The organism is Segatella copri (genome assembly GCF_009495355.1).
In the GTDB taxonomy this organism is placed as follows: Bacteria; Bacteroidota; Bacteroidia; order Bacteroidales; family Bacteroidaceae; genus Prevotella.
Genome location: NZ_VZAD01000038.1, coordinates 1 through 57,671, shown reverse-complemented (window position 1 = coordinate 57,671; position 57,671 = coordinate 1). Strand labels below are relative to the sequence as shown.

The 57,671-nt window shown below is 45.6% G+C and carries 48 protein-coding genes and 3 pseudogenes (1 of these 51 running past the window's edge); 12 read left to right on the top strand and 39 right to left on the bottom strand.

The window, feature by feature from the left end; genetic code table 11:
- From F7D20_RS04655 to glmM, 5 genes are all read left to right on the top strand, one after another.
- Positions 1-542, top strand: partial view of a BamA/TamA family outer membrane protein gene (locus tag F7D20_RS04655; RefSeq protein WP_437182653.1) — the 3' end only. 1,858 nt of this gene lie to the left of the window's left edge; only the last 542 of its 2,400 coding nucleotides appear in the window; its start codon lies off the left edge, out of view; it ends in the stop codon at positions 540-542.
- A 136-nt stretch (positions 543-678) separates the two neighbouring features.
- Positions 679-1,590, top strand: coding sequence for a nucleotidyltransferase (locus F7D20_RS04650; RefSeq protein ID WP_158463044.1), 912 nt, complete (start codon positions 679-681; stop codon positions 1,588-1,590).
- The gene (locus F7D20_RS04645; protein ID WP_158463043.1) at positions 1,591-2,625 is read left to right on the top strand and encodes a DHH family phosphoesterase; all 1,035 of its coding nucleotides are present in this window, start codon (positions 1,591-1,593) and stop codon (positions 2,623-2,625) included.
- Between the two features lie 107 nt (positions 2,626-2,732).
- Complete coding sequence (locus F7D20_RS04640) at positions 2,733-3,449, top strand: DUF4827 domain-containing protein (RefSeq protein ID WP_158463042.1); 717 nt, start codon at positions 2,733-2,735, stop codon at positions 3,447-3,449.
- A gap of 59 nt (positions 3,450-3,508) precedes the next feature.
- Entirely contained in the window at positions 3,509-4,900 is a 1,392-nt protein-coding gene (gene glmM, locus F7D20_RS04635; RefSeq protein ID WP_158463041.1) for a phosphoglucosamine mutase, read from the top strand.
- A gap of 156 nt (positions 4,901-5,056) precedes the next feature.
- Here the strand turns inward: glmM and F7D20_RS04630 are convergent, their stop codons facing one another.
- From F7D20_RS04630 to F7D20_RS04570, 14 genes and pseudogenes are all read right to left on the bottom strand, one after another.
- Entirely contained in the window at positions 5,057-5,800 is a 744-nt protein-coding gene (locus F7D20_RS04630) for a hypothetical protein (RefSeq protein ID WP_158463040.1), read from the bottom strand.
- Positions 5,801-6,412 (bottom strand): polysaccharide deacetylase family protein, encoded by a 612-nt coding sequence (locus tag F7D20_RS04625; RefSeq protein WP_022252882.1) that lies wholly within the window; start codon positions 6,410-6,412, stop codon positions 5,801-5,803. It lies immediately after the preceding gene.
- Between the two features lie 92 nt (positions 6,413-6,504).
- A complete protein-coding gene (locus F7D20_RS04620) occupies positions 6,505-9,936 on the bottom strand; it encodes a glycosyltransferase family 117 protein (protein WP_158463039.1) in 3,432 nt (1,143 codons plus the stop codon).
- 131 nt (positions 9,937-10,067) lie between these two features.
- The gene (locus F7D20_RS04615; RefSeq protein WP_158463038.1) at positions 10,068-10,226 is read right to left on the bottom strand and encodes a hypothetical protein; all 159 of its coding nucleotides are present in this window, start codon (positions 10,224-10,226) and stop codon (positions 10,068-10,070) included.
- A 34-nt stretch (positions 10,227-10,260) separates the two neighbouring features.
- On the bottom strand, positions 10,261-12,300 hold the full coding sequence (locus F7D20_RS04610) for a TonB-dependent receptor (RefSeq protein WP_228114102.1): 2,040 nt from the start codon (positions 12,298-12,300) through the stop codon (positions 10,261-10,263).
- 518 nt (positions 12,301-12,818) lie between these two features.
- The gene (locus F7D20_RS04605; RefSeq protein ID WP_158463036.1) at positions 12,819-13,706 is read right to left on the bottom strand and encodes a GLPGLI family protein; all 888 of its coding nucleotides are present in this window, start codon (positions 13,704-13,706) and stop codon (positions 12,819-12,821) included.
- A 10-nt stretch (positions 13,707-13,716) separates the two neighbouring features.
- Positions 13,717-14,325 carry a DUF1016 N-terminal domain-containing protein gene (locus tag F7D20_RS04600; RefSeq protein ID WP_158463035.1) on the bottom strand — a complete coding sequence of 203 codons (609 nt, stop codon included), beginning with the start codon at positions 14,323-14,325 and terminating at the stop codon, positions 13,717-13,719.
- Positions 14,326-14,424: 99 nt separating this feature from the next.
- A pseudogene (locus F7D20_RS13050) lies at positions 14,425-14,538 on the bottom strand (recombinase family protein); the annotation flags it as partial.
- A gap of 58 nt (positions 14,539-14,596) precedes the next feature.
- Positions 14,597-15,517, bottom strand: a complete 921-nt coding sequence (locus F7D20_RS04595) for a hypothetical protein (protein ID WP_158463034.1) — start codon at positions 15,515-15,517, stop codon at positions 14,597-14,599.
- Between the two features lie 68 nt (positions 15,518-15,585).
- Positions 15,586-17,646: a hypothetical protein gene (locus tag F7D20_RS04590; RefSeq protein ID WP_158463033.1), complete on the bottom strand. Its 2,061-nt coding sequence runs from the start codon at positions 17,644-17,646 to the stop codon at positions 15,586-15,588.
- Positions 17,647-17,734: 88 nt separating this feature from the next.
- A complete protein-coding gene (locus tag F7D20_RS04585) occupies positions 17,735-19,825 on the bottom strand; it encodes an outer membrane beta-barrel protein (protein WP_158463032.1) in 2,091 nt (696 codons plus the stop codon).
- 117 nt (positions 19,826-19,942) lie between these two features.
- Positions 19,943-20,086: pseudogene (locus F7D20_RS13045) on the bottom strand (ORF6N domain-containing protein); the annotation flags it as partial.
- Between the two features lie 121 nt (positions 20,087-20,207).
- Complete coding sequence (locus F7D20_RS04575) at positions 20,208-21,074, bottom strand: nucleotidyl transferase AbiEii/AbiGii toxin family protein (RefSeq protein ID WP_158463031.1); 867 nt, start codon at positions 21,072-21,074, stop codon at positions 20,208-20,210.
- Position 21,075: 1 nt separating this feature from the next.
- Positions 21,076-21,657, bottom strand: a complete 582-nt coding sequence (locus tag F7D20_RS04570; RefSeq protein ID WP_022158709.1) for a type IV toxin-antitoxin system AbiEi family antitoxin domain-containing protein — start codon at positions 21,655-21,657, stop codon at positions 21,076-21,078.
- 409 nt (positions 21,658-22,066) lie between these two features.
- On the opposite strand from F7D20_RS04570, the gene F7D20_RS04565 reads away from it, so the two are divergent.
- Positions 22,067-23,215, top strand: coding sequence for a hypothetical protein (locus F7D20_RS04565; protein ID WP_158463030.1), 1,149 nt, complete (start codon positions 22,067-22,069; stop codon positions 23,213-23,215).
- 136 nt (positions 23,216-23,351) lie between these two features.
- On the opposite strand, the gene F7D20_RS13040 is transcribed toward F7D20_RS04565, so the two are convergent.
- The 16 genes and pseudogenes from F7D20_RS13040 to F7D20_RS04485 all read right to left on the bottom strand — a co-directional run bounded on the left by F7D20_RS13040 (position 23,352) and on the right by F7D20_RS04485 (position 39,815).
- Positions 23,352-23,882 (bottom strand): hypothetical protein, encoded by a 531-nt coding sequence (locus F7D20_RS13040; protein WP_228114099.1) that lies wholly within the window; start codon positions 23,880-23,882, stop codon positions 23,352-23,354.
- Positions 23,883-23,968: 86 nt separating this feature from the next.
- On the bottom strand, positions 23,969-24,583 hold the full coding sequence (locus F7D20_RS04555) for a radical SAM protein (protein ID WP_158463029.1): 615 nt from the start codon (positions 24,581-24,583) through the stop codon (positions 23,969-23,971).
- A 3-nt stretch (positions 24,584-24,586) separates the two neighbouring features.
- A complete protein-coding gene (locus tag F7D20_RS04550; protein WP_158463028.1) occupies positions 24,587-25,540 on the bottom strand; it encodes a carboxypeptidase-like regulatory domain-containing protein in 954 nt (317 codons plus the stop codon).
- A gap of 376 nt (positions 25,541-25,916) precedes the next feature.
- Positions 25,917-26,252, bottom strand: coding sequence for a hypothetical protein (locus F7D20_RS04545; protein ID WP_158463027.1), 336 nt, complete (start codon positions 26,250-26,252; stop codon positions 25,917-25,919).
- Between the two features lie 5 nt (positions 26,253-26,257).
- Positions 26,258-26,398 carry a hypothetical protein gene (locus F7D20_RS04540; RefSeq protein WP_158463026.1) on the bottom strand — a complete coding sequence of 47 codons (141 nt, stop codon included), beginning with the start codon at positions 26,396-26,398 and terminating at the stop codon, positions 26,258-26,260.
- 404 nt (positions 26,399-26,802) lie between these two features.
- Positions 26,803-27,285, bottom strand: a complete 483-nt coding sequence (locus F7D20_RS04535; protein WP_117695636.1) for an energy transducer TonB — start codon at positions 27,283-27,285, stop codon at positions 26,803-26,805.
- A 457-nt stretch (positions 27,286-27,742) separates the two neighbouring features.
- Positions 27,743-27,997, bottom strand: a pseudogene (locus F7D20_RS04530) (helix-turn-helix domain-containing protein); the annotation flags it as partial.
- A gap of 1,183 nt (positions 27,998-29,180) precedes the next feature.
- On the bottom strand, positions 29,181-29,882 hold the full coding sequence (locus F7D20_RS04525) for a metal ABC transporter ATP-binding protein (protein ID WP_158463024.1): 702 nt from the start codon (positions 29,880-29,882) through the stop codon (positions 29,181-29,183).
- Between the two features lie 32 nt (positions 29,883-29,914).
- Positions 29,915-30,796: a metal ABC transporter solute-binding protein, Zn/Mn family gene (locus F7D20_RS04520; protein ID WP_158463023.1), complete on the bottom strand. Its 882-nt coding sequence runs from the start codon at positions 30,794-30,796 to the stop codon at positions 29,915-29,917.
- A gap of 3 nt (positions 30,797-30,799) precedes the next feature.
- Positions 30,800-31,255, bottom strand: a complete 456-nt coding sequence (locus tag F7D20_RS04515; protein ID WP_022251705.1) for a YqaA family protein — start codon at positions 31,253-31,255, stop codon at positions 30,800-30,802.
- Positions 31,252-32,199: a hypothetical protein gene (locus F7D20_RS04510; RefSeq protein ID WP_158463022.1), complete on the bottom strand. Its 948-nt coding sequence runs from the start codon at positions 32,197-32,199 to the stop codon at positions 31,252-31,254. The genes F7D20_RS04515 and F7D20_RS04510 overlap by 4 nt, the downstream gene beginning before the upstream one ends.
- Before the next feature lie 101 nt (positions 32,200-32,300).
- Positions 32,301-33,569 carry a phosphoribosylamine--glycine ligase gene (purD, locus tag F7D20_RS04505; RefSeq protein WP_158463021.1) on the bottom strand — a complete coding sequence of 423 codons (1,269 nt, stop codon included), beginning with the start codon at positions 33,567-33,569 and terminating at the stop codon, positions 32,301-32,303.
- A gap of 20 nt (positions 33,570-33,589) precedes the next feature.
- Positions 33,590-35,836 (bottom strand): S9 family peptidase, encoded by a 2,247-nt coding sequence (locus F7D20_RS04500; protein ID WP_158463020.1) that lies wholly within the window; start codon positions 35,834-35,836, stop codon positions 33,590-33,592.
- Positions 35,837-35,905: 69 nt separating this feature from the next.
- Positions 35,906-37,462, bottom strand: coding sequence for a THUMP domain-containing class I SAM-dependent RNA methyltransferase (locus F7D20_RS04495; protein ID WP_158463019.1), 1,557 nt, complete (start codon positions 37,460-37,462; stop codon positions 35,906-35,908).
- Positions 37,446-38,387, bottom strand: coding sequence for a serine O-acetyltransferase EpsC (gene epsC, locus F7D20_RS04490; protein ID WP_022251700.1), 942 nt, complete (start codon positions 38,385-38,387; stop codon positions 37,446-37,448). The genes F7D20_RS04495 and epsC overlap by 17 nt, the downstream gene beginning before the upstream one ends.
- A gap of 48 nt (positions 38,388-38,435) precedes the next feature.
- A complete protein-coding gene (locus tag F7D20_RS04485; protein ID WP_158463018.1) occupies positions 38,436-39,815 on the bottom strand; it encodes an MATE family efflux transporter in 1,380 nt (459 codons plus the stop codon).
- Positions 39,816-39,963: 148 nt separating this feature from the next.
- Between F7D20_RS04485 and F7D20_RS04480 the strand changes: the two genes are divergently transcribed.
- On the top strand, positions 39,964-41,172 hold the full coding sequence (locus tag F7D20_RS04480; RefSeq protein ID WP_158463017.1) for an N-acetyltransferase: 1,209 nt from the start codon (positions 39,964-39,966) through the stop codon (positions 41,170-41,172).
- A gap of 29 nt (positions 41,173-41,201) precedes the next feature.
- On the opposite strand, the gene F7D20_RS04475 is transcribed toward F7D20_RS04480, so the two are convergent.
- The 4 genes from F7D20_RS04475 to F7D20_RS04460 all read right to left on the bottom strand — a co-directional run bounded on the left by F7D20_RS04475 (position 41,202) and on the right by F7D20_RS04460 (position 43,731).
- Entirely contained in the window at positions 41,202-42,050 is an 849-nt protein-coding gene (locus F7D20_RS04475) for a phosphatase PAP2 family protein (RefSeq protein ID WP_158463016.1), read from the bottom strand.
- Complete coding sequence (locus F7D20_RS04470) at positions 42,047-42,691, bottom strand: CDP-alcohol phosphatidyltransferase family protein (protein ID WP_158463015.1); 645 nt, start codon at positions 42,689-42,691, stop codon at positions 42,047-42,049. The genes F7D20_RS04475 and F7D20_RS04470 overlap by 4 nt, the downstream gene beginning before the upstream one ends.
- 75 nt (positions 42,692-42,766) lie before the next feature.
- A complete protein-coding gene (locus tag F7D20_RS04465; protein WP_158463014.1) occupies positions 42,767-43,207 on the bottom strand; it encodes a GtrA family protein in 441 nt (146 codons plus the stop codon).
- Positions 43,195-43,731, bottom strand: a complete 537-nt coding sequence (locus tag F7D20_RS04460; protein WP_158463013.1) for a phosphatidylglycerophosphatase A family protein — start codon at positions 43,729-43,731, stop codon at positions 43,195-43,197. The genes F7D20_RS04465 and F7D20_RS04460 overlap by 13 nt, the downstream gene beginning before the upstream one ends.
- Before the next feature lie 399 nt (positions 43,732-44,130).
- Between F7D20_RS04460 and F7D20_RS04455 the strand changes: the two genes are divergently transcribed.
- From F7D20_RS04455 to F7D20_RS04445, 3 genes are all read left to right on the top strand, one after another.
- Positions 44,131-46,683: a DUF5686 and carboxypeptidase-like regulatory domain-containing protein gene (locus F7D20_RS04455; RefSeq protein WP_194253491.1), complete on the top strand. Its 2,553-nt coding sequence runs from the start codon at positions 44,131-44,133 to the stop codon at positions 46,681-46,683.
- A gap of 58 nt (positions 46,684-46,741) precedes the next feature.
- Positions 46,742-47,407: a helix-turn-helix transcriptional regulator gene (locus F7D20_RS04450; protein ID WP_022251750.1), complete on the top strand. Its 666-nt coding sequence runs from the start codon at positions 46,742-46,744 to the stop codon at positions 47,405-47,407.
- 451 nt (positions 47,408-47,858) lie between these two features.
- On the top strand, positions 47,859-48,872 hold the full coding sequence (locus F7D20_RS04445; protein ID WP_158463012.1) for a LacI family DNA-binding transcriptional regulator: 1,014 nt from the start codon (positions 47,859-47,861) through the stop codon (positions 48,870-48,872).
- Between the two features lie 394 nt (positions 48,873-49,266).
- Here F7D20_RS04445 and F7D20_RS04440 read toward each other — a convergent pair whose 3' ends face one another.
- A complete protein-coding gene (locus F7D20_RS04440; RefSeq protein ID WP_158463011.1) occupies positions 49,267-49,476 on the bottom strand; it encodes a hypothetical protein in 210 nt (69 codons plus the stop codon).
- A gap of 74 nt (positions 49,477-49,550) precedes the next feature.
- Entirely contained in the window at positions 49,551-52,094 is a 2,544-nt protein-coding gene (locus F7D20_RS04435) for a hypothetical protein (RefSeq protein ID WP_158463010.1), read from the bottom strand.
- Positions 52,095-52,380: 286 nt separating this feature from the next.
- On the opposite strand from F7D20_RS04435, the gene F7D20_RS04430 reads away from it, so the two are divergent.
- Both F7D20_RS04430 and F7D20_RS04425 read left to right on the top strand, forming a co-directional pair.
- Positions 52,381-53,505, top strand: a complete 1,125-nt coding sequence (locus tag F7D20_RS04430) for a helix-turn-helix domain-containing protein (RefSeq protein WP_158463009.1) — start codon at positions 52,381-52,383, stop codon at positions 53,503-53,505.
- Positions 53,506-53,588: 83 nt separating this feature from the next.
- Positions 53,589-54,167 carry a GNAT family N-acetyltransferase gene (locus F7D20_RS04425; RefSeq protein WP_158463049.1) on the top strand — a complete coding sequence of 193 codons (579 nt, stop codon included), beginning with the start codon at positions 53,589-53,591 and terminating at the stop codon, positions 54,165-54,167.
- Between the two features lie 77 nt (positions 54,168-54,244).
- Here the strand turns inward: F7D20_RS04425 and F7D20_RS04420 are convergent, their stop codons facing one another.
- The 3 genes from F7D20_RS04420 to F7D20_RS04410 are packed head-to-tail and all read right to left on the bottom strand — an operon-like array spanning position 54,245 to position 56,932.
- The gene (locus F7D20_RS04420; protein WP_158463008.1) at positions 54,245-55,624 is read right to left on the bottom strand and encodes an alanine/glycine:cation symporter family protein; all 1,380 of its coding nucleotides are present in this window, start codon (positions 55,622-55,624) and stop codon (positions 54,245-54,247) included.
- A 27-nt stretch (positions 55,625-55,651) separates the two neighbouring features.
- Positions 55,652-56,248, bottom strand: a complete 597-nt coding sequence (locus F7D20_RS04415; RefSeq protein ID WP_158463007.1) for a DUF4230 domain-containing protein — start codon at positions 56,246-56,248, stop codon at positions 55,652-55,654.
- Positions 56,249-56,260: 12 nt separating this feature from the next.
- The gene (locus F7D20_RS04410; protein ID WP_228114098.1) at positions 56,261-56,932 is read right to left on the bottom strand and encodes a DUF4230 domain-containing protein; all 672 of its coding nucleotides are present in this window, start codon (positions 56,930-56,932) and stop codon (positions 56,261-56,263) included.
- Positions 56,933-57,671 lie beyond the last annotated feature (739 nt).

Genomic DNA, 57,671 nt, shown 5'->3' with positions numbered 1-57,671 from the left:
TTGTGAAGTACTGGCGCATTGCCGAGCATTCCACCTTGGTGGGTCACCTCAATGCGGGTGTGGTATGGAGTTATGGTAACAGCGAGAAGGCGCCTTATTACGAGCAGTTCTACATTGGCGGTGCCAACAGTGTGCGTGCTTTCAATGTGCGAAGCATTGGCCCCGGTCAGTATCTGCCTACAGGCAGCAAGTATTCCTATATCGACCAGACAGGCGACATTAAGTTTCTTGCCAACATTGAGTATCGTCCTCGCATCTGGGGCGACCTGTATGGAGCCTTGTTCCTTGATGCCGGCAACGTGTGGACACTTCGCAGCGAGGAGCACAGTCCGCAGGGACAGTTCAAGTTCCGAAAGTTCTTCAAGCAGATGGCTGTGGGCACGGGTGTGGGTGTGCGCTATGATATGGGTATGTTCGTCATCCGTGTAGACTGGGGTGTGGGGCTTCATGTGCCTTACGAAACCAGCAAGAAGGGCTTCTACAATATCGATTCCTTCAAAAACTCGCATAGCCTCCATCTGACTGTGGGTTATCCTTTCTGATTTTTGCCGGTAGTCGCATAGATGTAGACGAATGAAATATAAATCGCCAAAAAAAAGTGATAAAAATTGTGCAGCAGTCATTTTTTTATTACTTTTGCATACTGTTAGATAATATCAACTATTAAACAAATAAAATATGAAACCTACATTATTGCTTTTGGCGGCTGGTATGGGTAGCCGCTATGGTGGTTTGAAACAGCTCGATGGTCTGGGTCCTAACGGCGAGACCATTATGGACTACAGTATTTACGATGCCATTCAGGCAGGATTTGGCAAGATTGTCTTTGTCATCCGTAAGGATTTTGAAGATCAGTTCCGTGAGAAGATACTTGCCAAGTATGAGGGACATATCCCAGCAGAACTCTGCTTCCAGTCACTCGACGCTCTTCCTGAAGGATTCTCAGTTCCCGAGGGTCGTGAGAAGCCATGGGGTACCAACCATGCTGTATTGATGGCAAAGGACATTATCAAGGAGCCTTTCTGTGTCATCAACTGTGATGACTTCTACAATCGTGACTGTTTCAAGGTCATAGGCAAGTTCCTTTCCGAACTTCCAGAGGGCAGCAAGAACAACTATGCCATGGTAGGTTTCCGTGTAGGCAACACCTTGAGCGAGAATGGTACTGTGGCTCGTGGCATCTGCTCAAAGGACGATGCTGAGAATCTGACCACAGTCGTGGAGCGTACAGAGATTATGCGCGTAGACGGCAAGGTGTCTTACAAGGACGAGGACGGCAAGTGGGTAGCTGTTGAGGACAACACTCCTGTATCTATGAACGTATGGGGCTTCACTCCCGACTATTTTGAGCACAGCGAGGCTTACTTCAAGGAGTTCCTCAGCGATCCTAAGAATATGGAGAACCTGAAAGCTGAGTTCTTCATTCCATTGATGGTCAACAAGCTGATCAACGACGGCACAGCTACCGTCAAGGTACTCGACACCACAAGCAAGTGGTTTGGTGTCACTTATGCTGCCGACCGTCCATCAGTAGTAGCAAGAATTCAGAGTCTGATAGACGAAGGCGTTTATCCAAGCAAACTCTTCTAAATGAACGTAAATATATTGAGTTCACAAGAAGCCGCTACCCTCCAGGAGATGATAGCGGCTTCTCAGCATATTGTGATATGTTGTCATAAGTCGCCCGACGGAGATGCCATCGGCTCTTCTTTGGGATGGCGTGGCTTTTTGCTCTCGCAGGGCAAGCAGGCACAGGTATGTATGCCCGACATGATGCCCGACTATCTGCAGTGGCTGCCCGACAGTCAGACCATTCTGCGTTATGACAAGCATCCTGCCGAGGTGCAGCGTGCTTTCGATGAGGCCGATTTGGTGTTCTGTCTCGACTTCAATGGCGCTGGTCGTCTCGACGAGATGCAGGATGTGCTTATCGGCTGTCGTGCCCGTAAGGTGATGATCGACCATCATCTGGCACCCTGTATGGATGTCGATCTTCAGATTTCTCAGCCCCACATGAGCAGTGCCAGCGAGCTGGTGTTCCGCATCGTGTGGCAGTTGGGAGGCTTCGGGCAGATGGACCGCAAGTGGGCTGCCTGTGTATATTGTGGCATGATGACCGATACGGGCGGTTTTACCTACAATTCCACCGACCCTACCATCTATTTTATTATCAGCCAGCTGCTTACCAAGGGCATCGATAAAGACAAGATCTATCGCAATGTATTCAATAACAGCAGCCTTTCTGCCATCCGTTTTCGCGGTTATTTGATGAGCGAGAAGCTCCGTGTGGTGGAGGGCTTGCATGCATCTTATTATTGTGTCACCCGTCAGGATATGAAGCGATTCCATTTCATCAAGGGCGACCTCGAAGGTTTGGTCAACGAACCACTGCGTATCAAGGGACATAAGTTTTCCATCTCCTTGCGCGAAGATACCGAGCGCGACAATCTGATATTAGTGAGTCTTCGTTCGGTCGACGACTTCCCGTGCAACAAGGTTTCCGAGCAGTTTTTCAATGGCGGAGGCCATCTCAATGCCTCGGGAGGCAAGTTGTTCTGCAGCATGGCAGAGGCAGAGGTGGTAGCCAAAAAAGCCATCAAAGCGTTCGAGTCATTGCTGAAATAAGAAAGATAAGTGATAAATAATAATAAAATAGGACTGCCAACATTGGCAGTCCTGTTTTTTTTTTGTACCTTTGCGCCATATTTGTATAAAAATTACGAACTTAAAGAATGAAGAAACTATTATTAGCAATGATAGCAGTAGCGGCTTTGATCTCATTTGCCGCGTGTGACCATAATGAGACATATGCAGACCAGCGCGACAGAGAGCTGGACTCTATCAATGCATTCTTGCGCAATGAGAATATCAAAGTCATCAAAGAGGCCGAGTTTGAAAAACGTTTCGAAGCCCGTAAGGCTGGTGACAAGACGGTCAAGTTGACTGATACCGATCCCAATAACAACGAGTATGTGCTCTTCGAGAGCAATGGTATCTATATGCAGGTCATCAACGATGGTTGTGGCGACTATATCGCCAAGGGTAAAACCAAGAATGTGTTGTGCCGATTCACGGAGTATTGTCTTGCCAACCGTGCCAAGATATGCGACGAGGCCATCACACTGACCAATGATGTGCCTACTTATGCGGCAATGACCGATGAGATAAGCGTAACCAATACGTCAGGAACGTTTGAAGGCTCTTTTGTCGACATTAAAAAAAGTCTCTTGGCAAATACCTACAATTCCTCTTATTATGGTACCGTGAGTGCCACGGTTCCATCAGGCTGGTTGATTCCTTTCACTTGGATCAAGGTGGGGCGTCTCATTACTGCCGACGATGAACTGGCGCATGTGCGCCTGTTGGTACCTCATACTTATGGCACTACCTCAGCTTCAGCGAGTGTGTATGCCTGTCTGTATGACATTCGCTTCCAGGCTGCCCGTTAAGGGAGTGGTTTCTTTTCTTCTGAACATTTATCAAGCATTAACGTCTTAATAAGAATATTATGACTCTAATCAAATCTATTTCTGGTATCCGCGGAACTATAGGCGGACCAGCGGGCGATACTCTTAATCCGCTCGACATCGTCAAGTTTACTTCAGCTTACGCTACCTTTATTCGTCGTAGCGGACAGTCTTCAAGCAATACTATCGTAGTGGGCCGCGATGCCCGCATCTCTGGCGAGATGGTCAAGAATGTAGTATGTGGCACCTTGATGGGCATGGGTTATGATGTGCTCAACATAGGTCTGGCTACTACTCCTACCACCGAACTCGCTGTCACCATGAGTGGGGCAGCAGGTGGTATTATCATCACAGCCTCTCACAATCCTCGTCAGTGGAACGCCCTCAAGCTTCTCAATGAGAAGGGAGAGTTCCTGACAGCCGCCAACGGCAATGAGGTGCTTGCCATCGCCGAGAAGGAAGACTTCGAGTATGCCGATGTCGATCATTTAGGCAAATATACTGAGGACAATAGCTTCAACAAGCGCCATATCGATTCTGTGCTTGCTTTGAAACTCGTTGATGTGGAGGCTATCCGTAAGGCACATTTCAAGGTTTGTGTTGACTCTATCAACTCTGTGGGTGGTGTCATCCTTCCTGAGTTGCTCGATGCGTTAGGAGTGGAGTATACCTTCCTGAACGGTGAGCCTACTGGCGACTTCGCTCACAACCCAGAGCCATTGGAGAAGAACCTCGGTGGCATCATGGACGAGTTGAAGAAGGGTGGCTACAACATGGGTATCGTTGTTGACCCTGATGTTGACCGCTTGGCTTTCATCTGCGAGGACGGCAAGATGTTTGGCGAGGAATATACCTTGGTGAGCGTGGCCGATTACGTGCTGAGCCATACTCCTGGCAATACTGTCAGCAACCTGTCTTCTACCCGTGCTCTCCGTGATGTGACCGAGAAGCATGGCGGCAAATATACTGCTGCTGCAGTAGGCGAGGTGAATGTCACCACCAAGATGAAGGACGTTCATGCCGTGATAGGTGGCGAGGGTAATGGCGGTGTCATCTATCCAGAGAGCCACTATGGCCGTGATGCCCTCGTAGGTATCTCCCTTTTCCTGAGCAGTCTGGCACATAGGGGTTGTAAGGTGAGCGAGCTTCGTGCCACTTTCCCCAACTACTTCATCGCCAAGAATCGTATCGACCTGACACCTTCTACTGATGTAGATGCTATACTCGTGAAGGTAAAGGAGATGTATGGCAAGGAGAAGGATGTGACCGTAACAGATATCGATGGCGTGAAACTCGACTTCCCTGACAAGTGGGTTCACCTTCGCAAGAGTAATACCGAGCCCATCATCCGCGTATATAGCGAGGCTTCCACCATGGAGCAGGCCGACGAACTCGGTAAGAAGCTCATGCAGGTGGTTTATGATATGCAGTAGATGCTACGAAAAAATGCAGGAATATGGGTGAAATGTTCTTGCAGAATATAAGTAATAAAACCGCCCAACAGCTGATGTGCACTTGCACAATAGCTGTTGGGCGGTTGTCTTTCAGGTGTTGTGCGGTTGCACAACACGAGTAGTGAAGTTTTCTTTTTACTCTTCGGCGAGTTCTTTCATCGTGTCGTTGAGAGTATTGAAGAGTACATTGATGTTTTCTTCTTCCTCTTTGCACGCCTCTTTGAAGAGCGCCACAGGGTCTTCGCTGCTGCTTTTCAGCGGTGTCTCGTTGAGCAGTATGTTCACGTTGTTGAGCAGCATGCCGTGGATAGTTGGCATGTGCAACTGTGGCAGTTTGCCCTCCTTGCTTCCACATTTCAGCCCGGCGGCATAAGCCTTCACGATAATCCTTACCAGCAGGTGCACAGCCATGGGCTCGTCGGCCAGACTGATGAGGATGCCGTGGGTATAGTCGCGTACATGCTCCTCAAGGGTAGTGAACTTGCCCTGCAGAAGCCAGGTGAAGTTGCGCTTGTATTCAGCCTCCATGGCCTTGTACAGCTGTGGACTCTTGCAGGCAATGCGCAGGTAGTCGAGCATGGTAGGCTCGAAGGTTGGGTCGGCTTTCTTCATACTGTCGAAGTTCTTGTGCATGCGCTCGTTGGCTTCCTCGGCAGTCTTGTAGTTCAGACGTACCAAGGTAGAGAACATGATGTCGAAGTAATATTGGTTTACCTCGCCATAGTGTTCCAACATCATCTGCTTGATTTCCTTTGGATCGTTTTTCTTCTCGAAGTCGTTGCCCTCTATGACAGCATCGATGATGCCACGTGCGTAAGCCTCGAAGAAACCTCTTACGAAACTTGCCACAGCCTGATAGCTGTTTATTCTTTTCTTCATTTATTTGAATATCTTGAATTCGTAGCCCTGTTCCTGAAGCCATTCTATAGCCTTCGGAAGGGCAGTCTTCAATTTGTCTATGCTCTTCAGCGAGTCGTGGAATGTAATGATACTTCCGTTGCGGGCGTATCGTTTCACATTGTCTACCACGTCCTCTGCCGTCAGCCACTTGGAGTAGTCACGTGTTACCACATCCCACATGATTACCTCGTAGGTGCGGTGCAACCACCAGTACTCGCTGGGTCTCATCCATCCGTGTGGCGGACGGAATAGGTGGGCGTGGATGATTTCGTTGGCCTTGTTGGTGTTGAGCACATAGGAGATCACACGATGCTTGAAGGCTCCAATGTGGTTGAATGTATGGTTGCCTATCTGATGGCCCTCTGCCACAATCTGGTTGTAGAGGTCATGATTGCGCAACACGTTTTCTCCCACCATGAAGAATGTCGCCTTGATGTTGTATTTCCTCAGCGTCTCAAGGATAAAAGGTGTAGATTCGGGTATGGGTCCGTCGTCGAACGTCAGGTAAACAGAGTGTTCCTTCGGATCCATCCTCCAAATTGCCTTCGGATACAGCCATCTCAGCCATTTGGCTGGTTGCTCGATAAACATAGACGAGTTCTTTTTAAATGTTTAATATTCAGAAGCTAAAGGAGTTAAGGAGTTATCGCTCCCTTCGGTCGCTGAGGAGTTAACTCCTCATTTTAGTACCCTTCAGGCATACGTCCTCCACGTCCGTGATAGAGTGTGTAGAGGGCGTTGAGCTGCTTGGCATACTGTGCTTCCAGTTTAGGACTTACCATGCCAGCCACCTCTGCTGCACTCTGCATGATCATGATCTGGCGTATGCAGTCGCTCTGTGCCTGTGCGAATCGATCGGCGTTGAGCGAGAGGTAGTAGTTGAGATACTGTGTGGCGTTGGTCCATACTTTCTTGAGGTATTCCTCACCCTTGGCCTTCTGACCGGTGAGGAGCCATCCTCGTGCCATGTCGAGACCGCCGCTCATATAGTCGACAGGAACATTATAATAAGGTATCTCCACGTCGGCTTTCTTCAGAATGTCGATGGCTTTCTTGTCCTTGTGCTCAGCGATGAGCGCCAGGGCTGTCTGAGCCAGCAGGCGACGGTGAGTGTAGCACATACGCATAGTGGTTTCGTCCACATACAGACCTTTCTGCTTCAGGTTGCCAAACTTGAAGCGGGTCATGATGTTGTGGTATGCTTTCTCCGTATCAAAGTTCTTGGCACCAGGCTTGTTGGTGGTGAAAGGAGTGATACGGTTGACGAGTCCCTCCTGTACGAAGTTGTCACCCAAGTTCATATAGTTCTCCTCACCTACGGTGAGTGCCACATAGAGCGGACGCTTCCAGTTGCATTGTGCCAGCATCTCGAGCATCATGAGGTCGTTCTTATAGAGCGCGTTTTTTCCTGCCAATGAGATAACCATCTTGTCTGGTATGCTGTCGGCTGCCATCATCATACCGCTCTGCTTTACTGCCTCCTTGTCGATAGTGAGGTAGAGGGTGTCGGTAGGAATTATGTGCAGGTCGGGGTTCTTGCTGCGAACCCAGTATTTCAGCACATTCTTCAACTCGAATGGATTCTCGCCCAACTGCTTCTTGGCTGTCTCGGGATCCTGCTTGTAGAAGTCGAGAATCTGCTGCTTGGCCTCTGGCTCTATGGTCACATACTCATTGGTTCCTGAACAGAAGTCGAGTCGTGGCCAGGTGATAGGAACGGAAGGTGAATTGTATGCAGGACGTTTCATCTGGTCGATATACCAGTCGGTCTGCAGATAGCTCAGGTTGCAAACTCGTGCGTCTGTGCCTACACCTTCCACTTCCTGGTTGTACCACAATGGGAAGGTATCGTTGTCACCGTTGGTAAAGATGATAGGATTGCCCTTCTCCTGGAGCGACATCAGATAGTTCTGACCAAAGTCGCGGCAGGTGTATCGGTTGCTGCGGTCGTGGTCATCCCATGTCTGCGAAGCCATTTGTATAGGTACAAGGAGTGTGATGACTGCCACGATGGCTGCTACGGCAGTACCGCTCAATTTGGCATGCTCTTTCAGCAGGTCGAGGATAGCCAGTACGCCCAGGCCACACCAGATGGCAAAGGCATAGAACGAGCCGGCATAGGCGTAGTCGCGCTCACGAGGCTGCATAGGCACCTGGTTCAGATAAATCACGATGGCAAGACCTGTCATGAAGAAGAGGAAGAACACCACCCAGAACTGCTGGATACCGATAGGCAGCAACTCCTCTGTCTCCTTTCCGTTCTTCACCACCTTGCGCTTGCGGGTGTACCATGCCTGCCAGAAGAGACCGATGAGACCCAATATCAGAGGCATGCAGTAGAACACGTTGTGTCCCTTATTCTCCTTCAGGTCATCAGGCAACTTGCTCTGGTCGCCCAACATGGCGTTGTCGATAAACGGAATGCCCGTAATCCAGTTGCCATGCTCAGGCTCGCCGTTGCCCTGGATGTCGTTCTGTCGTCCGGCAAAGTTCCACATGAAGTAGCGCCAGTACATGAAGTTGCACTGGTAGGAGAGGAAGAAGCGTATGTTGTCCCACTGTGATGGAACCTTTACTGTCATGTTCTCACCGCAACGGTCGAAAGGTACTTCTGTTCCGTTGACGCCACCCATCCAGTCTTCGTATGCCTGTGCGTGAGCGGCATCATACATACGTGGGAAGAACATATTTTGCGCATACTTATATTTATTCTTGTGGCTCACTACGAAGTATGAGTCCTTCTCGTCCTTGCTGGCTTTCTCCTTGCGCTGGTATACGGGAGCACCCTCGGTCATCACCGGCTTGCACATGTCGCCATCCACCTCGAGTGCCACCTGTGAGGTATAGGCCTGTCCGTAGAACAGAGGACGGTCGCCATACTGGTCACGGCTCAGATAGCTGCCAAGGGTGAAGATATCCTCTGGCGAGTTCTGGTCCATAGGAGGGTTGGCAGCCGAGCGGATCACGATGAGGGCATAGCTTGAGTAACCTATCATCAGCATCAGCATGCACAGCAGGGCTGTGTTCTTCACGCGGGCTGAGATGAGAGGCAGGAGCTGCACTTTGGTCTTGGTAAGTCCGGTAGTCTCGTCGTTCTTAACCACAACTTCCTTCTTGCGCTTGTAACCCAGTACAAACCACAATACGATGAGCACCGCGATACCTGTGATGGCAGCGCTCCATCCATATCCGTAGAAGGGGATTCCGAGCATGCCGAAGCCCAAGACGAAGGCAAGGTTCTGTCGCTTCTCGTTCTTGTCAGTGGCATTGTAGGTCTCGTAGATACCCCAGATGACCGAAGCCACCAAGCAGATGATATATACGATCTCACCCGTATTGAATGGGCAGCCTAAGGTGTTGACGAAGAACAGCTCAAACCATCCGCCCACGGTGATGATACCAGGCACCACTCCATAGAGCACGGCAACGACTACCAGAAAAGATACGAACAGCGCCAGGAGCGAGCCCTTGAGGTTGGCATGTGGCACCTTCTTGTAGTAATATACCAATACGATGGCAGGGATGCAGAGCAGGTTGAGCAGGTGAACACCGATGCTGAGGCCTGTCATATAGGCGATGAGTACCAGCCATCGGTCGCTGTGAGGCTCGTCGGCATGGTCTTCCCATTTCAGGATAAGCCAGAAAACCACGGCAGTAAAGGCAGATGAGAAAGCATATACCTCACCCTCTACAGCCGAGAACCAAAAGGTATCGCTGAAGGTATAGATGAGTGCTCCCACCATACCCGATGCCTCGATGCCTACCATCTTGGCGGTGGTCATCTCTTTCCAGTCGCCGATGATGAGCTTGCGTGCCAAGTGCGTGATGGTCCAGAAGAGGAACATGATGCAGACGGCACTCAGCAGAGCGTTCATCGTGTTCACCATCTTGGCGACTTGTGTGGTATCGCTGGCAAAATGAGTAAAGAAATTACCTAAGAGCATGAAGAAAGGTGCCCCAGGAGGGTGACCGATTTCCTGCTTGTAGGCAGTTGTGATAAACTCAGGACAGTCCCAGAAACTGGCTGTCGGCTCAATTGTGGAGCAATACACGAAGGCCGCAATAAGGAAAGCGACCCATCCGAAGATATTGTCCACCAATTTGTACTGTTTCATTATTGTTTTAAAACTTAAATGTATGATTTTACTTTCTTTACGATGCCTCAGGGCATAAATCGCTGCAAAGATACTAAAAAGAGAAGAAAAAGAGCGAAGTTTGCTGTTTTTTTTAGATAATATTATATTTCTCAGAAAGCCCCTTCCATAAAGCGATTGTGGAACAGGTTCTGTTCATCATCGTCAGTCTTGCCAAAGCCATCCTCATCACGATAATACATACCATCAGGATTAACCTCCCATCTCACTTTGGCTATGCCATCCTCATAATCATAGATATTTTGCAACAAAAATTAAAGGATTTGGGTTAAATAGGCCTTTATCTTAATATTTAAGCCGTAGCGAAATCATAAACTCACGACCACGCAGCGGTACGCGGTAGTATTGAAAATTGGCTCTTTGATAAAGCGAAACTTCGTAGTCTTTGCGGTTAAACAAATTGTTGATATTTGCGCTTGCAGACCAGCGAGAATTGAAATCGTAGCGCAGACCGGCATTCAAAAAACTGTTAATAGAGTAATGGTTACGGACTATTTCGAAGGCCGATTGCGAAAAGTCGGCATACAGCCGGAGTTTACTGATAGGATAGAAATCCATAGTTAAGGAATAATAGGCATTTTTCAGCAGGTTGTCAGTTGCAGAGAAGACATCAGGCTTTTTCCAACTGATATTTCCGGCCATGGTGAGTTTGGGTTGGAACCATGTCAGTCCGCTCCATTGCGCCGTGACTGAAGCATGCAAGGCATGATAGCGCATATAATCTTCCACCTCGTTTTGAGACACAAACTCCTTATTATATGAATAATTTGTCTGTCCGCTCAAATTGATGTGGGCATTGCGAAAGTTCTTACGACATGACAGTGCCATGCTCCAGGTAGTTTTCGTGCGGTCGTTCCACACTGGAACAAAGAGCGTATAATCTGGCATATAAAGACTTTTAAGATAATGGTCGGAAGTACTGCGCGTCCAGCCGACATAAACATTCCACGAAAAGAGCGTGATGGTGTTCAGATACGACAGACGGAGATTCGCCAACGCGACACGCTGCACCGAAAGGCTGTCGATACCTGTCGTAAATGTACGGTAGTTGTTCATCATCGTTCCATTGAACCAAGGATCGGCGTTTGAAGCATTTTGGTTATAGGCTACCGAGGTTTCCATTCGCAATAGATAACTAATTTGTTGAGTGAAATCGAGCGAAGGAGAGAATAGAACTTTTTGTTCTTTTTCTTTCCGCCAGCCACAGCGGGAAATGGTATATTCCACAGGAAGAAGTAGTTCGACGTTTCCACCGCTCCACTGAATTTGATACGATGGTTCGAGTGTGTGCAGCCAATAGGACGAAGTAGCCGTCTGTTGGGTATCGTGTAGTCGGTTGTGCTTGTATTCTATAATGTAACCCAACGTCAAGGGATTGCCCGCTATATCGAAAGCCGTGGAAAGCCGGTGGCGCATAAACCAATGGTTCAGATAATAGCTCTGCCGTTTGTATTCGTTATCTGCTGTTGTCCAATAATCAGAAAGTCGCTCGCGCGTCTGATAGGTACGCACAATGGAAGCCAAACTATAGACACGACTTGGAGTGGTCAGGTTGACATTGGCGACATTCTGAATAAAATAAGGTTTGCGATGTATGTCCTCTCCCAAAGAGCCTAAATTGGTTACATTTTGATTATAGGAGCTGACATCCTGCCATTGTCCCGAAAGGATGTTCTCCACGTACACCTTCTTGCCATTCAATTCGTAACGCACCTGTCCTTTTACTACATCTTCACAGCTCTTTTGCCGATTGTTTTCGTAAATACTGATTGTGTCGCCCGCATAATACTCGCTTCGGGTGCTATCCTCACGGTTTTCTCCTTCGTGGTTGTAAAGCAGATTGAAACGTAAAGTGGAATAAGGAGTGAAAGCGTGCATATAATTCAGTCCGGCAAAATAGGAACGGTTGTTCAAGTAATAAATAGGTGAAATGGGTGGACGGCGGGTTGTAGTAGAATAGAGGAAAGGAGCTGGCAATTGCTCTTGTGCATAAATGCCCGTATAGTTCGACATGCCATTTTGCAAGTTGCGCAATGAGGCACCTCTGTTGTTTAAGGCTCCGGTAAATAATACTTGATTCTTCTTTGCCACTTGAATCCCTGTCAGACTACCGTCCCATATAGCAGGCGTTCCTCCAGCTCCCACTTCTGCGTCACCAAAAGGGCGCATTTTATAGTTCTTTTTTAACCTTATATTGAGTGTCGCATGATTACTATGAATTTTTCCTTCCAAGGCACGGATGGGCTGATTATTTTCCATAACCTGAATCGTAGATACGGCCTCAGCTGGCATATTCTGAGTGGCTTGGTTATATTGATCACCCATAAGGTCTAATCCCTCAATGTTCAGTTTATTGATGCTGCTACCCTGATACAGAATTTGTCCTGAATTCGTCACTTCAATACCCGGCATGCGTTTGAGCACATCCTCAATGCTATAGTCCTCTTTCTGACGAAAAGACTCTACATAATAGTCAAGCGTATCTTTTTTACGAGTTATAGGGGCCTCTTTCACTACAACTTCATCAAGCTCATAAGGTTTTTTTTCTAACTGAACGGTATATTGATATTTATCCTTTTGAACTGAAATAATTTGTGTGGCATAGCCCATTTTCGAGAATGTCAGTTTATTTACATTCTTCTTGTATTGTAAATGAAAATGTCCGTTGCTTTGGGTGATACCATAAGCCAGTAAAGAATCCGTGGCACTTAATGCCTTACATAATACATTAGCAATGCCAATGCCTTCTGTATTCGTAACAATACCCTTAAAAACGCCTTCTGTTTCCTGCGCCCATACAGACAAAGGAAACAGAAATAGCATAAATAATATTTTAAAAATCTTTACCATTGTAATTCAAGCATATTACTGGGACGTTTCGGATTGTTTGCTTCCGGAGTAACCATTTGGCCGTTCTTTTCAACCCTTACCTTGAAAATCTCAATACTCAGATTATCAAAATCCTCAATGTCATTCCGATAACCGGTCAGGGCATTCTCGCGTGTGGTTACAATCAAATCTTTGATATACCTTTTTTTATAAAGATACATGTCACTGTATTGAGGCATCTTTCCGACCCCATTATTTGTAAAAATCCAATTGCGACCTTCATCATGGATTTCCATGATCAGCCCAGGCAATCCTGTAAAAAGATAAGGTCCGTAAGGAAGTGCTATAGTTTCTGTGTACCATGCAATATAATTTCGACCGGCAAAAGAACAAATGGCCTTTTTGCAAGCTCTTTGATTTATTATAGAATCCCCGGATACCAATTGCCAGTCCATTTGAGGCGTTGGGTAAGTGTACTCGTAGCTTCGCAATACATCGTAAGTCTGTACCGTGGTTTTTTGTTCTTCTAAATCAGTTAGCGTAACAAAGAAAAAAGTCCATTTTTTAATAGCTTGCATCCATTCTTCACGAGCCTTTTGGTCCTTTTTATTTTGTTTGCTACTGGCTAAATAGTCATTTATTGAATCTAATGCCAATCGATTATAATCACTAAAAAGTAAGTGCTTATCTGAAACCATCAATACTGTTTGCGCTTCAGTATAATCATCCAACTTGGTAGAATCTTTGCGGAACTTTAATTCATAAAATACTCCCAACTTGGCATGATCAACAACACTCCTCTTTGATTTCTCATAAAAATCGCCACTCTCACTATATAGCTTTTGAGCCTTAATAGTGTTCGAACATATTAATATCGTAATAAATAAAACAAGGAATCTCATTCTGTTAATTTTAATGAATTATCGCTTTTGGAAAATTGTTAGGCATATTGCCTTGATGGTGATATAGATCATCTGATAAGTATTTCCGTAATACGTACTTGTTCCAATGATGCAAGTTCACTTGATGTATATAGTAGATACGCTCATCTAAAGTGGTAGTTTTATGCAAAATTTCCATATGATGAGTAAAACTAATGCCCACGAAATCTTCTATACGCAAGTCTGCTAACTCTATAGGTCTGTTAATACAAAGGAGTGTCTTTTCTCCTATTTCAACACCTTCTTCTATTTTATTTTCAAGCTGTTGTAATTGGTTCGCCATTGGCGAACCAATTGAAAGGCATTGCCATTCCTCATAGAAGATACGCATTTTCTTCAAGTTACCAGAAGAAAAACCTCTTAATCCTGGTAATTCACGTTGCAGCCTGTCACTAATAGTATCAAGAGCCTTTGCGCCCCAATGTGCTTGCTGTAAATTGATAGACACATAACGTCCTATACCATAATATAAAGACAATTGTATGGCATTACTTGACTGGCTCGCCTGTGCTTGAGCTCGCAAAATAGCCCCTTTTATGGTTTGGACAGCTTTATCTACTGTTATATTGTTTCCTTCCATTATACTCTATTTTGATATTATTTGCAAAGGTAGTGCTTTTAGCCTTTAAGCCACTATTGCACAACCCCTTTCTTTGAAAAGAACGTAAAATCAATAGTATTATTGCGATGATTGTACTTTTAGTAATCGCTTCACTCGTTGTACCGTACTCACGCCCTTTCCACTTAACTTCGCCACATCCCGAATGGAATACCCCTTTCGGAGTAAACTTACATCTATATTATGCGGCACAGGAGAAATGATGTAGATTCAATATAGAAGAACTTGCCTATTATTGTTTTTTCAGCCATTTTTTTACACACCTTATAGCTCTGATTTGTTCGCTTTCGCTAAACTTAGAATCGTCATTCGTTTCATTTCCTTCCAGTACAGCTTCATAAAGAACAAGAAAATAAAAATCGGTAGGGTTTATCATTCGTTCCATAATTAGTGGAACTATTTGTTTTCCCATTGATTTGAGAGGAATGAACTCAGGCAATTTTGTATATGAATATGTGCTTGCACTATATCGCGTCTTAGGATTATGGTCTATTGCAAAATTCCATTTATCCACTAAAACTGCAAAACGATTTCTTATGCTATCTGGTACTTGTGAAGCCAATTCTTTTGTTTTCTCTTTCTCTGTATTTGTTAGAAAATCCCTTGTTGATAGGCTGTCTTGTTTGTTGTCAGCATTGGAATTCCAAATGTTCTCTGGTTCATGTACAGTTTGCAATGGTACTTTAACAATAGAGTCAGAAGCCACTTCCTTTATGCGTTTCTTTGCAGAATGATCTGTTTGTTCCTTAAAACTTAAAAATAGAAAATTTATTCCCCAACCATTACCAAATATAACATCTAATGGTTCTCCTGTATCTTTCCATATTCTGACTCTTGCTGCAAATCCAAAATCAAATTTAACGGCAGTACTATCATATGTAAAAGTTACAGTATAGAACTTTCTTCCATTCTGTTTTCTTATTTGAGGGCGGCTGTCTCCGTAATCCTCCTTTTTGAAAACTTGAACATCCGATACGTTAGCCTCTTTAAAATATGGAACATACGCAGGACCAAAGGTCAAAGCCACGTTTCTTGCGCTATTTACAAGAGTACTATTGTCTAAGACCTCTGGTCGCTTGCATGAACTCAAGAATAGTGTACATAATACCGCTATTCCCCAAACTACAATCATTATAGATGGTATTTTTTTCATAATTCGTAATTTTTAATTTGCATTTCGCATGAACATGTTACCAATGACTTGATTATGTCTTTGCCTTCTTATTTTAAGATTGCACTTTCACTATTTTGATGTTTGTAATCTGGTGACTTTGATGTCTTCTTGCCATAGTCAAAACTATAAACAATTTTCAGATTTGCATACTGATTATAACTACGACTTTGATCTATTTGTTTGAAAGAATAATATGATGCAGATAATTCATCTACAATGTTATTCTTCATCATGAATAAATTGTTTGCATTAGCTTCGATAGCCCAATTCCCATGATTCCACATTGCCGATAGTTGATACCGCCAAAATGTCTTTCTACTAATCTGGCTGTCTATCAAATCTCTTGCCGGTGACGCTATGGATGCACCAAAAGAAAAATCCCGAACATAGTAATTTATCATAGCAGTCCCAGAGAATGCAGACAAATTACGATGCTCTGCCCCTCCTCGAACTAAATGTTCAATCCATTGACCAGAAACTTTCATGTTAAGCGAACCTGAAGGTTTATAGGTCATAGATATATCTGCACTGGGACGATGATAGATACAGTCATCTCTAAAAGTGCTAATAAGATGCCCGTCTCGAATATAGTAATCCGAAATAATCGAATGATTTTGGTAAAAGTATGATACTCCCGTTTGCAAAGCGAATTTGTTAAGGTTCAAGGTATGGCTTAATCGCGGATTCAAAAGAATGGAATTATCCATATTCGGGTTACCTTTGAGAATGATGATAGGATCTATCTGCTGTTCTACATTGTTAATCGTATTTATCCTCGGATAGGTGTTTCCCAAAGCGAACATAAATTGAAGTTGCTGTACTTTATCTATCCTATAAGTAGCTCTTGCCTGAAGTCTCGGCGTAAGATGATTGATAGACCTCATCCCCTCCAAACGATATGTTAGAAATGACAGTCCTGGATTAATATCAAAGAAAAAACTCCCTAAACGTTGGGAATAGTCTGCAAAAAGGATGGTTTCGGACGAATGCAAATTTTGATTATATGCAGAAGTCCCAACATATTCGGAATCACTAATTCTCATGAACTCGTATAAACTGAAAGCCAATCTATTTCTATGACTGAACGCCATAGAATAATTTGCATTCGCTTTGATGTAATAATAATCTTCCTTGACAAGTGAACGAAAAGACACATTATCATCGTTATAGAGACGGTCATAATCGTTTCGAGAATAATATCCATCAAAAACATAATCCAACGATTTTGTGTTAGAAAATGTGTGCAATCCGTAAAAATAGACACTTGGACGATAAGATTTGTTTCTTGTGTTAATGTCCAAAATGCTACCGTTCTTGATTGCAGCAGCAGTTTTCCAATACTCCGTCATTCCATTATAGACATCGTTTTTTGAGGCATTCCATGCCATACCACCTCTAAGCATCCAAATATATTTTCTTCCTCGGTTGCTGATTGATGCCTGTACATATTCTTCCGTTTGCCTATTGTCAGCATTATTGTAATGCTGCAGTCTATTCAGTTGATAATCAGGGAAAATAAAAGTCTCATCCTCGTCCATAGACGATTTTGGATTTTCCAAAGAATATCCAGCCCAAAGGTTAAAACTTTTGGTTCCTGTGACAAATTTCGAAATAAGATTGTAATCACCATAGAGATAGCCTACATTCTGAGACGCATCAAGTTGCGTGTAGCCACCATTGTTGAGTGTTTTCATTATTATGTTTATAGCATATGCATCTTTTGCATATTTACCATTTGGCACATCAAAATATTCCACTCGAGAAACGTCCTTCGGTCTTAAAGACTGTACCTCTCGAAAATCAACTTCACGCCCATCTATATAGAGAGTCGCAGCCCCATTGGGAGTTGTCACACTTCCAGTCGAACGCTCGACAGACACTCCCGGAATCATGAGATTGCTCAACAGGTCATAACCAGTTACAGCATGTTTACGTTGCTCTTTTGTAGGAATAGCAAGGATATGATCACCTTCTCTTGTAAGATAAGATGATTTTACAACAACTTCACCAAGTTCTTTGCCTTGAATAAAAGTTTTAGTTGTATCTGGTTTCTGTGCATAAGTTACATGTATGCACAAACTCATTATGATGACTAACAATGCTTTCATCTATTTCTTCCCTATTTTCCAAGAGACTTGAACTTCTTGGAGATGCACTTTTTATTTCTATATTTTCATGCTAAAAGTTATACCATCCTCAGTGTCCCATGCGCGAGGTATCTACCTCCTTGACCGTCTTCTCCTTGTAGCCACCAAACTTATAGATAACTGCGAAGGTGACAGATGCCCAGTTGTAGTTGATCTTCATGCGGTAGTCTTGGTTGCCTTGCACGGAACGGGTATCGTATTTATTGTTGAAGATGTTGCTGCCATTAAGGCGCAATCCCCATCTTCCATCATGCGACGACCATTGCAGTTTGGCATCCATACTAAAGATAGGACTTATGTCGTAGACACCTTGTATAGCCTTTGTCTGATAGAACGGATTAAGGATGAGACGGAGATCCTGCGTGCTACAGAGTTTTACGGATGCGGTGCCTCCAAGGACGACAGACAGCTTCTTGCGGTCGAAAGGCAGGTCAAAGAAATGGTCGCTCTTGTCGTGCTTGTAGGTTCCCATGACAAACACGTTGCCGTTGAGCCATTGGCCTGCATTGAAGATGGCAGAGGCTTGTAGCCCGAAGCTGTTTGAATAGTTGAAATTGGTTTCCTTCATTATCACCGCCATGCGGTCGGTGGTCTGGTAGGGTAGCTGCACGGAATAATCGGGCTTCAGACTTGCAAAAGCCATAAGCGTATAACATCGCTTTATCTGCCACATCAGATTGACATTATAATAAGAGAAGGGTTTCAAATCGGGATTGCCATGTATCTCGGTGTAGGTGGACGAGTAGAACACGTTGCTCATGGTTGACCAATAGCTCGGGAACTCAGAGTTGGAACTGAATGATAGATTGAGCAAATGGTTGTCGTTGACGTTCCACAAAGCATTGAGCGTAGGATATACGCGCCATTTATCCCATATGGGAGAGTGATATTGCTCGGCAGCAACAGATGCTTCAAGACTAATAGCCTTGTTTATCTGCTTGCTGAAACCTGCATATATGTTCCATATACGCTCGTTGAGGTCCACGCTGCTTGTCCCATCGGGCAAAACGCTCCCATCCTTGTCTATTGTGGTCTGATAACTCTTGTTGCTTGTGAATTGCCCTTTCACACCATACGACACTCCCCAGCCATGTGACAAAGAATGGGTTTGGTCGGCTGTGAACATCCATTTGTTGATGGTCTGCTCGCTGCCGCTTGTCAGGTTGCGTTCAGTTTCATTTTTGTTTTCCGTAGTTATCGTACCATCGAGGGCTTGTTGCTGAGGCGTGCGATAGTAAGTGTACGAACCGCTAAGGGTTAGTCCGAAAGGAAGCGCGTAGTTAACATCCACATTGTGCAGATATTCATGACTGTCACGATGCATTCCACTGATGCTTGAACCTGTCGTGCGGCTGTTTGAGTTTGTCTTGTCCCATTGTCCCGTATAGGCTACGTCAAGACGATTGTTCTTGCTAAAGGTGTAATTCATCCCAAGTCGGTAGTCGTGTGTAATGCCAAACGACTTCTGCCCGGTTTCATCATTATAGTGTATACGATTGTTGCCAAGTGGATGATTGGCTATGCGTGAAGACTCACCGTAGGAATTGCCGTTTACATATTTATATTGTGCGTCAAGTCCAAACTTGTCTCTTTGCAAGGAAAGATATAAATTACCAAACTCATTGGCGTATTTGTTTTGCCGCATGCCACCAATGATTTGTCCCGAAAGCTGATTGGTACCGGCGTAGTCTTTCGTGACGATGTTGATAGCCATGCCACGCACATGATAGCGAGCAGGGACGGACAGCATCACCTCGGCTTTTGACAACTGTGCGGCTGGCATTGCCTTCAGACGCTCTGTCAGCTGTTCCTGTGTCAACGTTGTGGCTTGTCCGTTGATAATCAACGTTACTTCATTGCCAGAGAACGATATGCTGCCTGTGGCATCGCTGACACCAGGTATGCGTGTCAATGCCTCGTAAGCGTTGTCGGCAGGCAATTGTTTTAAGAGTAGCGGCATATTGTACGACAGCATACCCCGCTCTGCCTTGACAATGGGGCGAGAACCTTTTACCATCACTTCTGGAAGATTGTGCAACATTGTCTCCATTGTGAGCGAATCCGTTTGCGTCCGAGTTTGAGCTTTCACGTTAGCACCAGAAAGCAAAAATAATCCTAAAAGAAATATCTTGTTGGCCATATTTTATCTTTTTAAGTTATCTTTTTCTATGTTATTCAAAAGTACGAAAAACAATCCACAAACGAGAATGTTCTGCTATACGTATTATAGTAGTGTATTACCCTTTGTTGATTCTTTCTACCAATTCGCAGTAAAAGCATATGAACGAACTGTTGAGTGCTTCAAACTATTGAACCGGTCGCAATTTGCGACCAGTTCAGCCATTTCCTCCTTAGTTAGTTGAAAACGGAAACGTTCAGGAAATCTCTCCATATTACGTTTAACAGCTTGATTTTACACCTTAGTTTCCACTCCGTAAAGTTCAGCCAAGTCTCTGTCTATCATAATCTGCTATTTTTAGTGTTCTTTATATTCAAAGACGAAAGAATGATAAAAGGGTAAACTACTTTTTCCAATATTTTTTAGCCATAGGCTGCAACCTTTCCTTTATTACTTCCATAACAGTCTTGAAATCAAGAGTTTCTTTCCATTGAATCTTTTTCAGAAATGCTTTCCAGCGAACTATACGTGCTGCGTCTGTCGCAAAACTTTCTGTAAACAACTGCAATTCGGGATTGTATGTAAGCCCTCTATTATCGAAAGTAGCCTTAATCGCATTATATAATGTGTCATCAGACAAGTCTCTCTTTGTCAGGAGTTGGTAACAGTCGAAGAAATCTTTCATGCGACTGTTGAGCACATCTCGGTCTATCATCGTATGGAATTTCTCGGCAACAACAGTCTCCAAGGAATATGCCTGTATGTTCACAGATGGAATGTCAGGCAAAAGCAATGGGAAGTCAATAGTTGTTGGATATGGAGTTACAACATCACCAAAGCCAATGTCAACAGACATGTTATAAGAAATGGTATCCATGTGGGCAGTAAAATAGAATCGGGTGCCAGGATATTTCTTTTCGACGGTGATAGGTTCTAACTTGATGCTGTCAACATCAAACGATACTCCATCCTCATCGCATACAATGCCCAAAATTTCCTGGAACACATGCGCAAGGAAATCCCTATCACGGCTAATTCTATCTGCCATGAAATCAACATCTACTGTAGGACGTGCCTCAAGTCCGTTCATAGCATAAAGCAAAGAGCCACCTTTCAGCAAAAAATTGTCCTTGTATTGACTAACAGATACTCTGTAAAGCAACCTTTCGTTGAAATATCTTGCCAAGAGATACATATATTTATAGCCAGTCTCATTCATCAGATTGAGCAAGCGGGTCTTAACAGACTTACCGTAGTTTTTCTTTCCCATCTTATTCTATAGCTATTTCAAGATAATTTTTCAATGTATTAAACACTCTGAGGCGTTGGGCGTAATCCTGCAAACGAGTGAGATTGCGATTGGGCTTTCTCAAATAAGAACGAATCACTTCCGCACAAACATCCAGCCCCAATTTGTTTCTGTATTTCACTGCATCACAAACACTTCGCTCCAAGTCGGTTATGCGAACATGAAAACCAGATATTTCTGCTTCCATAATGCCAAACTCCAAGTTCTCCTTCTTCCAATAATACAGCTCTATCGGAAGCGTATCTGGTATCACCACCTTCCGCTTGTTGGCGATGGCTATACAAAAAGCAGGTGGAACAGTTGTCGAAAGCTGATGGTAAGCCCACGCATTGTACAGGCATACAATACCATTAGGTACAATCCGTTCCACATCAATCATTGTATTAAGCAAAGCATCGGGAACGGCATATATGCCATGACGCAACTTTATCAAGTCGCCACGCTCCTTAGCTCTCAACAGTCGTTTATACTCTGACAGATGAGATATATCAGTAGTGGAGATAGTGCCACCAAGTGCTGCTACTTTGCAAACTATATTGTTCATTTCACCTCTTATTAAATGTCATTACAGCTGCAAAAATACAATAAATTTCGAGAATACGGTAAGATTCTACGGATAATTTCATAAAATACCGCACATTTTTGCATATTTCCAGAGTCCTAATTATATTTGAGATGATAATAAACTCTAAAAAACATGCAACAATGCAGTATTCTAAATTTAAAATTGTATTTTTGCCACCAAGATGACAAAGAGTTGTTTGACAATCAAACGTATGCAAATTGTAGAAATTAGAACCGTTGCTAAATCATTACCTCCATTGAGGTGAAAAACTCATAAATCGCTCATTCTAAGCAATTCGGCAGATTTTAGCGTAATTTTTATGAAAAAAATCGTAAATTTGCAGCGAGAAATAAAAACTTGAAGAATAAACAACATAAAAAATGAACTTATGAAGAAAATCTCGTTGATAGTGATGAGCTGCATGATAGCTTGCGGACTGCTCGCCAACCACGGCATCGTGAAGGGCGGAGAAATGTCGCCTAAGGTAGAAGACACGGTATCGATTGCCAAGAAAATCACTGATAGTCAATGGCTATCGAACAACTCCGACACGTTGGAAGTGGACACAGCTGGCGAAGACTCGGTGGTGAATGTGGTGGCCTACTTCTGCAAGGGTGACACCTGCGAATACTGGATATATGAGAATGAGTGGAAGGTGGACGACAAGGACACGGTGAAGACGCTCGGCGTATCCACCCAGGTGCGCCTTGTGGTAAACGATTCCACCAGCAAGGGCTATAAGATGAGCTACACCTTCCTGGACGTAAAGGCCGATTCGGTGGGCGACAACTTCCGGGACAAGATGATGGCCATGATAGCGGAGCGCACCGCCAAGAGCGTGATAGGCACCACCATCAACTTTGAGACCGATGAATATGGTAGCATCACCAAGATTACCAATCTCTCGCAAATCAAGAAGCAGGCAAAGGCTCTCTTCAAGGCGAGCATGAAGGACATCGCCTCCATGCCCATCATGCAGGAAATGAAGAAGGCGATAGGTCTTGACTTCATGAAGATAGGCAACCAGGCTAACACCGACGAGGTGGTGGAGGGCTACCTGGAGGAGCTGGAACTGCTCTTCGCCTGCCACGGAAGACAATATGCCGTGGGCGAGCATCACGAGCACAAGGATGCCACCAAGGATAGCTACGCCAACGACACTTATATCAATGCCAGCATAGAGAAGAATGGCAACTACACAATCTCCTGCGAGGTGGTCAGCGTGATACCAAAGGAGACCGTGAAGGAGGTGATGGGCGGACTGATGAGTGCCTTCATGGAAGGACTGAAGGGCAAGAAGACCGAGGACGGCAAGGATCATGATGGCGACATCAAGGACTTGGACGACGAGTTTAAGAAGGAGATAGACAAGGCAGTTGACCAAGATGCCAAGACCTCGGAGTATCTCAGTGTGACCTGCTTTGAGGATGGCTGGCCTAACAGCGTGTTGAAGCAAAATAAAACTGTGATGGCTGGCCGTGGCAAGCTGAAGCAGAAACTCATCGAGGCTTGCCGATTCGCACAGCGCGAGAAATGATGAACTATTTCGACCTGTACAGATTGAAAGTTTTCTAACTGTACGGTTGAAACGGGCTGAAAGCCCAAAAGCTCTTAGGAGGGTGCGTCACAGACTTATGACACACCCTCTTGTATGGTGAGAAAAGACAATTTGTTTATTCTGGTTTCTGCACAAATATGATTTTATCAGAAATATCACCTGCGGAAACTTCTACACGAACATAACGTCCATCCTGTGTTTCGTTTGGCGCAAATGTAACAGTGAGCGTATTTCCTTCCACCTTTGAAGATGTATAGCTGCCTTTAACTTCGGAATAAGGTTTGTCATCATACGAAGGAACGTTTTTAATGGTTTTATCACCCACCGACTCATTAACGTATTCAATCCAAAAATTCTTGTAATTCTTGCATTTGAAAGTATATGTACCGCCAGACTTTGGCACGCCAATAGCCTTGCCAAAACTTGGTGTCAGTGCTTCTTCATAATTGTTCTTTTCCCATTTCATGGCATCCCAATCACCATCGTCTTTGCTGCATGAAGTTAAAGATAAGATGCAAGTAAAAAGCAACATGGTTGCAAATAGTTTTTTTTCATTTGTTATATATTTTATGGTTTTTAATGCGCCAAATTTAATACTTTTTTTCTTAACAAGCAAATGTTTGAGGTCGTTTTTTAGAAGATTCAATCTCGTTATATAATGAAAAATCAAAGTGTGAAAATGCTTCCATACTGCGAAAGTACGGAAGCATTTGTATGGGGGAAAAACCAAGATTATTTTATAACATAACGGAAGATGTCAAAGCGAGAAAAGCCAATGCTTTCGAGAATTTCCCTACTTTTGATTTGATTGCTTTTATTGTTGTAGTTTTTTATGAGAGGAAGTCTGATAATGGTCTTATCTGCATACCCATTGTCTACAAGCCATTTGAGATTGGCTAATACAAAAGAGTTGTCCTTGCCTGTGTATTGCTTGTAAATAAACTCGTCCATATCTTTGATGTCAATCACTAAAAGGTCAGCAAATTGAGCAACTTTAAAAATATTTTTGTTCGGTACATTCAATGAAGATTCTATGGTGATTTTCCATTCCTCTGGCATTTTTCGAGTAAACTCACTTATAAAATCAGCGTACAGCAGTGGCTCACCACCACCAAAAGTAACTCCTCCACCCGTAGCCAAAAAATAAATATTGTCAGGCATCAAGCGTTCTATCAGTTTATCAACAGTAAGCTTACATTCTGGAGATTCTTTGAAGCATTGGGCGTTTATGCAATATGCACATCTAAGTGGACATTCATGAAATGCCACGAGAGTAGTGATGCCGTCACCGTCTGTAGCCAAGCGGTGACGGTCAATTCCTATCAATGGTGCTTCTAATGGTGGCATAAGTTACTTTAGCATAATATCTATTGGTATCATAATTTTCGCACATGTCGGCTTGCCGTCTTTTAAGGCTGGCTTCCATTTAGGCATCGCTTTAACAAGTCGTAACACTTCCTCTTTCATCTCTTGAGGACAAATTGTTATGACTTTAACATCGGCAAGACTGCCATCCCCCAACACATAGAAAGAAACATTTATGCGCTGCTGATATGCTCCTTGTAAAGTTTCAGGTACACATAAATTTTGTTCTACAAAATGTAGCAGGGCATTGTTGCCGCCAGGATAGAATGGCCCTGTGTCAAAATCTTTATTTTCAACAACCATTTTTCCTTCTTGTTTTTTCTTGCGACGCTTCTTCGTTTTAGGCTTTTGTGGTGCAACTACAACCTCTCCTAAAATATTATCGTCTGCTTCCGTTAGGCAAAGCGTGTTAAAGCCTTTCAAGTCCAGTTCGCTGAATGAATAGACCTTGTTTTTATAACCAATATATTCCAATCGTAGCGTGGAATCCCTTGGAAAGGTAACAGAAAAGTTTCCGTCAATGTCTGTAATGCTGCCGGGTCGTTTGTTTCCTGCAACAATAATTACACCAACAATAGGAGTTCCGTCAGCTTCTTTCACACATCCATTGATTGTAACTTGTGCTCTTGTTGGCAGAGAGTCTGCTGCGATTACTTCATTACCAATAGGTACAGACGGTGACGAAGTTTGGGCATATACATTGTATGGGGTCGCCAAAATTCCAATGGCAACACCTGTAACACAAACAGCCTCTCCCATGCGTTTGCGTAAAGACAATTCCGACTCTATATATTTTCTTTCAGTCTCGCATGCTGGACATGTTCCACTGCAATGTCCTTTGAAGTGGCAAACTCTTGGCTCGTATGCAATGCCATTCATGTCAGCAATCTTTTTTCTGACAGCTTTCAGTACATCGCAAATTTTTCTACCCCTATCCATAATATTACTAAATTTAACCTCACAAAGTTACACCATAAAAACGGCAATTCCCTCGTTTTATTGCATTATCTCACCCCTCCCACGCAAATTGGGTATAAATCATGCTGTGGAAACTTCTCGCAGCCGATATAGAGGGTATCGAAGGCATCAGTGCCGTCGGTACGGTGTTCGAGAAGATCTTCTTTTGATTCAGGTTGTTTTCACCAAAAAGGTGCAGATAAAGCTATGCGTAACAGAAGATGATGCCGATGGCTGCTGCCCACAAAGGAAAAGCCCTTGTCCTACGTTGGTTGGGCGCAAGACAAAGGCTTTATCTGGAAAGGCGGATTAGGAGGAATTCCGCTTCAATAAATCTTTAATATTTCCATTCTTCTTACTATTCAAAAATTCTAAACAAAGCATACATTATAGACATAAAACCAACAACATATCCTTTAAGATAATCAATATAGCTTATTGTAAAACTCGGTGGAAAATTACGCCTGTCTTTGTATGTGATATTTAGGAATGTAATACCAAAGGATATTGCACAAATACTATCATATCTTTTAAATAAGATGGTTGTTATTCCTAAGCATATCATCAAAATTGAAAAAATCAAGTAAGTGCCATTTTTTATGGCACTTACCGACTTTTTGTGCTTAATAACAGAAAACATTATTGCAATTCCTGTTATAGACGCTAATATTCCCCAAAGACAAATATAGTTCATAATTATTACTTTTTGCAAATAGTACTATCGTTTTTGACTTCTTCTTGTTTCTTTTCAATTATCATATCTGTAATCCTTTCGACTCCAGATAATTTTAATTTAGTTCCTTGCTTTAGGATTTCTGTTCCAAGTTCAATACTTAACATTATGCAATCTTTTGCATAATCATATTATTTTTCACTTACGACGAAGCTTTATATACAAGCCCAAAACTATTATCGTATTTATGGCAAACCAAATAAAATTTATAGTAACACCAGTATCGAATATCTGGTAAACCATATTTATGATAGCATCATTATCTATAGTTTCTACCTCGTATTTTATACTAACATACGCATTTACCACAAAGATAGCATAAACAAAAACCATTAGAAATGATATAATCAAGTAAATTATTAACAGTTTCTTCATAAACAATCATCTATTAAAATTCAGACTACTACTATTGCTTCCACTTCCAAAAGAACCAAAACCATTCCCACTTGAAGAAGAACGTGTATTTGAATTGCCTTTTTTATTGGACAGTAGTGAATTATGATAAATCGAGTTACTTCATTAAAATTGATTTATTATTGTAGCCATAGCCGATAATCTTGACATCTACTTTTGAATGGATTAAAGTTGGTGAACCTTGTATCTTGTATTGGAAGTAGATTGTATCTATTTTCTCTGTTGTGGCTATTTTGAGAGTTTTAACTTGATTGAATATTTCCATTGTTATCTTTTTGAATTTTTTATTGTCGCAAATAACCACTCTTTTTTTTACAATATATCCTCGTTGGTCTGTCTTGTACTCAATAGCAACGTATGCCTCCAAATTATTTTTTTGAAACTCAATAGGATATTTACATTTTCTTTTCAATTCGTTTATAAACAACTCTTTATTTCTATAGTCAGGATTACCTGTGCTTACTTGGCATACATCAAATAGTTGCGGAGATGTTCCCACAAGAGACACATTAGTATTGGAGTTGCATGAACCAAATACTACCAAAACTGTCAATAATATAATACCCACTAATTCTTTCATCTTTATTCTATATGATTTTATCTATGACTCCACTTTAAAAAGTGGATTAAATTTGAATTAAACATATGCCTTGGAAAGTCTTTATGCAATCCTCGGCGTTAACTAACTCTGGCAACCAGTTGGCGAACGAGTAGTTTATGCAACGTGAAAATGCCTCCTGTAGCCTAAATATAGCCCCAAAGTGGGGCGATTCGCTCTTTGAACTATTTTGTTGCCATCTTGGAGAAACCAAAACACTTTTTGCCTAAGTCCTTAATGGATGCACCTATGTGATATACACAGTTCGCTGCTCTCCTTTTTTTCTATTTTATCTGTCATATTTATATTCATTTTTCCAAAATCACAAATTGTGACTTTGAACATTACCATATTTAACAGCATTCAAAGGTAATGCTTTTAGCCTTTAAACTGCTATCACACAACCCCTTTCTTTGAAAAAAACGTAAAATCAATAGTATTATTGCGATGATTGTATTTTTAGTAATCGCTTCACTCGTTGTACGGTACTTACCCCTTTACCACACAACTTTGCCACATCCCGAATGGAATATCCCTTGCGAAGCAGACTTATTATTTTTCTATATTCGGCTTTCATCTGTTCTGCCGTTTTTACAGAGCCTACCTTGCGCCCGAGTTTTCCACCTTTCTCTATATACCGCTTCCTTCCTGACTGCAATCGGAAGGAGATATTATCACGCTCCAATTGCGCACAGGCTCCTTCAAACGGATTTCTTTCTTTTTTCGTCCCATTTTATTTCCTTTCTTTTCTGATGTTAATATATTCTTTTATCACCGATTATCAAGTATTTAACTTGCGATACAAAGTAATACAACGAGGGACAAAAACGAGACAAAAGTGGGTAAATAATCCGCTAATCAATTTCAAGAAGCACTTCATGGCGATTTAACGAAGCGCTTTATTAGCTGCTGACGAAGCGCTTTATTAGAGTGTAACGAAGCGCTTCATTAAGGTGTAACGAAGCGCTTCGTTAGGTCATGTGATAAACGACACTCTGCGACACTCTTCGACATCTTCCTTGTCTGCATTTCGTATCTTTGCGCGCGCGTACCTTTATATATTATAGAACTTCCGCATGTTTGCTCCACACGCCCTGAAGTGTCAAAGCTCTGATAAGCAGTATGCCCTGAAGTGTCAGGAGCTCTAATAAGCAGCACGCCCTGAAAGGGCAGAAGCTCTTAGCCCAGGGCAACGCCCTGGGTATAAAGGCAGTCAGCAAGGCGCCCTGTAAGGTAGGGTGTTCAAAATCTATCAATTTTTCGACACGTTTTTTGCGTCGAAATACAAGTTAATTCACACGAAATCAACGTGTTAAGAATTCAAAAATGTGACTTTTTTTAGTTCTGCGCAATATTCGTGTCGATAATTATTGAAATATCAGTTAGTTAAACCGATTATTCGACTAAAAAACGTGCCAAATTTTAAACGGATTTTGAACACCCTACCTGTAAGGGCAAAAGCTTTAAAACTCCAGGCAATTTATAAAGCTTTTGCCCTTACAGGGCGACAGGTTTGCAGCCGTAATTACCCAGGGCGATGCCCTGGGCTAAGAGCTTCTGCCCTTTCAGGGCGTGTAGGGAGAAACTTGCGAAACTTCAGTTAAAAATAATGCTTAGAGTGGTCAACTAAAATCGTTAAACCACATACAAAAGTTCCGTTCAGAGCCTTTGAACGTGCATTCAAAGCCTTTGAACGGACATTCAGAGCCTTTGAACGGACATTCAAAGCCTTTGAATAGAGATTTATCTGCAAGAGAATGAACAAATCATAACTAACAGAAACAATTTGTATAGTATTGAAGTAACAACTCACGACTATATGAGTGTTGAGTAGTTACAAACTGAACTGGGTAATATCCTTTGAAGCTCTTGAAAGTTTATACTTTGAGGAAATGTTCCTCGAGTTTTTCCTTCGGCATGTCGGCAGTATTGTGATAGTGCAGATGGTGGTTCACGCAGGCGATGTGCTTCACATTGTGCAGCACTTCGGCAATGTCGTGGCTTACGATGATGATGGCGCATTCCTTATTGATTTGCTCTAGCATCTCGTACATCTGTTTCTGGAATCGACGGTCGATGTAAGTGTTGGGCTCGTCGAGTATCACGACATCGGGTTTTGACACGATGGCACGTGCCAAGAGAACACGCTGAAGTTGTCCTCCGCTCAAGGCTCCGATGTGACGGTCTTTCAAGTCGGACAGCTGCATACGATTCAAGGTATCGGCTACGAGCTGGTGATGTTCCTTGTTGAAACGGGCAAAGAGACTCTTCGACTTGTTGAGTCCAGAGAGCACCACTTCGTATACAGAGATAGGAAACTGCTTGTCGAGGTCGTTGTATTGTGGCAGGTATCCCATGGTGATTTCCTTCACCGGCTTGCCGTCCTTATAGTAGCTGATGTTTCCCTCGGTGGGGTTCATCAGTCCGAGAATAAGACGCATGAGGGTTGTCTTTCCGCCGCCATTAGGGCCGATAATACCCAGATAGTCGTCCTGATAGATGGTGAGGTTGACGTCGTGGAGTACTTCCTTGCCTTCGTAGCCTGCTGCGAGGTGCTCGATTTTTATGATTGGATTCATGTTGTTCTGTGTTTATAGTCTTGAGGCGACTCTTACTTGTCAGCCACAATCAGTTGCTTGCCTTGTATTGCCAATGATGCTTCTTGCATCGCCATGTTCCATTCGCCTTGCAAGGGGTTGATCTCCATCGCATGGGTGTGGGTCTCCTTGATGAATACCGACGTGTTGCGGTTGGCAAACTCTGTCTGTATGAGGCAGTATTTTATCTTCTCTTTCTTGGCTCTCTCGATGAGGCTCTTGAGTTGGGCGACACTCGGTTCCCTGCCTTCCTCCTCGATGGCGAGCTGTTCCAACTTGTAATCACGGGCGAAGTAGGTGAGGATGGGGTGGTAAATCACAAACTTGCGTACCATCTCAGGGTTCTTCAGGAAGCTCATTCTGATGGTGCTGTCTCTCTTGTCGATGATGCGGAGCAGCGACTGATAGTTCTTCTCAAAGAAAGCCTTGTGCTTGGGTTCGAGACTGCAGAGCGCCTTGAGGATGTTGGCGGAGATAATTCGGGCGTTGCTGCAACTCATCCATACATGTGGGTCGATATTGCCGCCGGGTGTCTTGGCAGGTGAGATGCCCACGGAGGTGTCGACCACCTTCATGTGAGGAGCATTGTCGTGAAGCTTCTGCATCCAGGTCTGCTCGAAACCGATGTTTCCTACCTTGAGATAGAGGGCACTCTTAGAGAGTTCCACCATCTGCTGGGCAGTGGGTTCGTAAGTCTCGGGATTGCCGCCGGCAGGAACCATCACGTTGACATCCACCTTGTCATGGGCTATCTTATCGACGAAATACTGGTAGGGAGGTATGGTGACGGTTACCATTGGCTTGCCATCGCTCTCGGCGAGGGCAGACTTCTGTTGATTGCCCTTGCAGCCCACCAACAGAGTGCATATTATAATAAGGTATATAAATCTCTTCATACTTTAAAAAATAAAACTCAATCCATAGACTAACAATATGTATCTGAGCACCTTGCCGATGGTGATGCTGAGGATGGAAATAGGAATGTTGGCTCTTGTCAATCCCAATACGATGGTGATGGCACTACCCAACAGAGGCAGAAAAGCGAAGAATCCCATCCAGGCACCTCGTCCAGCCATGAAGCGCTCAGCCTTGTCGAGACTCTCTTTCTTCACGTGCAGGTATTGCTCTATCCATTCCATCTTGCCCAAACGTCCCACACCATAGTTGAACATTGAGCCCAGGACATTGCCGATGCTGCCATAGATGATGAGCGGGACGGGGTCAAGACCTGCAGCCTGCAGTCCTGCCATCACCGCCTCGCTGCTGAAGGGGAAGAAGCTGCCGGCAAGGAATGCTGCCACGAGCATGCCCCAGTAGCCCCATTCTACCAGGAACGAAATAAGCCAGGCTATCATAACAGCATGACGGGGGAAAACAGGAGGTTGTACAACAGTAGCAGTACAGCCATCACAAGGATGGTGATGAAGGTGATGTTGCACAACTTACCCTTGGTGAAGGTAATGAAATGGGCGAAGAGGGGTGCCGTACAGACTATCATGATGCCCTCGAGCTCGTATTCATGCTGAGGCTGGAGTACGAGGAAGAGGAAGCTGACGATGTCGAGCATGATGAACGACTCGTAGATCATGCGGGTGCGAATCTTGTCGGCGTAGCTGGTGCGCAGGAAGTGGACTGCTCCGATGACCGCCAGCAGGGTGATGAAGCTGAGGTTCACCAACTGATGCACGGTTATCATGGAATAGTCGAACAGCGTGTGGAAGTCGATGAAACTGGCAAAATGAGCGATGAGGTAGTCGATGTTGTTGGTATAGACAAAGAATCCTGCCGCAAACCAGTAGGGGATGATGACTCCCAGGATGGAGGCTGCAAAGTTGCGGAGACTGAAGGAGTTGGTGAAGAACATCATCATCGCCCACAGTATGGGCAGATAATAGAGTATCTGTACAAACTCCATCGAGGCTATGCCCAAACAGGCGAAGGCATAGAAGGTGCGGCCCGTGGATTGCCGGTCCTGATAGCCGTTCCAGATGAGCAGGGTGAAGGCAATGAAACAGAGGGTCACCACGTTGGCATGGAGCGACGGCTCGGGGAGTGAGGTGACCGACAGGAGTGTCAGGAAACTGCACGACACCATGCGGCTGTAGGTACGCATCAGGGCATTGCGGTTGTTGAGCTCTACCATGAGAAGGGTAGAGGCGAGTGCAAACGCCAGCTCAGTCCAGATGTCACCCTGTACTAAACCTACAGCAACCCATATCATGGCGATAAGGGTTGCTGTTACTGGTAACGAGAAGCGGCTTACCGCTATCTTGTTCTGAAAAGTCTTATGTCTTAACATCTATATTAGTGTTTAGTGATTAGTGACTCATGTTTGCTTGTGAGGCAAATGACAGGACATCGGCCTGATTCATCATTAATCACTACTAATTAAACATTGTCTTAAAGGTCCTGGCCGATGTCGGAACGGAAGTATTTGTCGGTGAACTGAATCTTCTGAGCCTCGGCGAAGCTCTTCTTCAGTGCCTCTTCCTTGTCCTTGCCATAGCTGCTCACGCAGATGACACGTCCGCCATTGGTTACTACCTGACCGTCTTTGAGAGCAGTACCGGAATGGAACACAACGGAGCCTTCTACCTGGTCGATGCCCTCGATGGGGTACCCCTTCTTGTAAGCCTCAGGATAACCGCCGCTGACGAGCATCACGCAGACTGCCGCACGCTCGTCGAACTCGATGCTGCGCTCGTCGAGATTGCCTTCAGCCACACCTTCGAAGAGGTCAACGATGTCGCTCTTCAGACGGAGCATCACACTCTCGGTCTCTGGATCGCCCATACGGCAGTTGTACTCGATGACCATGGGTTCGCCCTCTACATTGATCAGACCGAAGAAGATGAAACCCTTGTAGTCGATGTTCTCCTCGGCAAGACCCTCTACGGTAGGACGGATGATACGCTCGTCAACCTTCTGCATCCACTCCTTGGTGGCAAAAGGTACAGGTGTGACGCTTCCCATACCGCCTGTGTTGAGGCCTGTGTCGTGCTCACCGATACGCTTGTAGTCTTTGGCTTCGGGCAGGATCTTGTAGTTCTTGCCGTCGGTAAGTACAAATACCGAGCACTCGATGCCGCTGAGGAACTCCTCGATGACCACACGGGCAGAGGCGTTGCCGAACATACCGCCGAGCATCTCACGGAACTCTTTCTTGGCCTCCTCAAGGGTAGGAAGGATGAGGACACCCTTGCCGGCACAGAGTCCGTCAGCCTTCAGTACGTAAGGAGCCTTCAGGGTCTCGAGAAATTTCAAGCCTTCCTCGACGGTGGTGCCGTCGAAGGTCTCGTATTTGGCTGTAGGGATGTTGTGGCGCTTCATGAACTGCTTGGCGAAATCCTTGCTTCCCTCAAGCACGGCACCAGCCTTTGATGGACCGATGACAGGGATGTTCTTGGTACGTGGGTCTGCCTTGAAATCATCGTACACACCCTTTACCAATGGGTCTTCAGGACCTACTACCACCATGTCGACACCCTTTTCTACGGCGAAATTCTTAAGTGCCTCAAAGTCGTCGGCCTTGATGTCTACGTTCTCACCGACATTCATCGTACCGGCATTGCCTGGTGCGATAAAGAGTTTCTCCACTTTCTCGCTCTGTGCGATTTTCCATGCTAAGGCGTGCTCACGGCCACCGCCTCCTAACAATAAAATTTTCATTTGCTGTAAGTTATTGTTTGTTATTTCAAATAATCGAAGAAATACTGGCTGATGCGCTCGTGCAGATGCGTGCTCTGATGTCCTCGCATATTGTGAGGCTCGCCAGGGTAGACAAAGAAGTCGGGCTGTGTGCCGGCTGCAATGCATGCCTTGAGGAAGGTGAGGCAATGCTGTGGCACTACTGTCACATCGTTCAAACCCTGTATGATCTGCAACTTGCCCTTGAGGTTCTTTGCCTGGTAGAGCAAGGAGGTTTTCTTGTAGCCTTCAGGGTTGGTCTGTGGTGTGTCCATATAGCGTTCGCCATACATCACCTCATACCAGTGCCAGTCGATAACAGGTCCTCCTGCCACACCTACCTTGAAGACCTCAGGATAGTTGGTCATCAGCGATATGGTCATGAATCCTCCGAAACTCCATCCGTGAACGCCTATTCTGTCAGCATCCACATAGGGAAGGGTCTTGAGATATTCCACACCCTTCATCTGGTCCTGCATCTCTATCTGTCCGAGTTGACGGAAGGTGGCCTGTTCGAAAGCTTTGCCACGATTCTCGCTTCCACGGTTGTCGAGGATGAAGAGCAGATAGCCCTTCTCTGCCATGTAGGTCTCCCAACCACGGCTGCTGTAGTTCCAGCGGGCGTCTACGTTGTGGGCATGAGGTCCACCGTATACATATATAATGGTGGGATATTTCTTGGCAGGGTCGAAGTTGGTGGGTTTCACCATGCGCCAGTAGAGATCGGTCTCGCCATCGGCCGCCTTGACAGTGCCGCAACTGTATTCCGGTACATTGTAGCCCTTCCATGGGTTCTCGGCAGTGAAGTAAGGGGTGCGCTTGCCGTTTTCTGTATTCACGATGGCTATCTTGCGAGGCACATCAGGAGTAGAGTAGTTGTCATAGACAAACTGACCGCTCTCGCTCAGGGTGGCATTGTGCCATCCCTTGCCACAGTCGTCCATCATGGTGCGCTTGCCAGTCTGGGTGTCTACTAAGAAGATGTTTCTCTGAATAGGTGAGCACTCGTTGCTGGCTATGATGATGCTCTTGTGCTTTCTGTTGAAACCGAGCACTTCCATCACTTCCCACTTGCCAGAAGTCAGCTGACGGATGTCGAGCGACTCGGTGTTGCTTGCCATGCGACTGCCATGCTTGCCCAATGTGCAGAGATAAAGGTGGTTGTAGCCATCCTTGCGGCTCTGCATGATGAAGCGGTTGCTGTCCCATGGCAGGAACATGATAGGATGGAGTGGCTCTACATATTTCTCATCGGTCTCGCGATAGAGCTCGCCAGTCTTCTCGCCGGTTTCTGCATCATAGGCAGTAAGGCGGCTGTCGTTTTGGTCGCGGTTGACCTCGAACATATAGACGGTCTTGCTGTCGGGGCTCCATGCTATGTTGGTGAAGTAACGGTCGGTAGGGTCGCCAGCCTTCAGATAGATGGTCTTTCCTGTAAGACAGTCGAACACACCCATGGTGACCTGATGAGAGGTCTCGCCAGCCATAGGGTATTTGTCGGGAGCGGGAGTAGCGATGCAACTCTGTGTCTCGGGATGATCGAAGCCTATCTCAGGTATGTTGACCTGAGGATAATCGGTCACCATGCTTTGGTCCATGCGATAGAAAGCCAGTCTTTCACCATTGGGACTCCAGAAGGTGCCTTTCGATATGCCGAACTCATCGCGGTGAACGCTTTGCCCGTATACGATCTCGCGGCTTCCATCAGCAGAGAGTTGGAAATCGTGCGATTTCTTCTCCTTGGTCATCGCGTTCTCGGGTGCCGCATTGAAGGTACGTACATACAGGTTGCTGCCTTTCAGGTAAGCGAAGGCGTTCTGCTGAGTGTTGGCTTCGAGGAGATTTTCGCCCTCTTGAAACTCCAACTCGCTGATCAGACGGTGCTTCCTGAAGTCGACGGTATAGGTCTTGCTGCCGTTGCTTACCATAACGATGCTTTTGCCTACAAAGGGGAACCTGGCATTGTAAAGAGCCCTTACCTTTACGTCCTTGGTAGGAGCAATCCACTGGTTGATGTCGTTGATGCCGAAGAGTTTAGTTTCCTTGCCATTGGTTTTGTTTACCAGATAGCATGCATCTACATCCTGACGTACAAGCTGGTCGCCCCACCAGGTGCACCAGCGGTTCTTTGCCACCATATTGCGATAATTGTTGCCGCCGAAGTTCAGGTCTTCGAGTGTAAATGTCTTATCGCCCTTCTGTGCAGGAACTACGCCCTGTGCCTGTGTGTTGACTGCAGATATAGCCATTATAGTAACCAGTGAAACTTGGTATAGAGATTTTCTAAAATTCATGATTCTTTGTTTGTTCTTTATTTTTTAGTCCTCATCGCCGAAGTTATCGAAGCCACGTTTTCCTCCACGCTTGAAGTCCTTGCCACCTCTTTTGAAGTCGCCTCCACGCTTGAAGTCTTTTCCTCCACGCTTGAAGTCACGGTCGCCTCCCTTGAAGTTGCGGTCGCCTCCCTTGAAACTCTTGCCAGAGCGTCTGTCATCGTTGTCGTCGTTGCGTCGTCCTGCCGAACGTGTCTTATTGCCACGACGGATGTCCTCGCGGTTTTTCTCGAAGTCGGCAAAGCGGTTGGTATGGAACTTGAATGAGCGAATATCGTCTTCTTCGTTCTCTGTCTCCTCGGTGATGCGCTTCTTGAACTCGCGCTCCTTCTTGAAACGGTGCTTTTGTGCCATCTCTCGCTTCTCGCTGTCGGTCTTCACGATGCCGCCTTCGGAGCGGAAGTCCTTCATCTTGCCGTCAAACATGACATATTTACGGAACTCGCACTCCAAGCTTCCATTGAATACAGGAATCTTGATACTTGGCTTCAAGCCGATCTGCTCAAAGCATTCCTCGCGATAGCTCAGTACCCAGGCCTCGTTGCCGGCAAAGGCCTTCTTGAAGCGTTCGCCAATCATCTTGTATGTGCCCAAGAGGTTAGGGGTAGAGATGCGCTCGCCGTAAGGAGGATTCATCACGATGATGCTCTTCTCGGCAGGCTGCTCGAAATCCTTGAAGTCTTTCTGTGCGATGGTGATGTCTTTGGTCATACCGGCTGCACGCACATTGAGAGCCGCTGTGTTGACAGCCTTCATGTCTATATCATAGCCATAGATGTGGTGCTCGAACTCACGTTCCTGTGAATCGTCGTTATAGATACGGTCGAAGAGCTCCTGATCGAAGTCGTTCCACTTCTCGAAGGCGAATTCTTTACGGAATACTCCTGGCGAGATGTTGCGGGCAATGAGGGCAGCCTCGATGGCGATGGTTCCTGAACCACACATAGGGTCGATGAGGTCGCACTCGCCCTTCCAGCCTGTCATGAGAATCATACCGGCAGCAAGTACCTCGTTGAGAGGTGCCTCCACCTGCTCCTGTCTGTAGCCACGGCGATGCAGACTCTCACCACTTGAGTCGAGACTCAGGGTAGCCTTGTCTTCAGCAATGTGAATGTTGAGGCGGATGTCTGGATTGGAAACGCTGATATTAGGTCGTGTGCCGAGTTTCTCGCGGAACCAGTCCACGATGGCATCTTTTACCTTATAAGTAACGAAGCGTGAGTTGCGGAACTCCTCCGAGTAGACCACAGAGTCGACCGAGAATGTCTTCTTCACGTCGAGAATGTCGTCCCATTTAATCTTCTGCACCTCGTCGTACACTTCTTCGGCAGAGCGAGCCTTGAAGTGCTTGATGGGTTTGAGTACTCGGATGGCAGTGTGCAACTGGAAGTTGGCACGATACATCATTTCCTTGTCGCCTGTGAAGGAAACCATACGGCGACCTATCTGTACATTGTTGGCACCCAACTGGGTGAGCTCCTCAGCCAAGACGGGCTCTAAGCCCATGAAGGTCTTGGCAATGAGTTCAAATTCCTGTTCCATTATTGAATTCTATGTCTAATAAACTTGTTTTTTCTTTCTTGTATTTCTTTGTCTTTGGCTGCATATCCTTGGTGACCCATACGTTGGCTCCCACGACGCATCCCTTGCCAATGGTGATTCGTCCTAAGATGGTGGCATTGGCGTACACGATGACGTCATCCTCAAGGATAGGATGGCGTGGAATGCCCTTGATAGGATTGCCGTCCTTGTCGAGTGGGAAGCTCTTGGCCCCGAGGGTTACTCCCTGGTAGAGTTTCACATTGTTGCCAATGATACAGGTGGCGCCTATTACCACACCCGTTCCGTGGTCGATGGTAAAATGTTTGCCGATCGTTGCTTCGGGATGAATGTCGATACCCGTCTCAGAGTGTGCCAGCTCGGTCATCATTCTGGGGATGAGTGGCACGCCAAGTTCGAAGAGTACATGGGCTATACGGTAATTGGTGAGGGCCTTGATCACAGGATAGCAGGAGATGATTTCTCCCTGGCTTACAGCAGCAGGGTCGCCTTCGTAGGCCGCCTCCACGTCGGTGGCAAGAATCTTTCTGAGTCGGGGAAACTCCATGATGGCTTTGGCTGCTATGACGCCGGCCTTGGCTCTCTGTCGCAGCAGTTCTTGTGAGGTCTCGCTTTCGCAGTCGTTGGCAAAGCAGAGACCTGCGAGAATCTGTTCTGTCAGTTTCTCGTAGAGTTTCTCCACTCTCACTCCGATGTGGTACTTGATAGTGGATATGTTGACCGATGAGTTACCATAATATCCGGGGAAAAGGATGGAGCGGGATAAATTGATGATTTCTTCGAGCGCCTTGCCCGAAGGAAGCGGGTTCCCGTCCCTGTGCTGATGAAACAGACCTTTCAGCGACTTGGGGCATGAAAGCTCTTCGATGGTTTCTGTCAGCTGATGAGTTAGCTTGTCTTTGCTCATTTCTCAATTGTGTCAGTAAAAATCCGTTGCAAAGTTACGATTTTTTTCTTATTTCCCAAAAGTTTGTGGTGTTTTTTGTTTTTCTGCCTGTTCTTTCTTCATATCACGGAAGGCACTCCAGGCAATGGGAGCCGCCAGAGCAAAGGAGCAAACGTCGGCACATGCCTGGCACATCTCGACACCAAGAAGTCCGAAACAATGGGGCAGGATGATGATGAGCGGGATGAAGAAAAGACCGCTTCGTGCTGCGGCTACCAGGTTGGCGCGTATGGGCTTTCTGATGGTCTGTGTGAGCATATTGGTCAATACGATGAAGGCCACGAGTGGAAAGCTGAGTACCTGCCAGCGCAGGGCTGCTGTTCCTACACTCACCACTTCGTGCTCGTCTCTGAAGAGGCTGATGATGGATTCGGCAGAGACAAATCCTGCTATTGCGCAGACGGTAAGGAAGATTGTGCCGCACTTGATGCAGAAGGTGAAGGCTTCTCTTACACGACTGTAGAGCCGGGCACCATAACAGAATCCGCAAAGAGGCTGGAACCCCTGTCCCAAACCGATGACAATGGCATAGGTGAAGAAGGCGATTCGGGTGACTATACTCATGCCGGCAATGGCTGCGTCTCCGTATGAGCCTGCTGCCACGTTGAGCATCAAGGTGGAAACGCTGCCTAATCCTTGTCTCGAAAGTGAGGGCGTTCCTCCTGCTATGATTTCCTTCAGGAATGCCTTCGAAGGAGTGAAAAGCCGTGGCTCGATGCGTATGTTCTGTCCCTTGGTTGTCATTCGAAGAAGCATGAGACATCCGAAGCATTGACTGATTAGTGTGGCTATGGCGGCTCCCGTGATACCTAAACAGAAGTATAGGATAAGCAACGGAGCCAACACGAGGTTGAGTAACACACCCGACAGAATACCTTTCATGGCATACATCGTGTTGCCCTGAAAGCGCATCTGGTTGTTAAGAGTCAGCGACATGGTCATTATCGGAGCCCCGAGCAGGATAATGCCCAAGTAGCGTTCTGTATAGGGAAGAATGGTAGGGGTGGAACCGAGCAGCAGAGAGAGTGGTGTAAGAAATGACAGTCCGAGGATGGTGATGCAGAGTCCTGCAATGAAACTGAGCACGACTCCGGTAGCAGCCATCTTGCGTGCGCTGTCAGTGTCCTTGGCTCCCAAGCGTCGTGAGATATAGTTGCCAGATCCATGTCCGAAGAAGAATCCTACAGCCTGTATGACAGCCATCATACAGAAGGAGATGCCCACGGCAGCCACACTCTGTGTGTTGATACTACTCACAAAATAGGTGTCAGCAAGATTGTACATACTTGTAGAAAGCATGCTTACAATGGTAGGCACAGCCATTGTGAATATCACTTTATGTACTGGGGAATGGGTGAGGAATGTGTAATTGTCGGTCTCTCTTTTCATGCGTGCAAAAGTACTGCTTTTTTCCGACAAAGCCAAGGCTTGTGTGGTGTAATGTATCTAAATCAGTGTTAATTTTTCAGAACACATTTCAAACCTAAAATTTGCATATTTTGAAATATCTTTGTAACTTTGCGGCATGAAAGAAACAATGCTACAAGGCAATCAGATAGAAATCAAGAAGGTGAGCAGTAAGAAAGACTTGGATGCTTTTATTGGTTTTTACTGCGATCTTTATAAAGATAATGAGTATGCTGTTCCATTCATCCGATTCGATGAGGAGAACACTTTGTCGAAGGAACGAAACTCTTCCTTCGAGTTCTGTGAGGCGGAGTATTACCTGGCCTTGAGAGGAGGAAAGGTGGTGGGACGTGTGGCTGCCATCATCAATCATCGTGCCAACGAGGAGTGGCAGAAGAAGCAGGTTCGCTTCGGATGGTTCGACTTCATTGACGACCCAGATGTGTCGCGTGCTTTGTTGGAGACGGTGGAGCAGTATGGCCGTGAACATGGAATGACAGAAATGGTAGGACCACTTGGTTTTACCGATATGGATCGTGAGGGAATGCTTATCGAAGGCTTCGACCGTCTTGCCACAGCTTATGTTATCTACAACTATCCTTATTATCCTCAGCACATTGAGGCTTTGGGAGGATTCGAGAAAGATAACGACTGGATGGAATATCGCATCAAGGTGCCTGAGGTGACACCCGAGAAGTTTGCCAAGACGGCACAGATGATAGAACGAAGATACAACCTGCATCCTTACCGCTTCAGCCGCAGTCAGTTGGTGAAGAAAGGTATGGGACATCGCATCTTCGAGATACTGAACGAGACTTATGCCAACCTGTACGACTTCCAGCAGTTGTCTGAGAAGCAAATCAACCAGTTGATAGACCAGTACATCAAGATGGCTGACCTCGATCTGGTGGTTGGCGTGGTTGACCGAAGTGTGACAGCAGCTGATGACGAGCAGGGTGTTTCGCAGGAAGAGATAGATGAGCTGGGTGGAAAGTTGGTAGGCTTTGGCGTTTCCTTCCCCTCTTTTGCCAGAGCCTTGCAGAAGACACGCAACGGCAAGCTTCTGCCTTGGGGATGGTGGCATCTGCTGAAGGTGCTCAAGTGGCATAAGACAGATACTGTAGATCTGTTGCTCATCGGTGTGTTGCCTGCCTATCGTGTCAAGGGTGCCAATGCCATCATTTTTGCCCATCTCATAGAGCAGTATCATAAGTATGGTTTCAAGTGGGCAGAGGCAATGCCGCAGATGGAGTCGAACACGGGCGTAAGAAACCAGTGGCAATATTTGGAGAGCGAACAGCATCGACGCCGTCGCTGTTTCAAAAAGGTGCTTGCCTGAACTGTGGCTTCTTCCACCCGCGTGAGGTGTTAATGTACTTCTTGGCTATTCCTGTTCAGGAATCTTTTGAAAACTACTTTCTCCATGAGCAGGATGCCAATGATTGCGGTCATGATGCCAAGCAGTACATCGATGATGTAGTGATGACCCGAGTAGACTGCTGTCCACCAAATGCCCATACAGATGATGGCGAAGGCTGCAGTGGTAAACCAATGCTGGTGACTCTTGGCTGCATAGAAGGTGGTGATCAGCATATAGGCTGCATGCAGACTGGGTACGGCAGCAAAGACATTGGCATTGTGACAATAGATGGAGTGGAAGACAGGATAGCCCACCAACTCGTCAAAGCGTGCCAGACCTGCCACATTGCCCGGTGTTCCCAAGATGGGGGAGAACCCATACTCCATCACATACCAGGGTGGTGAGGCTGGATGGATGTAATAGCCTACAAAGCCTATGAGGTTGACCACAAGGAATGTCCATGAGAAACGCACAAACCAACGATATTCTTTCTTCGAGAACAGATAGAGCGCAAAGCCTACTGGAACAGGAACCCAGCAGAGGTAGAAGAATCCTGCCATAAGGTCGGGCAGGGCTGCATGGTGCACACTGAAGTATTCGCCTGGAATCATCATCTGCGAATGGTCGGCAATGGCCTGAAACTCTGTTGGAGTCTGTGCTGCTATGCCGAAAAGAGACTTCTCGGCTTCGTAAAGTCCACGTACATCGATGCTGCCTACCATATAATTAGGGTAGAAGCGCATGGAGTCGTATGTCACGGCAAAGATGAGCCATGGCAGGAAATAAAGTGCAAACTTGCGGGTCTTCTGCCATGCTATGAGCAGGGCGAAGACGGCGATGAGATACAAACTTGTCATTCTGCCTCCTTTTTATTCATCACGATGTAGCAATGTGCTATGCGCCAGAAAGCTGTGATGTTGGCGAGTACGGCTATGAGAATCATACCGCCGGCAAGCCACCATATATCAGCCATGCAACCAGTGAGCATGGCTGTGACAGCTGTCACTACAACTCGTTCGGGGCGTTGCATCAGTCCAACCTTGCACTCGATGTCCAGTCCCTCGGCTCGGGCACGTACGTAGCTCACCATTACTGAGCCTATCATGGCTGCAAAGGTGACGATGCCCATCCAAAAGCCCATCTCGTCTTGCATGCGCAAGAAGTAAAGGCAGATGCCGAAGAGGCTTACCAGTTCGCTATAGCGGTCGAGTGTCGAGTCCCATAATGCTCCAAAAAGGCTGCTTTTTCCACTCATTCGTGCCAGACGGCCGTCCATCATGTCGAAGAGTCCTGCAGCAAGGATGATGAGTCCTCCCCATCCCAAGAGTTCCAGACTCTGTGTGAGAGCTGCCTCAATGAAGAAACCAGCTGCCACGATATTGCCTATGAAACCGATGAAGGTAACAATGTTGGGGGTGATGTGCAAACGGATCATCGCCTTGATGATAGGATTGATGATCACATAGATGACTTTCTGTAAGAAATCTCTGTAGTTCATATTTTTTGAATTGATATTGATTCTGAATGTTTTGGTCAACTTCTTTGACTTCTGAACTTGTGAAAGCTCAATGTCTTAATTTTCTTCGGCAGACTTCTGTTTGGCAGGCTTGAATACAAACTTGCGCTGGGCAGGATAGTTGACCAACAGGGCAACGAGGATGCTTACCACACTCTTGGGGATGAGATAGTGAATATCGAGGCGCTCGTGACTGTTGATAAACTCGGTAAGTGCGATGGTGCCTCCCGAATTGAGTAACCAACTGATGGCCCATACGATGAAATATCGCCATGCCACACTTCTTTTCCTGCGATTGGAATCGCCGAAAACGTAACGGTAGTTCAGACAACAGTTGGTCACGCCACCTGCCGCCACGCCCAAGGCATTTGCCAGACCATAATAGATTCCTACGATGTCGGACAACATGAATGCCAGACCGAAGTCTACCGCGGAGCCCATCGAAGCCGTAACTTCTGCCTTGCCGAAAGTATATAGTTCATGTTTTATCTTACCCATGCCCATGCTATTTTGATAATAACCATCGTGATTGCCGCATAGACACCTCCAAGGATGTCATCGGCCATCACGTAGAAAGCACCTCTCATGCGGTCAAGGCGCTTGATGCCAAGAGGCTTTACCATATCATAGAAGCGGAAAAGCACCAATGCAATCACAGCCCACCAGAGTGAGTCGGCTTTGTGACCAGCCTCTTCGAAAGGTATGATGAGCGACAGTGGAATCCATACTCCCACAATCTCATCGATAACCACGCGGCTTGGATCTTCGCCCCAATAGGGTTGGAGTTGTGCGGTGGCCCATGTGCCCAATATGGTGAATACTACAGTCAACAGCAACATGGTGGTCTGCAATGTTGTTCCGTCCAATCCTGCAAATAATGCTATCACGGCCCATATCAGCGTGCCCAATACTGAGCCAGCAGTTCCTGGACCCCAAGGCCAGAAACCGCTGCCTAAGCCTGTTCCTATAATCGTTGGCAGCAGGGGTGGACGTTTGTCTGTCAGGTTGCCTTTATCGTTCATATCTTGGTTTCTGTTTTTTTGCTATTTCTTTTAGTCTTTTCTCTTTTGCCCTTACACCTTATTATATATAGACCTCAAGTTTTGCAGTTCGCTTGCGCGCACCTTTTCTCGCTATGGCAGAGCGAAAGCAAGCTTTCTCTGCCCATTTGGCTTAACGAAAACGTTCAGTTTGCAAAATTACGCCAAAAACCTTAAATAACCAAATAGTTTTTTCCAATATTCGACAAATATGCCAAAAATAAGGTAAAAAACTAAATTAATTAAAAAGTTTTCCTCTCTTTTCAGATAATATTTATAACTTTGCAATCAAAATCAGTGAAGGGGAGAGTGTGCCCTGATAAAGACAGAAAGAATTACAAGAAAGAGAAGAGTTATAAAAAACAAAAAGGTATTTAGGACATGAAGATTAAACTCCGCATATATATGATGGTTGTGCTGCTTGTTGCTTTGACGCAGCAGATGATGGCACAACAGAAAATATCAGGTCGCGTCATCGACGTTGACGGATTTGCTGTACCTTATGCCAGCGTGCAGTACCGAGGACACAGAATAGCTGTGTCGAGCGATGGCGAAGGCCGCTTCTCCATAGAAAAGCATGAAGGTTGGATGCTTACCGTGAGTGCCTTGAGTTACAAGGCGCAGACGTTGAAGGTGGACGCCAACACCAACTTCCTTGAGATAAAACTAAAGGATGACAGCCGTAGGCTCAATGAAGTGGTGGTGAAGTCGAAACGGGGTAAGTACAAGCGCAAGGACAATCCTGCTGTGGAGCTGATGCGCCGCGTTATCGCAGCCAAGAAGAAAACCGATCTGGCCAACCATCCATACTATCAGTATGACAAATATCAGAAGATAACCCTTGCCCTGAACGACCTTTCGAAGGAACAGCTTGAAGGCAAGTTTTTCAGTAAACGACAATATCTGCTCGACCAGGTGGAGAAATCGCCCTATAATGGTAAACTCACTCTCCCTGTGAGTGTCGACGAGACGGTATCGCAGCATATCTATCGCAAAGATCCCAAGAGCGAGAAAGATATCATCAAGGGACAGCAGACCAATGGTATTGGGCAGGTGATACAGACGGGTGAGATTCTGAGTACCACGATGAAAGACGTGTTTACCGATGTGGATATCTATGATGACTATGTGCGCCTGTTGCAGTATCCCTTCCCGTCGCCTATCGGCAGAACGGCTATTTCCTTTTATCATTATTATATAGAGGACACGGTCTATGTGGAGCGCGACCTCTGCTATCATCTGCAGTTTATTCCTGCCAACTCGCAGGACTTCGGTTTCCGTGGCGAACTGTATGTGACAGCCGACAGTACGCTGCATGTCAAGAAATGCAATCTCTATATGCCTCACAACAGCGACGTGAACTGGGTGAAGGATATGAAGATAGAGCAGGAGTTCACTCGTTTGGATAATGGCGAATGGGTGCTTTCCAAGGATGATATGGTGGCGGAAATACATACCAACAAGGTGCTGCAAGACTTGCTCGTGGTGCGCAACACCCGACTTACCGACTATTCCTTCGACGAACTGCCCAAGGTACTTTTCAAGGGCAAGGCTAAAGTGCGGCATGACATAGATGCCATGAACCGCGATGAGGCTTACTGGAACAAGTACCGGCAGGTGGACCTGACCAAGAGTGAATCGTCGATGGACAGTTTCATCCACCGCATGGAGAATTCCAAAGGTTTCAAGTGGATCATCCTGGGTGTAAAGGCTCTCATGGAGAACTATGTGGAGATAGGAAGTGGTCCGGGCGGAAAGAAAAGTAAGTTCGACCTCGGTCCTGTCAACACCTATCTGTCGAAAAACTATGTAGACGGCATACGTCTTCGTCTGGCTGGTCGTACCATGGCTGCGCTCAATCCCCATTTCTTCTGGAACGGCTATGCGGCCTATGGTACGAAGAGTAACGAATGGTATACAGGACATGTGTTGACCTACTCGCTCAACAAGAAGAAAAATAGTCCCTTCGAGTTCCCGATGCGGAATGTTACCTTTGAGGTGTCCCGTGACATCATGTCGCCTTCCGATGACAACCTGCAGCACAACAAGGACAATATCTTCATGACCTTCCGTGCGGCAACGCAGGACGAGATGTTCCTCTATCATCGACAGCGGCTCGCCTTTACCTACGAGACCGATTGGGGACTGCGTTTTAATACCGGTATACGCTGGCAGAGCAACCGTACTGCAGGCAATCTGCACTACTTCACACTGGATGGAAACGAGGTGAAGAAAATCAGAATGACCGACATCAATGTGGGCATCAATTACAATCCTGGAGTCACCTATGTCAACACCAAGCAGCAACGACTGCCTATCAACCTCGACAGTCCAGAGATAGGAATCTCGCATACCATGGGCTTTAAAGGCTTTATGGGTGGACAGTATCACAGCAACATCACGAAAGTGAGTATCTATAAGCGTCAGTGGCTTGGCAGTTTCGGTTATCTCGACTTCCATGCTGTGGGACAGGCTCAATGGAACAAGGTGCCATTCCCGATGCTCATCCTGCCGCCTGTCAACCTCTCGTACTTTGAGTCTGAATCGAGTGTGAGCCTGATGAGAGACTGGGAGTTTCTCAACGACCGTCAGGTGTTTGCGTCTCTGTCGTGGGATATGAACGGCAAGTTGCTCAACCGTATTCCGCTCATCAAGAAGCTGAAGTGGCGTGAATATTTCGCCGTGAAAGGCGTATGGGGAAACCTCACCGATAAGAACAATCCTTATTTGGAGAAAAACCAAGGGGATACGGAACTGTTTAAGTTCCCAAGCAAATCGCACGTGATGAACAATACACCCTACTGGGAGTGTGTGGCTGGTGTACACAACATATTCAAGTTCTTTGCTGTAGAGTATGTGCGCCGACTCACCTATCTGAATAATGAGGACATCAGCAAGTGGGGCATACGTTTCGGATTCTCGATGACATTCTAAATGGGAGAATGTGTGAAAGAGTATAGGCAGAAAATATCAACATAAAAACAAGCATGCGATGAGAATATTGTTGGCAGACAGACAGGACATTACCCGTATGGGACTGGTTCACATCATTCAGCAGATGAATGTTGGCGATAAGGAGGAAATGCCTGGAATTGAGTGGAAGTACGTAGAGGACAAGGCAGAATTGATGCTTGCCCTGAAGGATGACGACGATGCGGTGGTAGTGCTTGACTATACGCTCTTCGATATCAACGATGCCGATGAGCTGCTCATCCTGCACCAGCGATTCACCCACACCCGATGGTTGCTCTTCAGCGAAGACCTGAGTGTGGACTTTGTACGTGTGCTCATAGCAAGCAGTACGCAGTTCAGTATCTTGACCAAAGATAGTCAGCTGTCGGAAATCAAGGCTGCCATTCTGTATTGTGTGCAGGGCAATCGCTTTATCTGCCAGCACATGACGGAGGTGCTTCTTGCACCGCCACCTGCCAAGACTGAGGAAAAAGTGAAACTCACCAAGACAGAGACAGAGATTCTGATAGACATCGCTCTCGGTATGACGACCAAGGAAATAGCCGAAAAACGTTTCTCCAGCTTTCATACTGTCAACACTCATCGCAAGAACATCTTCAGAAAGCTCGATGTCAACAATGCTCATGAAGCAACCAAGTATGCCTTGAGAGCAGGACTCATCGACTCGGCAGAATATTATATCTAACTTCAATAAATTCCCACACCTTGCGATAGTTGAGTGATATATTGGCACGACAGGCGCAGTGCCTTTAAGTAAGCGTACAAAAAAAGCTTAGAAATGTCTCACGACATCACTAAGCTCCCATTTTCTAACTAACTTATTATCAACTATTCATTACTTTTCTGAGTGCAAAATTACAAGAAAAAAAGAAACCTTAATATGTTTTTCATTAAAAAATGCACGTAAACGTTTTCGATTCACGAAAAAATGATGTATCTTTGCAGAAGATTGGCGGCACTCGGCAATTTGAAAACAAGTTTTCATTGCGCTTGTTTGCACAATCTTTGCAAAAGATTGGCGGCACTCGGCAATTTGAAAGTAACTTTCATTGCGCTTGCTTGCTTTATCTCTGTACAAAAAAGGCAGCAAGATGCCATGTTGAAATTAATATATAGCATAAACTTATTTACCACACATGAAGCCACGCAGAACATCACTCAAAGATCTCGCCGACCATCTGGGCGTGAGCATAGCTACCGTATCAAGAGCTTTGCGAAACAGCCATGAGGTGGGAGAGGAGATGACACGAAAAGTGAAAGAGCTTGCCAAGCAGTTGAACTACCGTCCCAATCCCTTTGCGCAAAGCCTTCGTAAGGAAGCGCCAAGGGTCATTGGAGTTATCGTTCCCAACTTGGTAACCCATTATTATGCAGCTGTGCTTGATGGTATAGAAGATTATGCCTCCAAACAGGGCTACTCTGTTATCAGCGCCAACAGTCATGAGGACCATACACGCGAAGAGCGTGCCCTCGACAACTTCCTTAATATGCATGTGGAAGGCATCATCGCCTGTCTGGCACAGGATACTGTGGATTATTCCCATTTCGAACAACTCCATGACATGAGCATTCCGCTCGTATTCTTTGCCCGATGCTGTCTCGAAGACAAGTTCTCGCAGGTGGTGGCTAATGGAGATGTTGCAGCACAGGAAGCCACTCAGCACATGATAGAGACGGGCTCCAAGAGGATAGCCTTCATCGGAGGACCAAATAATCTGGATATGGTACGCCGACGCAAACATGGTTATCTCGAGGCTTTGCGTGAAAACCGTATCACGATAGACCGAGACCTTGTGGTGTGCGACAAGATAGACTTCGAGGTGGCTCGCAACAATACCCTCCGACTGCTTGAGGGCCCCAATCCGCCAGATGCCATTCTTGCCTTTAATGACATCATCACCTATGCTGCCTTTGATGCCATCAAGGCCAAGGGACTTCGCATACCTGAAGATGTGGCCATCATCGGTTTCACCGATGGTGATGCTGCTGCCTTTGTTACTCCTCGTCTCACTGCCATTATGGACAAGGCGCACGAGCAGGGTGCAAAAGCCTGCGAACTGCTCATGAGAAATATCAATGGAGATAATAAGATATATAAGGAGGTGGTTCCGATGATTCTCAAGATACGCGAAAGTTCTGAGAAGCTTTAAATACCCCACCTGCCTGCTACCGAATAAACCTAATACCGACAACAAAAACCTGATGCTCATGACGCTAAAAACAAATTGTCTTGAAGGGAAAGGGTACTCTAACTGCCAAGGCGGTAGATCTGCAACAGGCGCAAATCCAGCTTTAGCAGATTAAGCTATCTATGATTGAAGTTTCGCAATTTTTTCCCCACACGCCCTGAAGGGGCAGAAGCTCTTAGCCCAGGGCAGCGCCCTGGGTATAATGCCAATCAGCAAGGCGCCCTGTAAGGGCAAAAGCTTTGTATATTGTCCGGTATTTTAAAGCTTTTGCCCTTACAGGGCGACAGGTTTGCTAACGTAATTACCCAGGGCGATGCCCTGGGCTAAGAGCTTCTGCCCCTTCAGGGCGTGTTCCTTACCAGTTGTTTGGGTCGAATGGGTCTTCTTCTGGCTTGAATGAACCTTGTCCCTTGTCCCAGATGATTTCTCCCCAGCTGGATGGCTCTTCTGTCCCTTCAGGGTCTTGTGACTCTGGGCGTTCCGTCCATTTAAGAGAACCTGCGCAGATGCTGCAAGTCTCAGCCATGATGGTTGTGGTCATGGGGCATATATATCTTTTTTTCATCGTCTGTCGATTTTAGTGTTTAACTAATTGTTTTGTTGGTCCTGGCTTTCTTGCTCAAGACTTGTAGCTCCCGATTATCTCTTGATGACTTTCTTGCCGTTCAGAATGTAGATTCCACTTGGAAGTCCGTCCAAGGAACTGCTGTTGCTGATGAGTTGACCATTCAGGCTATAGATGCCATGGGCGAATCTGTCAATTCTGCTTTCTTCTTCGCCATAGATGATGGGGCTGATGCCTGTGGTCTTGTCCAAGGATACACCATCAAGGAAAACGTTGGCTGGTTTGGCAGGGTTGCCGTCGGAAGCAGTAGTTGGTGCAAACCATACGCTGAAGCCTCGCAAGCCTCTTGCTCTTTTAGCGGAAGTATACATCTTACCATTGGAGAAGAAGTAGCAGCCCTTTAGGTCGCTGCGACCCGCTATGATGGTTGACTTGTCCGTGATGGTCCATTTGCCGTAATCATCTTTGTCCTTGTCTGTAGTATTATTCTGTGTGCCTTTTCCGAAGGTTCTGGCAAATGTTCCAAAGGCTGTCATGGTGCCGTTGCCTTCGAAGAATGGAGTGCCAGAGCCCTTAACAACGATACTGCTGTTGGTTGTCCAGTTCTTTGTATTCATATTGCTGAGGTCGTTCTCGTTTTTTCCGTCAACAACAGCGAATGAGACATTGGGAATGTCGATATGGTTCTTGCCGATGATCACCGATACCTTCTCTGCCTGGCCGTTGACTATCTTACTCAGCGATGCCGTGTAGGCTGGAGTCTGTTCCTGTTCGGCATGCTTGGTAGGGAAAATGATGTAAGGTATGTAGGCTTGCATTGCTATCTCGTCGTTTCCAACCGTGCTCATGTTTATGCTGACAAACTGTATCTCATTGCTGGTCAACTTGGCGAGCTTTGCCAGTTTCACGTTAGGACCGAATGCCTGCGTGAGTTGGTCCTTGGTAAGGCTTACGGGCAATACGAAGCCATTCCACTTGTCCTTGTCGAAGGTCTTGTTGAGGTGTAGTGTCACACTCTTGTAGGTGTTGGAGCATTTCAGATATTCCAGGTTGTCTCTGTCCTGATCGAGGACCAAGTCGCCATCAATAGTCCTGCTTGTATAGAGGAGGCGGAAGTCATCGAATACCGTCCACTCTTTCTCCGATTCCCCCGGTACTGTTGTGTCATCCTTTGTACCGATTTCGATACCGAATCGGATAGTGCCGCCACCTTCTGGCACTTGTACCAGCACACTGTTGAAGTATTTGTGACTGCCGTAGAATTCCTTGGCAGCATAGTCCATATTCTGTTCTTCGATATGTAGCGCTTTCTTTTCCTGTGCAGACATGTAATCAGTCTGTCCCAGAACGGTGGCATGCATCGTCTTGGTGTCCGCAGTGTTGTCGGCATTCACCAAGCAGGCATAGAGCTTTGCCTTAGTGGTAGTGGAGAATCCCTTGCACTCGATGACGTATGCACCACTATGACTTACTTTGACATCCTGGTAGATCGTGCCTCGGAAATTCTTGGCATCAGCGCAATAATACTTACCGCAATGACGCTCGTAATTCTTGTTTCCTGTGAACGTGATAGCATTGCTGCCATCGGGAAATTTGTAGTTTTTTATCGTTTTATTTTCGAAATCATTGGTATATAACTCGCTTATCGTGCAATAGCCGGCAGTTGTTACATCGCTGTTAACGTAAGGTTTGTAATAATGCTCCAAACCCAATCTGATCTTGCCTTCTTCACTTCTTCTATATTGATAAGCCTTCCAGTTGCTCATAGCCGCATTCTCACGAGAGAAGCCTGGGCATTGCAGACGGAAGGTCAGGTCGATGGACGAGATGATGTTGTTGGTGTTCTCGTGCTGGAGATCTAATATCTGTTGGTAAGACAGGAATCTCCATTCATCGTTGTGTTCGGTTATCTCTTTGTTTCCTTCTTTCACAACATAGCAGTTTCTGTCCACATCGCCTTGTGTCTTGGCTGCGATGAGGTAATACTTGGTCTCGTCAAAACTTGGAGCTATGTTCGTAGACCATGAGGTGGTGCTGTACGTATATAGCCTGTAGGTGTTGGTCTTGCCAGAAACTGCCTCCAGTTTCCAGCCTCTCTTGATGATATTGTTCAAAAGGCCAGTGGTTCCTTTATAAATATATGCTCTGTCAATATACACACCATTGTCTTCAGAAGGCTTATTCCCAGTCTCGTATTCCAGGTAGTTGCCCTCTTCTTTCGATTCCTTCGAGTCAAACTTCTGACCAAGGTGAATCCAGTCGTTTTTGTCGATATGTATCCATAGCGGCATCCCGTATTCTTTCAAAGAGACATGAGTTCCCCAATAGCCTCCTGCATTGAGCAGCAGACCCGTCTTGACATTGTAGAGGAAGAAGATCTTGTTTTTGTCATCTTCAGGAAAGGTGTTGTCGCTGATTACAGCATCTCTTACATCTTCCTTGCTGCAACCTGTCAGCGATTCGATGCCCGTGATGTGGGTTCCATTCGTATTGGTATCCTGGGCTTGTACTTGGAGACTTCCTCCAATGACGAATAGAAGCACGACAAGAAAAGTAATGACAGAGGTGAATCTCTTTTGTGCTGCTTCGTAGCGCTGTTGTTGTAGCTTTTTTCTCATTTCATTTCAATTTAGAAAAGTTTTTGTGTCAGTTTTACTCATCCTATTTTCGACGCTCAGCATTTTGTGATGAATAGTTGGAGCGCCAGTTTTAAACATTTGCAAAGGTAGTGGAAACTTTGGTGTGAGTACTTGTAATATTAGAAAAATTACCCTTTTTACAATTTCAAAAATAGAAAAAATGACGCAAAAATGTAAAAATAGTGAACAATGTCGCTTTTTTGTCTTAATTTGAGGTGGAATAATTTTTTTTTTGTACTTTTGTATCTCATAAGTAGAATTGTATATGAAAGAGTTATTAGAGCATTATTTCAATGTGTTGATCCAATGTGTTGGAGCCATTTATTTTGGCCTCGGCATTGTCCTGTTGTTTGGAAAGGTGCCTCTTGCTGCCGAATATCTTCCTTATCGCAAGGCAAAGAGATGTTTGGCAACTACATATTTTATCATGGGATTCAACCTTGTTGTCTATTTGGCTATTTCCAGCTCTGCCGATTGGAAAGCGCTCAATCCATATATCAAGTGTACTGATTTTATATTTTTTTATCTGGAAGCCATCTTCTTCTTTTCCACTTTCTTCTATTTGTTGGACGAGAAGTATATGTCGTGGCGAAATTTCAGAAAGGGCTGGGCTATCTTCCTGTTATCTGCAGTCTTGATGATTACTTCCACCATAGGAGTCTTTGGCAAGGTGGATGCTTGGGTCTCGTGGTTTCCCTTCTTTATATTATTTGTGCAGTACGTGTTGTTCTTGAGACGTTTCTATATCCTATATAATGAGAAGAGGAGGAAACTGGAAAATTATTTTGCGGAGGATATGCAACAGTTTATGTCCTGGATTAAGAAGAGTATCATCCTTATAATCCTTACCAATGTACTGAGTTTCACTACGTTGCTTGGGGGCATTATCTATAATTATCTTTTCCAAGTTTATGTCATCTCTGCCAATTTCTATATAGCCATCAGTTTCATCAACTATGCAGGCATGTATGGAAAATTGAACAGTGCCGAGGTGACAGACAAAGAAAGGATGGAGACAGATACTAAAGAACAGAAAATATCGCGGACTGACAACTATGAGCAGCTCTTTGGCGAGCAAGTGAAGAGATGGCTTTCTGAAAAGCGGTTCCTTGCTCCTCAGTTGACGATAGATGACTTGGCGGCAGAGATGGGTACCAACAAGCTATATATGTCTCGCTATATCAACCGTAAACACGGTACCAACTTCAGCACCTGGATTACGAAGCTGCGTCTGGAAGAGGCAAAAAGCTATATGCGTGAGAATCCGAATGTCAAACAGGAAGAGGTGGCTATCTATTCCGGTTTCTCCTCGTCCTCTTATTTCTCAAGGGTGTTCTCGCGCTTTGAGAGCATGACGCCAGCAGCCTGGCGTAAGGAACAAAATGTTTAAAATAGTGCTGCCGAATGTGTGGGCTATCTGTATCGCCCTGGTGATGCAAAGATAGAGGTTGTTAGAAAATAAAAGACATGGAAATGAATGTACGAGTAGAAGGGGCTACTGCCAGTTTGGCAGCGCCTATTGCCTCACTCATTATGGAGGCGATGAATCATGAGTGTTGCCAGAATCTGGCAGGTAAAGAACATACGATAGAGGATTTCCGACGGGTGATGACGGAACTGGTGGCTCTCGATGACAGTCAGTACAGCTATCGCAATACGCTTTGTGCTTTTACTGATGATGGTCGGTTGGCTGGCATCTGTGTATCTTATGATGGAGGTGAGCTGCATCGTTTGCGCCGTCGTTTCATAGAGGCTGCTCAACGGGAGTTTGGTATCGACTATTCGGATATGGACGATGAGACACAGGCTGGCGAGCTTTACATCGACAGCATCGCTGTGTCGGAAGAGTTCCGGGGGCATGGCATTGCCAAATATTTGCTGAAAGCAGTCATCGAGCGTGCACGTGAGATGGGATTGCCTGCTGTGGGACTGCTTGTCGACAAGGGAAACCCTCGCGCGGAGTCCTTATATAATAAGGTGGGATTTCTGTACGCCAATGATTCTGCATGGGGAGGCCATGAGATGCGGCATCTGCAATATCAGATAGACTGAACGGTCGCTTAAAGAAATATGGCTGTCGACAATCCTTAGGAGAGTTGACAGCCATATTTCTTTTGTAGCTTTTATTATTATTTTTCCAGTTCTTCTATCTCGTTCTCATCCATGTCGCGGTCCAACCGGTCGCGCCACAGATACTTGCGTGTTTCGTGTACGATGATGCCGCTGAGGCAGAGCAGGGATACAAGGTTAGGTATTGCCATCAGGGCGTTCATACAGTCGGCGATGTTCCATACCATCTCCAGTCCGATGACACTGCCCGCAAAGATGCTGACGATGTAGAGCACACGGTAGGTCAGCATCCAGCGCTTGCCCTTGAGATACTCCACGCAGCGCTCGCCATAATAGCTCCAACCTAAGGTGGTACTGAAAGCAAAAGTGGCTAAACCAAAGGTGAGCAAGGGTGCTCCTATGTAAGGTATCTTGCTGAAGGCAGCCTTCGTAAGGGCTGCTCCGTTGTGGTAGTCGATGTCGGGGTAGGCAATGATGCTTGAGGTGATGACCAGACCTGTAAGGGCACAGATGATGACGGTGTCCCAGAAGGTGCCTGTCGATGAAACAAGAGCCTGGCGCACAGGGTTGCGTGTCTGTGCAGCTGCGGCTACGATAGGAGCAGAACCAAGACCCGACTCGTTGGAGAACAGACCACGGGCTATACCATATCGGGCTGCCATCATCAATGTGCTGCCAGCGAAACCGCCTCCTGCCGCGCGGGTAGTGAAGGCAGACTCAAAGATAACCTTGATAGCCGGCCACAGATAGGCATGGTTGACAAAGAGAATATAGATGCATCCCAACACATAGAAAAGTGCCATGAAGGGAACAAGCATTCCACATACTCTTGATATTGATTTCACTCCTCCTATGATGACGGCTGCTCCCAAGGCGCATACGACGGTTCCTGTGATGTAGGGAGAAATGCCATACTGGTTTTCTACGAGGGTAGAGATGGCGTTTGCCTGTACGGTGCTGCCGATGCCGAAAGAGGCTATCGCGGCAAAGAGTGCGAAGAGGATGGCGAGCCATTTCCAGCCCAGGCCTTTCTCCAAGGCGTACATAGGACCACCCAACATTTGGCCGCGCTGGGTCTTCACACGATACTTAACAGCCAATAAACCCTCGGCATATTTGGTGGATATACCGAATACACCTGTCAGCCAGCACCACAGCACAGCACCCGGACCACCCAGGGCGATGGCTGTTGCCACACCGATGATGTTGCCCGTACCTATAGTGGCGGCAAGTGCAGTGGCAAGAGCGCCAAACTGGGATACATCACCCGTGGCATTCTTGTCTTTCTTGACGGATAACTTGATGGCCTTGAAAATCTTACGCTGCGGGAAATGCAGACGGATCGTAAGAAAGAGGTGTGTGCCCAAGAGCAGAATAATCATGGGCCAACCCCACAAGAATGAGCTTAGCGTTGCGAAAATGTCGTTTAGTGTATCCATAATCTCTCTTATTTTTTTACCTGTTTGTTATTTGTCTTTCTCTTTTATGATCCCATGTTCTATTCTTATGCTTACGTTGCTGTAACCCATGGCCTGGAACATTCCCTCAAACTGCGCCTTGGCATTTTCCTCTGCCTTGGCGATGTTGGCTTTTGTAAAGCATCGTCTGCTCATAGCTTCATAGGCTCTTTTGTACATGTCCTGTCGGTCTTTACCGGTCCATTTGCCTTCTTCGAAGAACGAACGTGTCTTTGCCTCATCGATAAAGTTGCGGTCGAGGAGCCTGATGGGAGGCAGGGTGCAGATGATGGTGTCGCCCTCGGCGCTCAGCCATTCTGTGCCCACCTCTCGCATGTTGATGCCCAGCCTGAGGGTGCCATAGTAGATCCTTACCAGTTCGTCGTCGCTGATGAGTCCCTTTCTCACGGTGTCTATCAGTTCCTCATCGCTGATGGACAGGAATTCCCACTGTCCGATGGCTTCGATACTCTTTATCTGTGTAGGCGAGAGTATGGTCTTGCCTTCTTGTTGCATCGAGATGGAGTTGTCCTTGTTGAGCCAGTACAGACCTCCGCCGATGATGACGATGAGCAGGAGTATGATGATAATTTCAAATTTTCTCATATCTGTAGTACCTTACTTGTTCTCAACCGATGTGCCGTCGATGAGGCTTGAAAGATCGGATGAGGTAAACTTCTTTCTGAAACTAATCTTGATGTTCTCGGCTTTGAATCCCAAGTTGACGAGCATGGGTACCAAGGTGTGCGCGGCACTTTGGCGGGCTGTTTCCAGAATATCCATGCGTGGAATGTCGTTGATGATGCCCTTTCGTCCTTCCTGCTCGTAGCTGCTGAGTTCTTCATCGCTGAAGTTTCTGCGTGTCAGCGATACGAATTTCTTGATTCCTTCGTGGTCTATCTTGCTGCTTGTCAGCACCACCTTAGGATCAGGGAGGATGATTTCTATCTTCTCGCCCTGCCGTCTCACGTTCTTTTCGTTGAAACCTTTGAAGTCGATATATGCCTTGAGGGTGGCGTCCATAGGGATGGCAACCTTGCGCTTTCCTCCAGGCAGACTGATGTCGAACTCGTTTTTCAGTATAGAGCCTTTCAGTCTGAGTTGGTCGTCGTGGGTGATGATTCTGTGAACCTGTGCCTCGGCTGTATATAGACGACTGCATTTCTGTATCTGCATCACCATCATGGGAATGGTGTCGAGAGCCTTCTCTTTCTCTTTGGCTTGTCTGCCTGTACAAGCAGAGAATATGATAGCAGTTGTCATAATGACAAGTAAAATGGTCTTTCTCATACTAATTGTTTTGTTTTCGTTGCAAAGGTACGACAATTTGAGTAAATAACCAAATAGTATCAGTCAATTTTATACTTTTCCTCTTTGTTTTGTGATAATCTGTAGCTTTTGGGTAGTTAAAAATAACACTAAGTGTGGTCAACTCAAATCGAAAAACCACAGAAAAAGTTTTTTCAGCCTATCAAAATCTATGTTCTAAAGTATGGAACTTATGTTCTAAAGTATGGAACTTATGTTCTAAAGTATCGAACTTATGTTCTAAAGTATAGAACATAGATTTTTCGCAAGTGTCAGAACAAATTTATGAAGAACTGAAAACAATTCGACCTGTATGGTTGGAACGCCCTGAAAGGGCAGAAGCTCTTAGCCCAGGGCAACGCCCTGGGTATAAAGGCAGTCAGCAAGTCGCCCTGTAAGGTAGGGTGTTCAAAATCTATCAATTTTTCGACACGTTTTTTGCGTCGAAATACAAGTTAATTCACACGAAATCAACGTGTTAAGAATTCAAAAATGTGACTTTTTTAAGTTCTGCGCAATCTTCGTATCGATAATTATTGAAATATCAGTTAGTTAAACCGATTATTCGACTAAAAAACGTGCCAAATTTTAAACGGATTTTGAACACCCTACCTGTAAGGGCAAAAGCTTTACTAATTGCCGGGAATTTTAAAGCTTTTGCCCTTACTATTATATTTGCACTTGGAAAAATAAAGAGATAAAAATCTTTATATCTGCAAAC

Coding starts and splice junctions, on each gene's coding strand:
- F7D20_RS04445 (WP_158463012.1), top strand. CDS start 47,859: ATGAAGCCACGCAGAACATCACTCAAAGATCTCGCCGACCATCTGGGC.
- purD (WP_158463021.1), bottom strand. CDS start 33,569: ATGAAAATTTTATTGTTAGGAGGCGGTGGCCGTGAGCACGCCTTAGCA.
- F7D20_RS04520 (WP_158463023.1), bottom strand. CDS start 30,796: ATGAAGAGATTTATATACCTTATTATAATATGCACTCTGTTGGTGGGC.
- F7D20_RS04640 (WP_158463042.1), top strand. CDS start 2,733: ATGAAGAAACTATTATTAGCAATGATAGCAGTAGCGGCTTTGATCTCA.
- F7D20_RS04425 (WP_158463049.1), top strand. CDS start 53,589: ATGAATGTACGAGTAGAAGGGGCTACTGCCAGTTTGGCAGCGCCTATT.
- F7D20_RS04595 (WP_158463034.1), bottom strand. CDS start 15,517: ATGAAAAAAATACCATCTATAATGATTGTAGTTTGGGGAATAGCGGTA.
- F7D20_RS04630 (WP_158463040.1), bottom strand. CDS start 5,800: ATGAAGAAAAGAATAAACAGCTATCAGGCTGTGGCAAGTTTCGTAAGA.
- F7D20_RS04645 (WP_158463043.1), top strand. CDS start 1,591: ATGAACGTAAATATATTGAGTTCACAAGAAGCCGCTACCCTCCAGGAG.
- F7D20_RS04590 (WP_158463033.1), bottom strand. CDS start 17,646: ATGAAAGCATTGTTAGTCATCATAATGAGTTTGTGCATACATGTAACT.
- F7D20_RS04500 (WP_158463020.1), bottom strand. CDS start 35,836: ATGGCTATATCTGCAGTCAACACACAGGCACAGGGCGTAGTTCCTGCA.
- F7D20_RS04620 (WP_158463039.1), bottom strand. CDS start 9,936: ATGAAACAGTACAAATTGGTGGACAATATCTTCGGATGGGTCGCTTTC.
- F7D20_RS04455 (WP_194253491.1), top strand. CDS start 44,131: ATGAAGATTAAACTCCGCATATATATGATGGTTGTGCTGCTTGTTGCT.
- glmM (WP_158463041.1), top strand. CDS start 3,509: ATGACTCTAATCAAATCTATTTCTGGTATCCGCGGAACTATAGGCGGA.
- F7D20_RS04480 (WP_158463017.1), top strand. CDS start 39,964: ATGCTACAAGGCAATCAGATAGAAATCAAGAAGGTGAGCAGTAAGAAA.
- F7D20_RS04540 (WP_158463026.1), bottom strand. CDS start 26,398: ATGTTAAGTATTGAACTTGGAACAGAAATCCTAAAGCAAGGAACTAAA.
- F7D20_RS04550 (WP_158463028.1), bottom strand. CDS start 25,540: ATGGATAGGGGTAGAAAAATTTGCGATGTACTGAAAGCTGTCAGAAAA.
- F7D20_RS04435 (WP_158463010.1), bottom strand. CDS start 52,094: ATGAGAAAAAAGCTACAACAACAGCGCTACGAAGCAGCACAAAAGAGA.
- F7D20_RS04415 (WP_158463007.1), bottom strand. CDS start 56,248: ATGAGAAAATTTGAAATTATCATCATACTCCTGCTCATCGTCATCATC.
- F7D20_RS04610 (WP_228114102.1), bottom strand. CDS start 12,300: ATGGGTGATCAATATAACCAAGCCACTCAGAATATGCCAGCTGAGGCC.
- F7D20_RS04545 (WP_158463027.1), bottom strand. CDS start 26,252: ATGAACTATATTTGTCTTTGGGGAATATTAGCGTCTATAACAGGAATT.
- F7D20_RS04410 (WP_228114098.1), bottom strand. CDS start 56,932: ATGAGAAAGACCATTTTACTTGTCATTATGACAACTGCTATCATATTC.
- F7D20_RS04650 (WP_158463044.1), top strand. CDS start 679: ATGAAACCTACATTATTGCTTTTGGCGGCTGGTATGGGTAGCCGCTAT.
- F7D20_RS04585 (WP_158463032.1), bottom strand. CDS start 19,825: ATGGCCAACAAGATATTTCTTTTAGGATTATTTTTGCTTTCTGGTGCT.
- epsC (WP_022251700.1), bottom strand. CDS start 38,387: ATGAGCAAAGACAAGCTAACTCATCAGCTGACAGAAACCATCGAAGAG.
- F7D20_RS04570 (WP_022158709.1), bottom strand. CDS start 21,657: ATGAACAATATAGTTTGCAAAGTAGCAGCACTTGGTGGCACTATCTCC.
- F7D20_RS04465 (WP_158463014.1), bottom strand. CDS start 43,207: ATGGGTAAGATAAAACATGAACTATATACTTTCGGCAAGGCAGAAGTT.
- F7D20_RS04420 (WP_158463008.1), bottom strand. CDS start 55,624: ATGGATACACTAAACGACATTTTCGCAACGCTAAGCTCATTCTTGTGG.
- F7D20_RS04515 (WP_022251705.1), bottom strand. CDS start 31,255: ATGATAGCCTGGCTTATTTCGTTCCTGGTAGAATGGGGCTACTGGGGC.
- F7D20_RS04510 (WP_158463022.1), bottom strand. CDS start 32,199: ATGTTAAGACATAAGACTTTTCAGAACAAGATAGCGGTAAGCCGCTTC.
- F7D20_RS04475 (WP_158463016.1), bottom strand. CDS start 42,050: ATGACAAGTTTGTATCTCATCGCCGTCTTCGCCCTGCTCATAGCATGG.
- F7D20_RS04470 (WP_158463015.1), bottom strand. CDS start 42,691: ATGAACTACAGAGATTTCTTACAGAAAGTCATCTATGTGATCATCAAT.
- F7D20_RS04430 (WP_158463009.1), top strand. CDS start 52,381: ATGAAAGAGTTATTAGAGCATTATTTCAATGTGTTGATCCAATGTGTT.
- F7D20_RS04535 (WP_117695636.1), bottom strand. CDS start 27,285: ATGAAAGAATTAGTGGGTATTATATTATTGACAGTTTTGGTAGTATTT.
- F7D20_RS04440 (WP_158463011.1), bottom strand. CDS start 49,476: ATGAAAAAAAGATATATATGCCCCATGACCACAACCATCATGGCTGAG.
- F7D20_RS04485 (WP_158463018.1), bottom strand. CDS start 39,815: ATGAAAAGAGAGACCGACAATTACACATTCCTCACCCATTCCCCAGTA.
- F7D20_RS04575 (WP_158463031.1), bottom strand. CDS start 21,074: ATGGGAAAGAAAAACTACGGTAAGTCTGTTAAGACCCGCTTGCTCAAT.
- F7D20_RS04525 (WP_158463024.1), bottom strand. CDS start 29,882: ATGAATCCAATCATAAAAATCGAGCACCTCGCAGCAGGCTACGAAGGC.
- F7D20_RS04450 (WP_022251750.1), top strand. CDS start 46,742: ATGAGAATATTGTTGGCAGACAGACAGGACATTACCCGTATGGGACTG.
- F7D20_RS04600 (WP_158463035.1), bottom strand. CDS start 14,325: ATGGAAGGAAACAATATAACAGTAGATAAAGCTGTCCAAACCATAAAA.
- F7D20_RS04555 (WP_158463029.1), bottom strand. CDS start 24,583: ATGCCACCATTAGAAGCACCATTGATAGGAATTGACCGTCACCGCTTG.
- F7D20_RS04625 (WP_022252882.1), bottom strand. CDS start 6,412: ATGTTTATCGAGCAACCAGCCAAATGGCTGAGATGGCTGTATCCGAAG.
- F7D20_RS04495 (WP_158463019.1), bottom strand. CDS start 37,462: ATGGAACAGGAATTTGAACTCATTGCCAAGACCTTCATGGGCTTAGAG.
- F7D20_RS04605 (WP_158463036.1), bottom strand. CDS start 13,706: ATGAGATTCCTTGTTTTATTTATTACGATATTAATATGTTCGAACACT.
- F7D20_RS04460 (WP_158463013.1), bottom strand. CDS start 43,731: ATGAACGATAAAGGCAACCTGACAGACAAACGTCCACCCCTGCTGCCA.
- F7D20_RS04565 (WP_158463030.1), top strand. CDS start 22,067: ATGAAGAAAATCTCGTTGATAGTGATGAGCTGCATGATAGCTTGCGGA.